Source organism: Paenilisteria portnoyi (assembly GCF_014322795.1).
Classification (GTDB): Bacteria; Bacillota; Bacilli; order Lactobacillales; family Listeriaceae; genus Listeria_A; species Listeria_A portnoyi.
Genome location: NZ_JAASTT010000007.1, coordinates 57672 through 113284 on the forward strand (window position 1 = coordinate 57672; position 55613 = coordinate 113284).

Below are 55613 nucleotides of genomic sequence, written 5' to 3' on the forward strand. Positions count from 1 at the left end.
CTTGCCTTGATTACTTTCAAGGTGAATGTTTCAGGGATAGTCTCGTATGTGAAATCACCTTGAGCATATTCGATTCGTTTATTGTTTTCTTTGTCAATTTGTGAGGTGTCTTCGCATTTGATTCGTGTGAGCAAGCAGTGCTGATTACTAGAAACAGCGCAATACCTGTTATTATCATTTTTTTCATATTTTTTATCCTCCTTGTGTTGGTTCAAAGACAACTATAGCACCCGTAAGTGACGGTAGTTTGACGATATATGATTATTTCCCGGGAAATACATGCTATAATTTGAGGAAAAGGAGTGGTATGGAAATGAAAGTATATCACTATGATGCGTTTAGTAAAATACCGGGGAAAGGGAATCCAGCGGGTGTTGTGTTGGAGGCAGATCACTTAAATGTAGAGGGGATGCAAAAAATCGCCTCACAAGTCGGGTTTAATGAAACGGCTTTTGTGATGAAATCAGAGGTAGCGGACATCAGGTTGCGCTATTTTACGCCAGGACATGAGATGGACCTTTGTGGTCATGGAACGATGGCTGCAATTTGTGCACTAAGCGACCATCAATTTTTGACTGAAAGAGCCGAAATACGGGTAGAGACTAAAGCAGGTATCTTGACGATAAAAAGCAAGTATTCGAAAGATGGACAAATTTGGATGACTATGCAACAAGCACCACCGGTTTTTGAAGCTTTCTTAGGTTCCCGTGCAGATTTAGCACAAGTAATCGGACTAGCAGACCAGGACCTCGCTGATGGCTGGCCGATTATGTATGGCAGTACAGGAATTTGGACATTACTCGTGCCGATAAAAAAACTGGCAAGCTTCCAAAAGATGAAGTCAGATAATTATAAGTTCCCTGCTATCCTTCAAGCGATGCCACACACGTCCATTCACCCTTTTTGTTTGGAGACAATAGATGCTAGCGCAACGATGCACGCTAGGCATTTTTCATCCCCATTTTCTGGAACAATAGAGTACCCAGTGACAGGGACGGCATCTGGTGTTATGGGCGCTTATTATGCAAAGTTCATTGCATCTGATTTTGATGAATCGTTAGATATTGTTGTGGAACAAGGCGTTGAAGTTGGTCGTGATGGAAAAGTCATGGTCCATATTCATAAAAAGGAAATAACTTACGACATCGAAATTACAGGCACAGCAGTATTTGTTGGTGAGATAGGATAATATTCCTAAACTCTGCTATAATGAAAGACGTGTTAGCAATTATGTAAGAATGGGAGATGAAAACAATGTTAAAAAAGCTTAAAGGGCTCAGTATTTCACAGTGGATTGCAATCTTTATTTTCGTCTCGATGGGGATTTCGATGATTTTTATTACGGTTGAAATTTTCCTAGCGCCAGTAGAACAAACGCCGGGGCAGCCGAAAGTAACACTGCGAAGCGACTATATTTTCTTGCTGTTTGAATGTGTATTGGGAGTCATTATTTTATTATTACCAACGATTTTATCCCACCGATTTAAATTTGAAATTCCAGGTTTGGTCTATATTTTATTTTTAGTCTTTTTGTACGCATCGATTTATCTAGGTACCGTTCAAAAATTCTATTCTACAGTTCCTCATTGGGACAAAATTCTGCATACATTTAGTGGTGCCATGTTGGGGGCTATCGGTTTTTCATTCGTCAACTTGCTCAATAATGATAAACATGTCGTGATGAAAATGAAACCTGGTTTTATTTCTATTTTTGCCTTCTGTTTTGCTGTTACATTGGGCGCTTTTTGGGAGATTTATGAGTACACCTTTGATGGTATAATGAACTTAAATATGCAGCGCTACGATATGTCGAATGGTACACCACTTGTTGGTCGCGCGGTATTGGCTGACACGATGGGCGATATTATTGTGGATGTTCTTGGTTCACTTGTCTTTGTCCTCATTGGCTACTGGTCACTGAAAAAAGGCCGGCCATGGATGAAAAACTTCGAATTTAAGAAGAAAAAACCGAAAGAAGGAGTGGTAAAATGAAAATAGAGCACGTAGCAATTTGGGTAGGAGATATTGAGCGAGCGAAGCACTTCTATACGAGCTACTTTGAAGGAGTCGCGAATGACAAATATACGAACGAAACAAAAGGCTTTTCTTCCTATTTTATTAGCTATCCCACGGGTGCTAGGCTTGAAATCATGCAACGTACAAATATTATCGATGCAAAAGAAAAACCATTATTAGGCTGGGCTCACATTGCTTTTTGTGTCGGCAGTAAAGAGCAAGTAGATGCTTTAACGAAACAGCTTCAAAACGATGGATATACATTAGAGAGTGGGCCAAGAACAACTGGCGATGGCTATTACGAAAGTGTTATTTTAGATAGTGAAGGCAATCAAATTGAGATTACCGCCTAACCAAAAAGGACGATGCGTAGATTTTCAGCGCATCGTCCTTCCTTATGGAGTTAGTCACCATCAAAAACTAGTTCTCCATTTTCGGTCCATTCATTGCAAAGAATGCCACATGTTTTGGTGCTTAGATTGGCGTAGTTAGCAAGTAAGGCTTTGGAAAAATAATTTGGGATGAATAAAATGCCATCACGATAGTCTCCAAATAGGTGAGCCACTTCTTTAAGTAACGTCAACAAACGGTGCTCTGCGGCTTCTTGTAATAGAAGTGTTTTGTTGAACAGCATTTCTTCTTTTCTGTGATTATTTGCATATAGAAATAACCAGCCTTCTTGGAAACTTAGCAGCATTGTTAGCATGTCGGCTCTATCAAATTCATAGACAGTTGCAGAATGGATTACTTTCATTGTATAAAAGGAGTCATCATTAGTATAAGGATTGGAGAGACCGATGATGTTTGTCTTTCCTAAAAAACCAATAATATTTTGATCCCTGTTACATGAAATTACACCACTCTCGATGAAGTAAATATTTTTAAAAGGTTGATTTTCGGTAAAGATATGCGTATTTCTTTTTAAAATGCGTTTTTTGTAGGGGATTCGATGTGTGAGTAAGAACTCTAAAAAATGATGGTAGTCGAATTTTCCTTGATTCATATTCTCCAGATGAATTTCTTTTAAACTCTTTATTTTTTCTTCCATTAATTAACCACCTTTCTTGATATCCTTATTATAGCACCATTCTATTAGTCTTTTTTTTGTGGGAAATGGCTATCTAGGTGGATAAGTTTCGTCATAATATGATGCTAGAACTATAAATAAAGATGATATTCTCTCGCATGGGTCTATTTGTGACAAACATATATTATTTATGTATGAGGAATGTAAGGCAGTTTTATTATATCAAGGCTATATATGGTGAAAAAATGTACTTCTATGAGAATAAAGAGGGGATCTACTTATTTTTTCTCAGGCAAGTTTATGTTATAATATGTTCAATGATGAGCAATTCGAGGAGGAGAATAAATTTGGAAAAGGTGAAAAAAACCAAAAAATCTATTTCTACACTCGATATGTACTATGAAGAACATATAGATAGCTTCGTTGATTTGAAAACATATTTGTCTGAGGTAGAGATCCATTGTATCAAAAAAATTATTGAGAGAAATGATGGGAATATGACGCAGACCGCGATACAGCTTGGTATTCACCGCTCGATATTGTATCGAAAGTTGAATGGATTTGAAAAGAAAAAGTAACTACTTACTAATTGTAAGCATGAAGTTGGACTTTTAACAGGGAATATGTTGTAATGTTATTAGTTACAACGAAAGGGTGACCGATATGACAATGGAGATAGGAAAAGTTGTTTTGAAAACGAGGAGTAAGCATGCATTGGTGGCTTTTTATAGCGAAATAATCGGGTTAAAAGTGATAGCGGATGAGGCTGATAAAATAGCATTAGGCGTTGATGATCGAGTCCTTCTAGAATTGATAGAAATAAAGCAAGGGAAGGCTCCAAAACAAGTGAAAACTGGGCTATATCATACGGCTTTTTTATTGCCCAGTAGAGCGGAACTTGGCAGCTTTTTGCATCATTTGTTGGAAAGCAACTATCCAATAGATGGAGCAGGTGATCATATTTATAGTGAGGCGTTATATTTCCGAGATCCTGATGGTAATGGGATTGAAGTCTACGCGGATCGTCCTCGAGATGAATGGCAGCGTGATGAACTTGGAAATCTTCCAATGGCAACAAATGAGGTCGATGGGGATGGTATATTGATGGCAGGAGCTGAGCTTGATTGGTACGCGGCTCCAAATGATACGATCATCGGGCACGTGCATTTGCAAGTCAGTCATTTAGAAGAAACACGCCAATTTTATCAAACGATTTTAGGGTTCCAAGTGACAACAGAGATTCCATCTGCGCTATTTTTTGCATCAGGGGACTACCATCACCATATTGGTACAAATATTTGGGCTGGTCGAGACTTACTTAAAATGGAAGAACTAGAGACCGGCCTTGCTTATTTTTCCATTAAAGTAGGAGAATTAGACGTTCTAGAGAAGCGGCTGCGAGCATATGATATACCCTATGAAAAAGATTCGGATACTCTGATTACGTTAGAAGACCCAAACGGGATTAACATAAAGATTGTGACTAATACAAAAAGCTAAGCATCGTTTCGATGCTTAGCTTTTCTTTATAGGCAAAATTTTGCTATAATTGATTTTAAGAGTGCTTCCAATTCTTGTGACGCGTTGTCGTCTTCTTTAGTAGCCAATGTGCAAGTCCAAGTGCGGCTTGAATGAGTACGAAAGTTAAAATGCCTAGGTTCAGATAGAATAGGGCAGTTTGGGCTTCTGCTGGGAATGCGCGTTGAACGAATAGAAAAGCCAGAAAGAAACCAGCATTGGCGCCAAGAGAGACCCAGTAAGCAGAGATTTTCCCAAGTTTACTAATGACAAAAGATAGCGTAAAGAAAAAGATCGCGAAACAAAAACCAATCAATATCATTTGTATCGATTCCATGACGCTCACCTCGTATTATTACGGAATTGGTATTGTTGATAATAATTGTAACACAAATGAAATGTATTGTAAAGGTTACATAAGACAGGCCTTATTCGGTAGGGGGGGATACGGATGATTGAATATTATAGGACACAAGAAAATGATGAAATACGCCAAATTGAAGGCTATCAGGTAGGATGCTGGGTTCATGTTGTGGCGCCGAGTCCGGATGAGATTGACTATTTATCAAAAAAACTAGATATACCAAAGGATCATATTTTAGACCCGCTGGATAAAGAGGAACGTTCACGGATTGAATTGAAGCATGTAGAGGAGAATTTCAAACATTCTTTGGTTATTGTGGATTGTCCGATAGAGGCAAAGGATGAAATGGGCTTTCTCGAGTTCAAGACGATACCGATTGGAATTATTACCACAAAAGAAGTTGTGGTAACCGTTGTGCTGAAACAACTGCCGGTACTTGAAGATATTATGGATAGGCGCATGGAGCAGTACAATACAGCCAACCATGTCCAGTTTTTGTTACAAATTCTGTATGCTGTCTCCTACTACTTTTTGAAATATTTAAATAGCTTAATTGAGCATATGCATACACTTGAAAAAGATATTCGTCAGTCTATGCAAAATGAAGAGTTGTATGCTTTTATGGCGGCGCAACGAAGCTTAGTATTTTTTGCAACAGCGCTTCAATCCAATAAGGCTGTTCTGGATAAAATGATTCAGGCGGGACATTACACGGATAAGGATGAGGATGAGGAGTTATTGCAGGATGTTATCATCGAAAATAAGCAAGCAATCGCGATGACGGATACATATACGCAAATTGTTGGCGGGATGTCTGACACTTTTTCGTCTGTGATTGCGAATAATTTAAACCGGGTGATGAAATTTTTGACGTCGTTTACGATTATTTTGTCGTTACCAACCATTGTGGCGAGCATTTACGGGATGAATGTGAAGCTACCATTTTCAAATCAGGAATATGCCTTTGGGCTGATTATGGTTGGAACATTGATTATTACGATTATCACGACAGTTATATTTTGGCGCAAAAAGTACTTCTAAAATGGGACTTCGAGAGGAACTGATTCTTTATGGAAAAACAAAACTATGAGAAAAAAGCGTACGAAACAATGAAGGAAAAGATTTTGAATGGGCAATTGCGAACGGGGGATCGGGTGCCTGAAAATATGATTGCAAAAGAGCTCGGCATCAGCCGGACACCAGTTCGCCGTGCTTTAGTTATGCTTGAAACAGAGGGCTTTTTGACGATTGAGAGTAATCGTGGTGCTTTTGTTTGTGAGAGTAAGGTGACGGTAGGCAAGTTCATTGAGATGTTGGAAATGTTGGAAGTTCTAACGATTAAGACGATGGATAAAATCGAGACGAAGGGAATTTCTTTTGAGCCGCAGCATTTGTATAAACGTCTATCTGTCATGGAAGGGCATTTGAAAACCGGGAATAGCAACGGATTTGTGGAAGAGGGATGGCAAACAGTTTTTGATTTTATCGCTTATATGGGGAATTCTTACGCTGACAGTGCAGTTAGAAAGATGGGAATCGATTTTTTGACGAAGGCACCGAAAGAAATTATTTTAATACCATTCCAAAATGGAGCTTATTTAATTGAGCAGTATCTTAGAATGAATGAGCTGCTAAGGACGAAGGATTTTGATAAGGCAGAGACGATTGTTCGCGAATTAGTCAATTATTTTATTATAAAAACGTTCCGATAGGTGAAATTTTTGGAAGGTTATGCTACAATATTCGTAATTAAGATAGGGGTGTCGAGAGCATTGAAAAGTAAACGAGAGTATAAGACGCTAGACAGAATGGTCTATTTTAGCATTATTGAGAAGATAAAAACAGGAGAATTAAAACCGAACGAACATTTAACAGAGGAACGCTTAGCCAAGGAATTAGATGTTAGTAGGTCGCCGATACGTAAGGCAATTACGGCATTGGTTTCAGAGGGAATTCTAGATTATCGTACATATAGCGGTGTTGTTGTTCGAGATTCGATGATTGATCCGGCGAAATACGCGTATCTTTTAGAAGTAATTGAAGTGTTTATGGATGCGGCAATTCAGAAAATGAAGAAAAACAATACGCCGGTCGATATAGCGGCGCTACGGAATTATATTGCGTCAATGGACCGCTCTTCTTATTTGCAAAATATGGAGGATTACATCTTCAATCAACATCAATTTTTCTTCCGTATCCTAAAACATGATCCGAATCCGTATTATTATGAGAATGTGAAGCGCGTCTTTTTCACGATTAACAATTTTTCGATGGAAACGGTCGTGAAGCAAGGTTCGGAGGATAAACGTGATTTGACTGTCAAGAAATTTACAGCGATTGCTGATGCCTTTGAACAAAATGAATATGATGTAGCGAATGAGCGTATTCAAGCTTTGTTTAACGATTTTGCGCTTAGTGCTTTTCGGTGAAGAGTACACGTAAAAGAACATAGGACATGATATCCTACGTTCTTTTTTCGTATATGCAGAAACCATCGATGATTGCCATTTGTGTGAAGCCAGCATTTTGATAAAGTGTATTTAACTTTTGATTATCGGCAATGCAGTCGAGGCGGAGATATTGATAATTGTTCTGTGCAGATTCGATAGCTGCCCAGTCTAGAAGCGCTTGGCTTAAGTTTTGACCGGCGAAGGCTCTTGCAATCATTAAGCGATGTAAGTATCGCGCAGGTGTTTGATAACCGTGGTCACGCCATAAACGTTCATCCCATTCACTTGCTGTTTTTCGTAAAATAAAGGCTGCGGCGATGCCTTTTGATTTTGTTTCACGAACTAAAAAGACCTCACCATCTCGAATGCGATTTTTTAGCCCATGGACATCTTTTCCTTCTAAAATATCGCTCCATTGAGAGGAACCAGAATTCTTTAGCCAAGATGCCGTATCGATCATAAGTTGCTGTAAAGAGGCTTCGTCGGAAACGGAAGCCTCTTGCATCGTGAAAATAGAATTGCCTAACGAAATATTATTTTTGTTCGTCGTCATTCTTTTGTTCCGTTGTTTCTTCGTGATCTGCAGGTTGAGATGGGCGGACAGCTTCACTTATTGTATCGTCAGGTGTTTCTTCTGTTGGGGTTGCTGGCGTACTTACATCGGCTTCTGGTTCTGCATCAGGAGCTGCAACCGGATCAACCATGTGATCAGCACCCCACGTTTTATTCTCGAAATGCGGCGCTTCAGGCTCATCGACTGGTGTTGGATCAACTGGTGGAATCGCGCCAAATGTTGTGTCATCTTCTGGAACTGTCGTTGTGTAGCCCGCCGTATCCGTGTCGCCGCCAAAGGTTCCAGTACTTGCATATAAATCGTCGTAGAACACCGCGCAAGCTACAAGAACTTGTGGATAAATCCAAATGGCTAAGCCGAATAATACAGCAAGCATCAAAAAGTACCCAAGAATAAAGACAATCGCAAATACTGGACTCATATCTGGTACGTTGCTATAGTAGTCATACGAATACGAATTATAGCCATAGTCAAACATTGCTGTTGTAGCCATTGCAATGATTCCAAGTACCATCATAATGATAACAGGGATAAAGAATACCCAAACATAAGATAGCACAAGTCCAAACAAGCGACCTTTGTGCCCATTCATGCGGTGGCGACTTTCTGTAATCGCGTCAAGCGGAGAAATATTAGGATCGTCACGTAAAATCATAAATGTTTGCGAGTATGAAAATGATTTAATAATACCAGGAATAAGGAATAATAAACTCCATAAAAATGTAAAAATAAATACAAGTACCGCTGCAAGCAAATTACGACCAAACGTTTTAAAACCGCTAAATAAATAACCAATTTCCGGCTTCTCTTGTCGGCTAATAGCAAGGAAGAACCAAGTTGCACCAATCATAAAAGGACCAGCAAAAACATAATAAGCAATCGTTCCAAGCACTGGAATGAAATTAATCATCGACACAGCCATTAAAATCACATAAGCAAGCGCCATACCCCCAATTGCCAGTCCCCAATTACCCTTCAAGGACTGCTTCGTCATTTTCCTAACTTCTGAAATACTCATCATAAAAATTCTATCCCCTTTCTTTTGTGAAAATCCATATATACTTAAAAGTACCATAGAATCAGTCACATTGATAGTGATAATCCCAATTTTTATAAAATGATTGACTTTTCAATGAAAGGGGAATAAGGTAAAATAGATCTGAATGAGTCACTTGGAGGTGAAAATACATGGCCTATGAAAAACAAGATTTAGAGGATCGTCTTATTGAATTGCGCCGCCAGCATCAGGAGTTGCTTGGGGAAACGGACCAATTTAATGATGCTAATTTAGTAAATGGTACGATTTCAGCTACCGAATTAAGAATGAATGCACTTGAAAAAGAAATCAAATCAGTGGAGAAAAAACTAAATAAATTATAAAATGATCTTGATTAATACACAGATCAGCCTTTCGAAGTTTGGTGTTTTTAGCCAATGCTTCAGAGGTACTACATATGAGGTGATAGCGATGGATTACATTTTTGCAGTTGGTGATATTCATGGAGAAATAGCGGCTTTCGAGGAGCTTTTAACGCATTGGAATCCTGATAAGGAGCGTTTGTTATCTGTTGGTGATTTAATCGATCGCGGAACAAATCCAGGCGCTGTTATTCGTAAAGCGATGTTTCTTGAGGCGAAGTATGATGCCATTTTCTTGCGTGGGAATCATGAAAATATGCTATTGGATTGGCTTGCAGCACCGAGTGAGAAAATGATGTACTACATTAGTCAAGGCGGAATGGAAACAATCGAAAGCTTACTAGCCTACAAAAACGTCGCAAAAATAACACCCGAAGAACTAGCGCGGCGTGTGGAAGATGAGGCGGCGGCCGAACTTGTCTTTATTAGAAAACGGCCATATTATATGGAATGGGGTCGTTTTGTATTTGTGCATGCGGGTGTTGATTTGGAATTATCCGATTGGAAACAGACGTCAGAACATGACATGGTTTGGATTCGAGAGCCGTTTCAACAAGGTTCAAATCGGACGGGAAAGACGTTTGTAGTAGGTCATACGCCAACAGAGAGTTTGAATGCCGATGGTGAGAGCGCTATTTGGTATTCGCCAGACCGTTCGATTATCGATATTGACGGTGGAGCAGTATTTGGTGGAGCTTTGCACGGTGTTCTATTATCACAAGCTGGTGTGGAGAAAACGTATAGTATTCATAATAACAAAGAAGTTTAGACACAGCGTCTAAACTTCTTTGTTTCCCCAAATTTTATGGAGTAGTTCGTAGTTTTTCAGTTTGAGCGCAGGGTCGTAGATGTTGGAAGCAACAATCAGTTCGTCGGGTTGATGCGTATCCATGAATTGTTGTAGTTCCGCTTTTACTTTTTGCTGGTCGCCGATGAAGGAATACTTTAGTTGATGCTGTAGCGCATGTTTTTCGTATTCGGACCAGTGTTGCTCCATATTAGAAACGGGTTTTGGAAGTGGGGTAGGAGCGCCCCGTGTCAGATTTAAGAACGAGAGATAGCCTGATGTTGCTAGAATATTAGCTTCCTCAATGGTATCACTAATAATCGTGCTGACCGTCACCATAGCATAAGGCTCATCCAAAACGTCCGATGGCTCAAAGCGACTGCGGTAAAGTTCCAACGCATTTTCTAATTCATCGGGTGCAAAATGGCTTGCAAATGCAAAAGGTAAACCCAATTTCGCGGCTAACTTAGCGCTATAAGTACTAGAACCAAGCAAATAAAGTGGCACGTGGAGACCTCGACCGGGAATTGCGACGATACCATTATTGCCGCCATCTGAAAAATAGTTACCTAGTTCAATCACCGAATTAGGAAAAGCTTCTACTGTTTCATGTAAGTCCCGACGAAGTGCCCGTGCTGTTTTGAAATCGGTGCCTGGCGCGCGACCAAGACCGAGATCAATTCGACCTGGATACATTGTTGCAAGCGTCCCAAACTGCTCCGCGATAATGAGAGGAGAATGATTCGGGAGCATGACGCCACCAGAACCGACGCGAATTCTTTCGGTATGCCCAGCAAGAAATCCTATCAAAACAGCCGTCGCTGAACTAGCAACACCAGCAATACCATGATGCTCAGCCACCCAATAGCGGTGAAATCCTGTTTTTTCAGCAAACTGAACGAGCGATTTACTATTTTGAAACGCATCCGCTTCATTGAAACCCTCACGAATGGTTGCTAAATCGAGAATGGATAAGGGAACTTGCCCAAATTTATTGTTTGTCATAAAATCACTGCCCTTCTTTGACTAATAGTATATGCTTCTTCCTCACCGTAGTCAAAAAAAAGAAACCACCCGCTACTCGGAACAAGTGATTTCACATTCTCAGTCATTTAAAAAATCTTGTAAAGCCTTCGCATTTGCTGCCACATCAATATCTAGCACAGAACCATGTGAATTGCGGACATTTTTATACGTACCATCAACAGGTAGCCGGAAATCTTTCATATCTTTGGCGTTGCCTAGCACGAAATCTTTCCCAATTGAGATCATCATGCCTGTCGTCACATTCGTATTCGTATAGCCCTGCATCGTACCAATCAAACTTGGAAGCTTCGTTACGGTACCGATACTTTGCGCCTGATCTTTCAGGGCATTCAAGACTTGCTGTTGACGACGAACCCGGCCGAAATCACTCTCAGCATCATGACGGAAACGCGCATATTGCAGCAATGTTTCGCCATCCATCGTTTGCTTACCAGCTTTAATGTTAGCCTCGATATTTTTTGACATATCTTTTTCAGCATCAATCTCGATCCCATTTGGCGCGAGTGTATCGACAATTTTCGGGAACCCTTCAAAATTAGCAACCACATAATACTCAATATTAACGCCAAAATTCTCTTTGATTGTTTGGCGAACCAGTTCAGGACCACCAAAAGAATAAGCAGCGTTGATTTTGTTCAAACCGTAACCAGGAATATCGACATATGTATCACGCATAATCGAGACTAATTTCGGTGATTTGGATTTCGTATCATAGTGAGCGATAAGCAATGAATCCGAACGACCTTGGTCTTTCCCACGCGAATCACTTCCTATTAAAAGCACATTGAGATCATTCACATCTTCCGCTTTTTGCCCATTAAATTCAAAGTCTTTCATGTTATTATCAGCCTCAGCCGCATTTAGACTCGATTTATACTGATAAAAACCGAATCCAGCAATGGCTAGAATAATGACTAAAATTACTGCAAAAATAGTCCTGCCTTTTCGTAGTTTCTTCTTCGTTGGTTGATTGCGATCTTGGCGAGTGGCCATATCTTTCACCTCGTTCATTAGATTGAAGCTAACAACAAAACAATTCTCCCAGAATAAGTATAGCTAACCAATGTTACACGAATGTTTCAAAATGGGGGCATACACCTAATAAATCGGCGACAAGCGTTAATAGTAAGGTACCCCTAAAAATCAATAATAAGGCGCCATAAACAAGTAAACGAGTACGCCAGTCAGACTTACATATAGCCAAATTGGCATTGTCCAACGAACGATTTTTTTATGTTTTTGGATTTGATTTGTCCAGCCCCATACAAGTGCGAAGAGCGCTAAAGGCACAACGACTGCAGCAAGGAAGCTATGTGTAATCAGGATAAAGAAGTAAATCGGACGAACAATTCCTTCGCCACCAAAAGTTGATGTTTCGGCAGACATGTAATGAAATGTCAAATAACTAACTAGGAAAAATAACGTCGATGTGAAAGCGGCTAAAATGAAGCCACGGTGCATCTTGATATTTTTCTTCGCAATAATCGCCCACAAAGCTATTAACAGAAAAACAAACGTAAAGCTGTTAAAAATGGCATTGAGACGAGGAAAAACAGATAAGTCATAGTCTACTTTCCCTTGATAACCGATTGGCGAGAAGAATAGCAGTAAAATAACGACTACCGCTACGAATGACAAAATCATAATGGGCCAGAAATAGTTTTTTTCAGATGACGCTTTATTTATCGCATCTTTTTTTTGTGTCATAAATTTAAATCCCCCTAAAATAAGTTTCACTACCATTATAACATGTTCAAAGAGGAAATTGTATGAAAAGTGATTCACAAACAAAAACCAGCGTGCTTCCACGCTGGTTTTTTGTTGAGAAATCAATTCCAGAACCTTATCTGTTTTCTGCGTTGTTGTATGCGCCGTGCCAAACTGGACCGATGAATTTATTTAGGGCAAAACCGCCTTTTATCGCAGCTGTTACGAAGTCTTTTGCTTTATGCACGGATTCTTCAACGGTTAGACCTTTAGCAAGTCCAGCCGTGATTGCTGCTGCGAATGTGCAACCTGCGCCGTGATTGAAGTTGGTGTCGATTTTTGGTGTTTCAAGAACGGTGAATGTTGTTCCATCATATAGCAGGTCGATGGCTTTATCGCTTTGCAACGCTTTTCCACCTTTGATGACGACGTATTTTACGCCAAGTGCGACAATTTTTTCAGCAGCGGCTTTCATATCGTCGAGTGTTGTTAATTTGCCAAGTCCTGAAAGTTGGCCTGCTTCGAATAAGTTTGGTGTCGTGATTAACGCGCGAGGTAGCAATAAATCGCGGATAGCTTCGGCATTTTCAGGTTGGATAAGTTCGTCCTCGCCTTTACAAACCATCACGGGATCGATAACGACATTTTGTAACTTGTATTCATCAATGGCATCCCGCGTTGCTTCGATAATCTCAACGGAACCAAGCATCCCGGTTTTCATCGCGTCCACTGGGCCTCCGGATAGGATTGTTTTTAACTGGGCACGCAATAAATCGGCATCAAGCGGTGTTACGCCATGGCTCCAATTATTGTCTGGATCCATCGTCACGATTGTTGTGATCGCTGAAAATCCGAAAGTGCCGTACTCTTCAAATGTTTTTAAATCTGCTTGGAGTCCAGCGCCACCACTAGAATCCGAGCCTGCAACAGTTAATGTTTTTTTGATTGTCATGATAAAATTCCCTCCAGTTACCTTAATTATTTGATTCAAGCATTGTGTGAATCGCAGTTGCTACGCCATGTTCGTCATTCGAATCCGTGACATGTTTGGCTAGTTTTTTGACAGCCGGTTCCGCATTACCCATTGCGACGCTGTAACCCGCCATTTTCAACATGGAAACGTCATTGAAGTTATCGCCAATCGCGAAGGTTTCATCCATCGTCACGCCCATTCTTTCCACATAAAATTGCAGGGAAAGGCCTTTTTGCGCGTCGATGTGTGTAATTTCAATATTGTCGGAGAACGAAGAGCTGACCGCCAGATTTCCTTTTGATTCAAGCTCGTCTTTCGCTTTTTTGAGCACCACTTGATCGGAAGAAAAGGCGATGAATTTCAAAATGGTGATATCCTCGTTTTGGAAAAGGCGTTCTGGATCATCAATCACGTGAACATCTTTGCTCTCAAAGCGTTCCTCGACATAACGGTGAATTTCGTCTGCCGTTAAATCAGGATGAACTTTGCGCTGAATTTCTTTCATGAGCTCGATACCTTTGTCTTTATTCGGCGAAATCGGACCAATATCGGTGAAAAACTCGCAATACATCCCCAAATCCGTTAAAACTTGATACGTATATCGTGCTGAGGTTTTATCGATCGGGATTTGTTTCAAAATCTTGCCGTGTTCATCGCGAATCTCCGCACCATTCATACAAATCGCTGGTGCATAAAGGTTTGCATGGTTGATGAGTTGCACCGCATCATCGTACATTCGCCCAGTGCATAACACGAAATGAATGCCTTTTGCGCGAGCCTGTTCGATGGACTTTACCCCTTCATTATCCACTTGGATTTTTGAGTTAAGCAGTGTGCCATCCATATCTGAAGCAATTACTTTTATCATATAATAGAATCCTCCCATTTTCGTACCTACAACACTAGGATATCATTTTTTCAGCAAAATTGCAGTAAGTAAAATCGGGGAATCAGGGGTTATAAAGTTGAAATTTAATAAAAATTTAATACCTAGTTAACCGGTAGGAAATATTTGATTGGCATAATAAAATTCACTACATAGATAAAGGAGTTTTTGGAGATGAATAAATACGGTATTTTAATTGTTCGAATTTTACTTGGAGGTATTATGTTTTTGCACGGGCTACAAAAATTTACAGATGGAATCGGCGGAACCGTACAATTTTTCGATAGTTTAGGAATTCCTGGTTTCATGGCTTACATTGTTGCTTCGATAGAATTAGTTGGTGGTGTGGCTCTCGCTTTTGGCGTATTAGTTCCATACATATCCGTGCTCATCGCGGGTGTTTTAGTAGGTGCAATCGTGACAGTGAAGCTCTCCAGTGGCTTCCTAGGTGGTTATGAATATGAATTCGTACTGCTTGTGCTTTCCCTTGTCACATTGATGACAGCTCCACTCAAAAAAATCTTTCAGTTCCTACCAAGCAAATAAAGCCTTACCCGCCCAGTTCAGAATTTTTTTGAATTGGGCTTTTTGCTGGAAAAACGGTATAATGGAGGGAGTGTAAAAATAACGAAAGGTGGCCAATAAAATGATGACAGAACGCGAAAAAATGATCAGTGGCGAATTATATCGTGCGGGGGACGCGGAACTTGTAGCAGATCGAGTCCGAGCACGAGAACTATGCGCGAAAATTAATGGCGTTGTGAGCGATACTGCCGAGCGTGAAGTACATATTCGTGAATTATTAGGTTTATCAGGGAAAGACGTCTACATGGAGCCTAATGTACGTTGCGATTACGGTTACAATATAGAAGTCGGCGATTATTTTTATGCAAATTTCGATTGTGTTTTCTTGGATTGCGCACCGATAAAAATTGGCGATAATTGTATGTTCGCGCCTGGCGTGCATGTTTATACAGCCTACCATCCACTGGACGCGACGGAACGAAATAGTGGACAGGAACTGGCAAAAAGCGTTTTGATTGGCAATAACGTGTGGGTCGGCGGTCGCAGTGTGATTAATCCGGGAATCACGATTGGTGATAATGCTGTGATTGGCTCCGGCTCAGTTGTAACCAAAGATGTGCCAGCGAACACGGTTGTTGCAGGAAATCCAGCGCGTGTGATTCGTCAATTAGATAAGCAGGAGGAACATGCGTGATGACAGTATCTGACCAAGCCCTTTTTGCGAAAATGGAACAGGAGTTAAACCTCGCGAAGGCAGCTTCATCCGAACAAGATAAACAATTGCATTTACATGGATTAGCGGTGTTAATCGACGTGATGCGTGGGCAAGAAAGCCCCTCTGTGAAACCAGCAATTTTGAGCTCAAGCATGGAATACCAAGCGATGACGGGGGAATTACCGATAGTAAAACCCGCAACACTTGATGGTGGAAAAATAGAAACAGAAGATGGATCCAATGGCGATTCATTGTTAGATTTTTAGGGGGTTCGATGAAGAAATGAGAAAAATGTTAATACTAGGCGCGGTATTTGCCGGTTTAGCCGTAGGAATAGGTGCTTTCGGTGCACACGCGCTAAAAGAAACGCTAGGAAGTTACCACACGACTTTCGAAACAGGCGTACAATATCAAATGTTTCATGCCACAGCGATTCTAATTGTAGGTTTACTCCTCGGAAAAATAGATAGCGGCTTGTTACGAGCTGCAGGTTATTTGTTTGCAACGGGAATCGTCCTATTTTCAGGAAGTTTATACGTACTCAGCATAACCAAGGTCTCCGTTCTAGGCGCAATTACACCACTCGGCGGCGTAGCATTTATCGCTGGATGGATTTGTTTCATTATCGCCGTAGCAAAAGACAAACCAGCTCTGTAATATAAAAAGCAAGGCGTAAGAAGGGATTTGGCGGTATCGATCGAACGATGGTAATTATTGTTACCTAACCTTAATAAAAAAAATTAGAAAAAAGGATTACATTCCAAATTAGCGGGGTATTATACATGTAAGCAACGACATCTTAATTACTTTTTCTCCCTTTTTAGTAATTGAGAGTCTTTCTTACCTTAAACTCCCTTTTAATCGCTAAACCTGCTGACATTGCTGGTCTAGCGATATTTTTTTGTTTTTTTATAGATAGTACTGTAATTCCTTCAGGTCTTCAATTAATAACGAGGGCTTTTTAATTTTTTCTATATTTGCTATAATCAGTGGTGGAAGATACTAACACGAGAGGAAGTGTCCTATGCCACATTACGAACAAGTTCGGCATGCGATATCTGCTAGAAAACATACTTTAGAGAGCATCATAGATGGAATTAGGAGTAGAAAAAACGGGATTCAAGATGAAAATCATGAAGCAGAGGAGAAAATGATACATAGGCTTAATCAAATCGAAGCGGAAGCCAAAGACATGATTTCTCACTGTGAGCAGACAGAAAATGCCTTGCGGAGGGAGATATGATATGTCGACGCAAATTGATATAGACACAGCTTGGGTTTTGAAACAATTAAAAAAGGGGGAACAAGCCATATCAGATTTTAAAGCCGAAGCAACAAAGATTCAACACACTATGGATAAATTGAACAAGCAAGTTTCCCCGGATTTTATGACACGTTATATTGAAGTAAAAGAAGGATTAGTGACAGAAATAAAAGCGGATCAATTTACGAAATTAAAACAGGCTTTTGTGGATAGCCAACTAGCGGTACATGCATTTATTGAAACAGATGCAAAGTTAGGAGGCGAGGGCTAATGGATTTTAAAATTAATATGGGAGAATTGGAAGATGTATTGACATCGCTCCATAAAATGAAATCGAGCTTAGCAACGTTAGACCGTGTGTTAGTCAACGTACAAAATGCCATCGCTCAACAACGAGGGAAATTAGCCGAAGCGTTGACAATGGAATTTGGCGCCCATCGAGACGATATTTCTAGGCAACAAGGAACGGTGACAAAACTGTTTACGTATTTAGAAAACTATGTGAATGATTTGAAAGACATCGATAGCCCAACCTATCGCAACCAGGATATGCTCATTGATGCGCGTGGCCTTCAAAAGGCGGCTGAAATGCAAGGATACGCTTTAGATGATGCCAAAAGCGAGGTATTCCGCGTGTCACAGCCAAGCATCGAGCGAATACCAGATGATCCAGATGAATTGTGGCTGATGCGTTATAATCAAGGGCTAATGGAAGATTTAGATGACTATTTGAGACGGAAATTAACCCAACTACAGCAAAATGAGGGCGAAGCGATGCATCGAATTAGCCAAGATATGCGACGACTTATGGAAATGGATCGCGCACACGCCTCTAAAATTGAAGAAGATTATCGGCATTATGAGCGAAATAAGGTACGTCAAATTGGCGCTTCTACGAGAGATTCTATTTTTGGGTTTGGGAAAAGTGCGCTTGATAGTTTGAAACATCCAGAAAAACATTTGGAGAGCATGGCCATGTTGATGAAAAATTTAAAAAGTGATCCATCAGGAACGGCAGGCATGTTGTGGAATGGCATTGTAGAAAGCTATTTAGAGCCCTATAAAAAAGGGGATGCTTACGGTCTGGCAAGCAGTACCATTTTGTTTGCTAGTTTATTTGGAATTACAAAAGGTATTAATGATTTAGGAAAAATAAAAAAAGTAAAAGTAAATGACTTGAGCGATGAATTTGGAGCAGTTGCAAAGCCGTTCACACCAAAGAAAATCGTTTTAGAAAACGGGGAAATAGCATACGAATCCAAAGGGGGAGTCCTTGTTCGCTCACCTAAATATCTAGATGAGTCAGGCGGTATAAAATGGCCAGAAGCAGATGGTTTTGTTGTAGATAAGGCTGGAAAAGCCATTACATTTGATGCGAATTTAAAAGTTGGCCAGGTGATTGATAGATATGGCGATGCCAGTGGTAGATTTATCAGTCCAGTTGAGAATGGTAAAATATTGGATTACGATACAAGAGGTTTGCCTTATCCAGAAACTAACATGAAATATCATCAATATAAAATTATGAAAGATATCAACGTCGAGAACCTAAAGGAAGGCTTTAATAAAATGGCTCAATTAGATAAAGACGAACTAACAATACTAATGGATAAGTATGAATTTTCATTTTCGGACATGGCAAAAGCTCAGCAAGGAGAAGTGTCCAAAGTATTTGGTTCTGGCGGAGGTACGCAAATAAAATTTGAAACTTCGGTTGAGTGGTATGAAAAAATGGGACTATTAAAGGAGGTAAAATAAATGAATACAATTAGTGAGAATAAACTGGAATTAGAGCAAACAATAGATGAGTTAGGTTACGGTAGTTTGCGCGTTTCTATTTTTAATAAGCCTACTGAAAATAGAGATGAATGGCAAACAAGAATTGAATATGATAGTGAAACAAATGAATATAAGGTGTATTCACTGGCAGATAGAGCAAGTTTGATGGGAAAGGTAAGAAGTTATTCCGATTATCAGGATGCAGTAGATGATTTTTTGAAGAAATTAAAATTAACAGTTGAGTATAACAAGCTGAGAGTTAGACAAAATAAGAACCCAGAGTACCAATCGCCACTATGGGATGAATAATAGGCTCGATTTGCTCAAAAAACAATACCTTGTTATTTTAAAAGAAATGACGAGGTATGGAAGTAGTTCAAATAGACCGCAAATTAGTCAATTAATGAACATATTAGAATTCATAGACAAGGTAAACAGTGGAGAAGTGACAGATGAAGTGTTTGAGGAACTTAGAAGAATGAACAATTCACTTTATCCCCCGCATGGAGGTCTTGGAGAGTTTTATATCTGGGCAGATGATTTCGATGAAAGAATGAAATTAAATGAATCTCTGGATAAAGCACGAGACTTCACATGGAACACGTTGAATACCTAAAACTAAAAACACCGATCAGCAACCGATCGGTGTTTTCAAATATAATCATCCATGCCCTGGGTTACAACCCTAATCCGCCCCTAATAATATGCTAATAAAGTCATTTGTAGTCAACTTTGATTTTAAGAAGAAAGCTGAAAAGATAGATATACCAACACTTTAACTATAGCCAGTCAAGTGCAGTCATATGGTATCTCTTTCTTACCTTAAACTCCCTTTTAATCGCTAAACCTGCTGACATTGCTGGTCTAGCGATATTTTTTTGTCTAATAAGCAAATTAATTAGTTGTTTTGCCGGTTTTTCCTTACATAAATCTATTTTTACATGGTCTGATTTAAGTTTGGTACTACTAAAGGAAAAATAATCTGTCCATAAGATATAGAAACCTCTGAATTATAACGGTTTTGTATTAATTTATAAAGTAATTTGTTAGTGCTCGCGGTGAATAGTAAAAAATATGACCCAGAGGATAAGTTAACTATTGTATATTTGAAAAAGGGTATAGATTTATTTTAGAAGGCAATTCAATATACTAGAACCTGAATTAGTGAGTAAAGAAGGTATTCTTTAAGCATAATATGTAAGAATAGCTCCTATTTATGGTACTCCATTCCACGTATTAATTTATGCAAATTTATACTATTCCCGTTTTATTAAAACGAACATTATAAAACAAAAGTATAAAAAGATATAAATAATACTTTTTATTTGACGGTTTAAAAAATATATAATAAAGTTAGTCATGTAATATCAATATATAGAAAAAGGTGGGGTATTTATGCGAAAAGTATCGAGAAAGGTATGTATGGGAGTCTTAATATTACTGTTTGTTTCTATTTTTAGTTTACCTTTAATTGTAAAAGCGGCGTCAACTGGTTATTCATTTACAATGGACAAAAGAGTCGTGGATGGATCTGTAACTGGAAAGTATCATAAATTATCTAAAGGGAATGCATATTTGACAGGTTCACAATATATCTATAGTGCAGATAAGGGATATTCAAAAAAGGCTAATGCTATTGGATATGAACTAAGGAATAAGACAACACGTAATAGTTTTGGTTCTTTTTCGAAAGCGCTTTCTAGTAGAAGTTCAACTTATCCAACTAAAATTTCTAAGACAAAATTTTCAAAAACTGTTGGTGGTGGCACTCAATATTATTTAATAATGTGGAAAAATGATGATGATGGTAATAATGTAAAAGGCTCCGGCACAGTTAGTAACTAAAATGTTAACAATGACAGAAGGTGTGATATGATTATTTATTTTGATTACTGGGAAGTTTTAATTTCAATATTTGTTATATACTTATGTACATTTAGTGTACTCAAGTTTTTCTTTAAGAAAGATTGGATTTATATGATGTATTTCACTATTTTCTATATCTATCTTGCAGAAGTGGTTAATCTGACACAATTCCCAATCTATGCAATGGAAGGAATGGTGACAGAGGGGAATTCTATTTGGGCAGGGCTCTCATTGATTCCTTTTTCAAGTATTGATGTGAATAATTATTTTTTGAATATATGTTTGACGATTCCTTTTGGTTTCGGGCTAGCATTTTTAATGCATACATCTTGGAAAAAAATAATGATTGCGAGCTTGATATTTATACTGATTATTGAGTTTAGCCAGTTTATCATTGGTATTTCTGTAGGATACATGTTCCGAGTTTTTGATGTAGATGATATTTTATTTAATTTTGTGGGATGTATGATTGGATATGTTTGTTTTCAATGGTTTCAAAATACGCTTATGCTTCTTTACCGAGGTGATAAGTCGCGATTCCCAATATTGTTTAGACATATAATGAAAACTAAATGAAGAAAACACCGATTTGTGTTTATCGGTGTCTCGAATTATATTTCAGACTCATTTCCGCCAAAACGTCTCGCAATCTGCTTTATCCGATACGTTAAATTCAATCATTTCTTTCAGTAAATCATAGTTCACGGGTTTATCCCACGGGAAGCGTACTAGATTCGCTGTATGTGTGTAGCCGGCTGCTTTTATAGCTTCTGAAAAACGAGCCACGACAACTGCTTCAGGTGAAACGGCAAAGTTGTTCTTGGCGATGCTGAATCCAATAATAAAGGTATCGTGATCGGTGAACATTGGTTGATTCCACGCGATTTTTGACTTTAAATCAGGGAATTCTTCTTTCATCCAATTAAAAACAACTTCCATTTGCGCGCGATGTTCCGGGTTGTCGATTTTTGCTAAATAGTCTGATATAGTTTCCATCCATGTTCCTCCAGTCGATTTAAAAAAGGTATACGTCTATTTTAGCGTAAACGGATGAAAATACAAGTAAATGAGAAAGAAGTATGGCGTGCCAATCAATAAGACCGGTGCGCCATACTTCTTATTTTGTGTTTATTTCTTTTTTCCCATGACGATGTTTGTGTAGGTGTTGACTGTCAGGAAGTAGTAAATAATGAACATCGCTGTGTAGATTCCGGTACTGATGAGAACTGGTAATGTCAGATCCATTTGCAACATGTTGGAAAGCATGCCAAGCGCGACGGAACTGTGGGCGATACCCAGTACAAGTGGTACAAGGAAGACCACAAGCACTTGCTTGGCGATTGTTTTACGAATTTCTTTGCGATCCAAACCGATTTTCTTCAAGATATCATATGTTGCGACATCGTTGTAAGCTTCGGTTAGTTGCTTGAAGTAGATGATACTACCCGTTGCTGCAAGGAAAACGAGACCGATAAACATGCCGATGAAAAGGAGTACACCTGTCATGCTCATTGAATTTTCATAGTTTGTTGGATAGCTTATGAAATTAGCGTTTTCAGGTAATGCTTTCGCGATTTGCTCACTTAAAGGAATCGCGTCTTTTGGATTATCGACCATGATAGATTGGATAGTTTGCGTTTTTTGAGTCGAAATCGTTTTAGCGACATCGTCAGAAATGATGAGTAAGCTGTAAAGGCTAGCGATCGGTGAGTTTTTTAGTGTTTCTGTTAAAGTCACTTTTTGCTTCGTACTATTTTCCAAGGTAAAGCTTTGGTTTTCAAGTAAATTTGCTGTTTTTTCTTCGTAGAGAGAAGCCGGTGCGATTAGAATTGCTTCATCATTGTTCAGGTCGGCTTTCGTTGCTTCTGTATTATTTTGTAGTGCCAGAAGTTTATTATAAGCCGTTTGACTGATGAATGCAAAGCCGTTCTCAGGATCATATTCTATCGGCATTTCGCGGTTACTCGTAGCTTTGATATGGTTCAGAGGTGTTTCTTGATGATTGGTCATCGGTGTTTTTGTGTTAGTTTCAGCTAGTTTTAATGCTTCTTGATTACTTTTTTGATCGACAATCGTATATTCAAAAGTAGAAGGGAAGGAGTTTGTGGATTCTTTGTTCACGTTGTAGTAAAGGCTACCAATAGCACCGATAGCTGTCAGTGTTGTAGCACTCAAAATCGCGATGATAGCAAGGGTTCTCGCATTTGATGCAATCCGAAAAGCAAGCTGGGAATTACTAATAATATTCGTGCCATTGTAGAAAATCCGTTTATTTTTGCGAATCTGGTTAAGTAGAAATGGTAAGAAATTGCTAAGAAGTAGGGCGGTTCCAATGATAACGGAGAATAGGATGGTCAACATGCCAGCTAATGGTCCCATTTTTGCTAGAAGAGAACCTTGACTAAGTGGTTGGAGAGCAAGGAAATAGCCTGCTCCAATTAATAATATCGAGAGAATAGCTAGAATTGGATTATTTTTTGGCGTTTTTTCGCGTTTACTTTCCGAATGAAAAAGTTCAAGAAGTGTGGTGCGATAAATAATTCGGTAACCAGTAAACGATGTAATCAGCGTGATGATGATGAAAATAACGACCGTATTAATCACGGCATCGATAGAAAAGACGAAATTGCCGACACCACCAAAATTCATAATCTTAAGTAAAATCGTGACGAACAGTTTGGACAATAGCGTTCCAAGACCAATCCCGATAACTAGTGCGACAACGCCCATCAAGAAATTCTCATAAAAAAGCATGCGGCCAATTTCTTTTTTACGAAGACCGAGCAGGGAATAGAGACCGATTTCCTTTTTGCGTTTCCGTGTGAAAAAGTGATTGGAGTATAAAATAAAGATGGCAACAAAGATAATCAAGACAATCGATGAGGCATTGAATACGGCAGAAAGCTTGGCACTCTTATCGATTCGTTCAATAACGGCCGGATCTTTCGCCAAGGAAACAAAGGTATAGTAAATCATAATCGAGAAAATCATCGACGCGAAATAAAGGAAGTAATGGACAAAATTATGTTTGATATTCTTTTTTGCTAGATCAAATAACGTCATTCATGTCCCCTCCTAGTTGCGCCAACACATCGAGAATTTTTTGGAAAAACTCCTTACGCGTTTTTGTGCCACGATAAATTTCTGTATAAATTGCACCGTCTTTAATGAATAAAATCCGCTTACAAAAGCTCGCCGCATAAGCATCATGCGTCACCATCATAATCGTCGAATGTTCCTGCTCATTGAGGCCTTTCAAGCTTTCAAGCAAATCAGTGGCTGACTTCGAATCAAGCGCCCCAGTTGGCTCGTCCGCGAAAATCAAACTAGGATTCGCGATAATCGCACGACTCGCGGCGGTCCGCTGTTTCTGCCCACCGGAAATCTCGTTCGGGTACTTGTCTAAAATATCACGAATGCCGAACGTATCAGCAACTTTTTCAAGGCTTGTTTCCATTTCCTTTAGAGGACGTTTCGCAAGCGCAAGCGGTAAGATAATATTTTCCCGAACACTTAGCGTATCCAATAAGTTATAATCTTGAAAAATAAAGCCTAATTGGTCGCGGCGGAATGAGGACATTTGTTGCTCATTCATCGTTTCGAGTTCTTGCCCAGAAATTTGAATCTCACCAGATGTCGGTTTGTCGATGGTTGAGAAAACATTGAGAAGTGTCGATTTACCAGCACCACTTGGACCCATGATACCAACGAAATCCCCTTTTGCAATTTCCAAACTGATATTATCTAAAGCTGTGTATACATTACCTTTAATGCCGTAAACTTTACGAACATTTTTTGCCTGTAGAACTATTTCCATGTAAATTCCTCCTAAATAAATAACTATACCCTTAGTTTAACGGTAAAGAGAGGTCCGTTCCATTGTCTAAGATGACATTATCGGAGAGGAGACTTACAATTTTGTAATGATGAAGGTCTGTTCAGCTCCGAAAAAATTTCGAGGGGCTGGCCGTTGAATGCTAGATCCGGAGCCGCCGAACATGATTAAAAAATTTAGAACTTAGCGTTTTAATATTTGATTCTAGGTAGTTTGGGGTTCTGCGGATAAGAGCCACTGATGGATTACCTGCTCACGGTGTTCGCATGCATATTGAGGCTCTAATTCAGCAGGGGATGCTTCATAAGAGCCTCAACAAAACCCAGCCCCCTACTATCGGGAAACTGGGCTCTAAACTCTATGGAACAATCACTAAATCCTAAAAAAATTCGTCAGCTCGTCTGTTGCAATATAATTCCCAATCAAGAAGGAACCAAACTCCGCAAACCGAGCGCTAGACTCATCAAAACGCATCTCCGTCACAATTCGTTTGAAATCAAGCGCATCATCTGCAAATAGCGTCACGCCCCACTCGAAATCATCTAAACCAATAGAGCCACCAATGATCTGCTTAATCTTTCCGGCATACGTACGGCCAATCGCGCCATGGTCACGAATCATCGCTTGGCGTTCTTCCATCGGTAACATGTACCAGTTATCAGTAAGGTTACGCCGTTTTGTCATCGGATAAAAACAAATATGCTTACGTGCTGGTAATTCTGGATATAAACGCTCACGCACATGTTTATTTTCATATGGATCTTCCCCTTTAGACAAGTGATTTGCCAAGTAGTTACTTAACTCCACAACGGAAATGTACGAATATGCAGGCAATAAATAATCCGCAATCCGCAGTTTATTCAACTGATTCTCAACCTCATTCAAACCTTCAAGTGTAGGTCTAAGCGTGAAAAATAGCAAATCAGCTTTTTGACCGATAATCGAGTAAATTGTGTGTTCCCCTTCCCCCATTTTCTTCGTGATATCCATGTCGCCTAAGAAATTTTGTAATTCATTGAGCATAGCATCGCGATCAATAGGGGAAACTTCTCTGAGAGCTGGCCAGTCAATTGTTCTGAAATCGTGTATCGAAAACCAACCGTCTAATGTTTTAACTGCTTCGTTCATAATAAAGCACTTCCTTCCTTATGTACTGCCTAAATTGTAACACAAAAAAGAGAACGCTGTCCCACTCTGTGTTTGTGAAAAAACCTCCGCCTAAAAAAAGAAGGGGAGGAATCTTCGTCAAATTTATTTCGCTGGTGTCGAAACAATACAGCTAACATTGCCATCAATTGTCCAATTTTTGCACGTGTTTGGTAGGATGAAATGATCGGCTTTTTTGATCGGAGTTGATTCACCATCAATCGTTAGCGTTGCAGATCCGGCAAGCACACTGACCAATGTGTATGGCGCTGTGGCCTCGAAATCAGCTTTTCCATCGATATCCCATTTATAGACCGCGAAAAATTCACTTTCTACAAACGTGGTTTCTGTTAGAGCACCCGTTGTTTTTGTGGTGATATCCAAAACAGCATCATGATGAGGAACAGTTGTCACATCGATGGATTTCTCCAAGTGAAGTTCGCGCTTATTTCCGTCTTTGTCGACACGATCATAATCATACACGCGATAAGTTGTATCAGAACTTTGTTGCGTCTCAAGAACAAGCGTCCCTGTACAAAGCGCATGAATCGTACCACTTGGAACGTAGAAAAAATCACCTGGTTTAATCGCAACTTTACGAAGCAACTCGCTCCACTTACCGTCACGCGTCCAGTCAATCAATTCTTGTTTCGATGTCGCGTTATGGCCATAAACAAGTTCAGCGCCGGGCTCGCAATCAATAATATACCAACATTCCGTCTTGCCAAGCTCGCCGTTTTCATGTTCTTTCGCATACGCATCATTCGGGTGAACTTGCACCGATAAATCCGTGTTCGCATCCAAAATCTTCGTCAATAACGGGAATACCGCCTCTTTCGGATTGCCAAACAAAGCAGGTTGCTCCGCCCATAATTCAATCAAAGTTTTCCCCGCAAACTCGCCATTTTTGACAGTGGAAGGGCCATGTGGATGCGCTGAAATCGACCAATGTTCGCCAGTTGTTTCAGTTGGAATTGTATAGCCGAAGAAGTCACGTAATTTCGTGCCACCCCATATGCGATCTTGAAAAACTGAATCTAAAAATAAAGCCTTTGTCATTGTTATTGCCTCCTAATTTTTATACATCTTTCATTAAAAAACCTTGTTGTTTCAGTGTTTCTGCGATGGAAGGATAGTAATCTTTATCATAAAACGCCGAAACGCGCGCGGACCAGGAAATCCCGCCTTCACGTGCCGAAAAAGGAATAATCGTTTTATCATAAGCCGCCATCAGGTCTATAACGTCTGTTTGGTACATTTCTTCAAAGTAAACGGCTTCTTTCGGAAAACGCGGCTTAATCGGCATTTCTACATCAGGATAGCCGATGCAAAGTCCGACAACTGGGAAAACATGTTTAGGCAGCTTCAAAAAATCAATGACGTCCGCCATATTACGACGAATTCCGCCGATACAAACGACGCCTAAATCAAAGGATTCCGCTGCGATAATCGCATTTTCGCAAGCTAGTCCAACATCCGTTGCCCCAACGAGTAGAGCGTCCACATTTTCCACGGCAGAATGCGAACCTTGGTGCTGCTCACTCGCCAAATGCGTCCGATAAAAATCAGCCACAAAAACAAGAAATACGGAGCACTCCGCTATGTACGGTTGATTGCCACAGAGTTCCGCGATTTTCTGTTTGCGCTCAGGATTTTGGATAGCGATAATCGAATATTGCTGGCCGTTAATCCAGGACGGCGCACTTTGAGCAGAACGAATAATACTATCTAATTGTGCCTTTGGAATCGTTTTATCCGTTTTATATTTACGAAAAGAACGATGATTTTGCAAATGATTTATGATTGGATTCACACAGAAAACCTCCATTTCGAGTACACTAACAAACTAAGTATAGCCTTTTTTAGAAGTAGATGAAAGTATTTTTAAGTTATGGGTTGAAAAAGAGTTCTGACATCCAGTAAAATAGGGTTTGGAAAGTAGGTGGCAATGTGGAAAAAAAGAGAGCAATCGGACTTTTAGAAAAATATTTCTTTACAACGGAGGAAGCAGCTGCCTTCTTAGGAATTTCAAAACAAGCCTTATCGTCACTCGTAAAGCGTGGGAAAATAGAGCGCGTGGAGAAAGGGCAGGTCAGTTTGTTTTTTAAAGATGATCTGGAGGCACGGAAGGATGCACAAGTGATACTCCGCAAAAAATATCGGCCGTATACATAACGAAGTCCACCGAGCGCAATTGTCAGGATTCGAAATAAACGTTAGAATGGGTTATATAGAAGAAATGCAAAAATCGGGTGTGGAGGCGTTTAGAGGAATGAGATTAGATAAATTGCTCGCCAATAGTGGCTTTGGAAGCAGGACAGAAGTCAAGCAACTACTGAAAAATGGTGCGGTTACGGTAAATGATGTGCGGCAAAAAGAGGCGAAATTCCAAGTGGACGCTGTGCAAGATTCGGTGGAAGTTTACGGGGAAGCCGTTTTGTACGAGGAATTTACATACTTGATGATGAATAAACCACCAGGCGTTGTTAGTGCGACGGAGGACAATTGGGATCAGACGGTCATTGACATATTAGACGAACGAGACCGATTGAAAAAACTTTTCCCGGTTGGGCGTTTGGATAAAGATACAGAAGGATTGTTGCTTATTTCGAATAACGGGGTTTTGGCGCATAATTTATTATCTCCTAAAAAGCATGTGGATAAAACGTATTTTGCAAAAATTGAAGGCGTTGTAAAGGAAGCGGATATCGCGATTTTTAGAGATGGCGTTACGATTTCGGATAATTATACGTGTAAATCGGCGGAATTGGTTATTTTGCAGGTCGAGAATGGGTTTTCTGAAGTGGAAGTAACGATCCAAGAAGGGAAGTTCCACCAAGTGAAGCGGATGTTTGAGGCTGTTGATAAGCAGGTCGTTTATTTGAAACGTTTGCGGATGGGGGCTTTGCATTTAGATGAAACGCTTGGACTCGGGGAATATCGACCGTTAACGAAAGATGAGTTAGCCGCATTAACGTCATTTGAAAAATAAACTGTACTAGTTATGAAAAATAATTGACCGCTACAGTTCGATAAAGTATTTTGAATGACTGTTCATGCCTGTATTGATACAAAGCGCGCTTATTTTAAACTGTGCTAGTCGATTTGTATTGCTGTCAAAGTGTTCGGATTCATAGTAGAATAGAGATATCATATTATTATTTAATTGGAGGAAAAGGAAATTATGAGTGATTTATTTACAACGTTAAAAGCGCAAGTGACTGGAAAAGGGTTACGCATTGTATTACCAGAAGGCGAAGATGCTCGTATTGTTGGTGCGGCGGCGGAGCTTTTGAAAGATGGTATCGTAACTCCAATTTTGCTAGGGGATAAAGTGGCGATTGCGGCAACAGCGAAGGAATTGAACGTATCTTTGGATGGCATCGCGATTCATGAGCCAGCGACAGATCCACTTTTTGATGAGTTGGTTGCGGCATTTGTAGAACGTCGTAAAGGCAAGGCAACAGAAGCGGACGCGCGTAAAATCCTCGTTGACCCGAACTATTTCGGTACGATGTTGGTTTACACTGGGAAAGCGGACGGCCTTGTAAGTGGTGCGGCGCATTCTACAGCAGATACAGTTCGCCCAGCGCTACAAATTATCAAAACAAAACCGGGCATTTCAAAAGTAGCGGGCGCGATGATTATGGTTCGCGGCGACGAAAAATACGTTTTCAGTGACGTAGCGATTAATATTGCACCAGTTGCGCAAGACTTGGCAGAAAACGCGATTGTTAGCGCAGAAACGGCTTCGGTATTCGGAATCGATCCACGCGTAGCTATGCTTAGCTTCTCGACAAAAGGTTCAGCTAAATCGGAAGAAACAGAGAAAGTGGCTGAAGCAACCGCGATTGCAAAAGAAAAAGCACCTGATTTAGTGCTTGATGGCGAATTCCAATTTGATGCGGCGTTTGTCCCATCTGTTGCAGCGAGCAAAGCACCTGACTCTGTTCTTAAAGGAGACGCGAACGTATTCATTTTCCCAAGTCTAGAAGCCGGGAACATTGGTTACAAAATTGCGCAACGCCTCGGTAATTTTGAAGCGGTTGGGCCGATTTTACAAGGCTTGAACGCACCAGTGAACGATCTTTCTCGTGGCTGTAATACGAAAGATGTTTACAATTTAACGCTAATCACTGCGGCACAAGCTGTAGCGGAATAATTTCATATAAAAATACCGATTGCGACTTATGTGCGCAATCGGTATTTTTCAGTTTACAGCGACGCAAGGAAAAGTTCCAGCAAGCGTGTATCTCCTGTTAATTCAGGATGAAACGCGGTGACAAGAATTTTTCCTTGTTGTGCGGCGATACATTTGTCATCAATCGTGGCGAGGACATTGACCTGTTCGCCAACAGAAGCAATGTAAGGCGCTCGGATGAAAACGGCGGGAAACGGTTCGCCTTTCATTCCTTGTATCTCAATCGCTGCTTCAAAACTATCTTTTTGTCGACCAAACCCATTTCGCATGACAACGGTATCGATTAGATTCAGTGTTTCATCATCGCTACCGTCTATTTCGCGTGCTGTCAAAACTAAGCCTGCGCATGTCCCAAAAATGCCTTTTCCAGACTCTGCGAAAGTTTGAATCGTTTCGAATAAATCGTATTTCTTCATAAGGCGGCGCATCGTCGTACTTTCGCCACCAGGCAAAATAAGACCGTCGAGATCGGCCAACTGATCGGGATGTTTCACGGCGATAGCAGTGGCGCCAGTCCGTGAAATCGCGTCCAAATGTTCCGATACAGCACCTTGTAGCGCCAAAACACCAATTTTTTTCATCTTACCAGCCTCGATCTTGCATACGATCTTCTGGGTTCAAACGAGAAATCTCGATTCCCTTCATTGGCGCGCCAAGTTCTTTGGAAAGTTTGCCAATCAGCTCGTAGTCTGTATAATAAGTTGTCGCTTGCACGATTGCGTTTGCAAATTTAGCTGGATTATCCGATTTGAAAATACCAGATCCAACGAAAACGCCATCCGCGCCAAGTTCCATCATCAAGGCAGCATCAGCAGGAGTCGCCACGCCACCAGCAGCGAAATTCACGACTGGTAATTTGCCAAGTGTTTTAATTTCTTTTAAAAGTTCATAAGGAGCGCCTAAAAGTTTGGCCTCGGTCATCAGCTCATCGTCACTCATCACGCTGATTTTGCGAATTTGGCTATTCACTTTGCGCATGTGGCGAACGGCTTCCACGATATTTCCAGTTCCGGGCTCACCTTTTGTACGAAGCATCGAAGCACCTTCACCGATACGACGGAGCGCTTCGCCAAGATCACGACAACCACATACGAATGGCACGGTAAAATCGCTTTTTAGAAGGTGAAATTCATCATCAGCAGGAGTCAAAACTTCACTTTCATCGATATAATCAACGCCCATCGCTTCCAACACGCGCGCTTCAGAAATGTGACCAATGCGAGCTTTTGCCATAACAGGAATCGAAACCGCGTTCATCACTTCCTCGATAATACGCGGGTCTGCCATACGAGCGACCCCACCCGCGGCACGAATATCAGAAGGCACACGTTCTAGCGCCATAACGGCAACAGCACCCGCGTCCTCCGCAATTTTCGCCTGTTCCGCGTTAATAACGTCCATGATAACGCCACCTTTTTGCATCTGCGCCATACCTCTTTTTACCAACTCACTACCAGTTTGCTTTTCCATTTGATCCATTCCTCCTTTATATATGTAGAACCTCTGCCTTGGAAACCTGTACCTCTATATGGTAAGCTAAAACCAAAATGAAAGAAACAGCCAATTGGTGGAGGGATTAGTGGTCCAATAATGAAAAGCTGAAGAAGCCCGTTAGACCCGAAAAAATTTGTTAGGGGCCGCAGTGAAAACCCGCACTTGGTTTTTATGGAGGGCACGAAAATTTCGAGGGTCTGGCTTCTGAGGCTAGATCTGAAAACGATGATAAGTCAAAAAACGGAGCGTTCCCGCATATGCGATTGCTACACTTCGAATAACCACCAGATCGTTCTCTATACTAGACCCGAAAAAATTTGTGAGGGAGTCCACGAAAATTTCGAGGGTCTGGCAAAAAGGACGCAAGTTTCATCACATCCACATACTTAGCCTTTAAAAAAGCTGACCAAAGGTGCCGCTCATGACGCAATACAAGATTCTCATCCATCACTGAAAGGAGATATTACAAAATGTGGCATATACCAAAAGACAAACAATACCCAATTTACCAACAAATAATCGCTCTAATAGAGAACTATATCGAGGAAGGGAAACTGCTTCCTGGTGATAAGTTACCACCTGAACGTGAGCTAGCGGCTTTGCTGATGGTCAACCGCTCTACCTTGGCGCGAGCGCTCGACGAACTCAGTGCACGTGGCATCATTACGCGCAAACAAGGCAGTGGCACTCGTATCAGTGAAGATAAATGGGGTGTTTTTACTGGTCAAAAAACAAACTGGCGGCATTACGTGACACAAGGTTCCTTTCTGCAAGTAACACCTTATATGGACAAAATGAAACAGCTTTTGCGCGAAACTCCTGATGATGTGATCGATCTTGCTACCGGAGAGCTTCCCGTTCATCTCATTCCTAAAATCTCGACGCCAGCGCTGTCGTGGCAGAGTTTTCTAGCAGAGGAAGATAGTGAGGATCGGGCGGGGTATCAGCCGTTAAAAGAAACGATTCGTGACATGGTTGCGCGTGACCACGATGTCAAAACAAGCCTTGATCAAATTTTTATCACATCGGGCGCACAACAAGCGTTGTTTTTAATTACGCAATGCTTACTGACGAGCGGGGACGCCATTGCGATTGAGTCGCCGTCTTATTTCTACGCGCTTTCGATATTTCAATCAGCAGGTTTACGAATCTATGCATTACCGATGGATGAAAACGGCGTAAAATTAGACGAGTTAGAGCAACTTTACCGCAAGCATCGCATCAAGATGGTATTTGTCAATCCGACTTTTCAAAATCCGACAAGTTTAACAATGGGAACAAAACGCCGAGAAGCGCTCGTGAAATTATGCGCCAAAATCCAAGTGCCAATCGTGGAGGATGACCCTTACAGCATGCTAGGATTCGCTGATCAGCCGATGCCACCGCTTTTGAAAAAATTAGATCCTGATAATGTGCTATATATCGGTTCTTTATCAAAAGTAATGGGTTCCACGACGCGTATCGGTTGGTTGCTTGGCCCCGCTGCTGTGGTGACAAGACTTGCTGAAGCGCGCCAAGAAATGGACTTTGGACTCAGTATTTTTCCACAAGTCTTGGCAAACCATGTGTTGAATGATCCTGATTTCGACAAGCATATCGTTTGGCTACAAGAAACGCTAAAAACGCAAAGGGACGCGCTTATTGCTCATTTGCCGGAGGGGCTTACGTATCATATTCCAGAAGGTGGGTTTCATCTCTGGTGCCATTTGCCTGAAAATAAAATGTGGACAAATCGTGATTTTGATATTTTCTTAGAGCATAAATTACTAGTGATGCCAGCTTTTTTATTTGGGATTAAAGAGCCATCGATTAGGCTGACTTTCGCGCGATTAAATGAAACGGGATTGCTGGATATTCAGAAGAAATTAGCTGAAATTATCACTAATTAGTATTTTTTCGTTTTCATTGGTCTAAAAAGACGTCATATCAAAAAATGGTGTTACATCAAAGAGGAAACTCCTAGAATGTAACACCATTTTTTATTTTTCTGCGTAATATTGAATCGTGGATGGTAACTTTTTCACTTGTTTATAGTTCGCAACAAATTGATTATTTGTGACATGAATCTTGAATTTCTTGTTTTTCGCTAGTTTGTCAGGTGAGTAAAATGTGATGTTTTCCGAACTTCCGTCTTTTTTATACGCTTTTAAGCTATATTTATAACCGGAAAATTGGTTTTTCTGGATCGCTTCACCATTCGTATTCACATCGACAAAATAGGCTTTGGCAGCAGCGTCTGAGGGCATACCATATTCAAATACGACACATAGTGCAATCAACAATCCTGCTAACGCGAGTAATAAACCTTTTTTGTTTTTCATTTTCCTCAACCTTTCGTCACTAGTTTAATTTTTCAGCTGCTTTTTTTGGAATATCAGCTTGCTTGACTTCTTGATAGGATGTCACGCCTTTATCGTCTTTTACGAATACTTCGAGATACGCGCCTTTTCGTAAGTTCTTTTGGGCGGTAAGTTCGACTTGTTTCTCTTTACCATCTTCGTTATAACCGGTGAAATCGTAATTATAGTCTATATAAGTGGACCCGTCGCTTGCTTGACCGCTCGTTTTTTTACCATCCGTTGCAATTTTAACGTAATATGTGTCAGCACCGATTCTATTAAAATTAATAAAGCGCGTAGCTAGCAATCCGCCGCCAATTATAATAACAATAACGATGAGTGCAATCATTGACTTCTTCATAAGATGTCAGCTCCTTTACTTGATACGTTTATTATATCGTGCCAAAAGATTTGATTCCCGCTTCTTAGCTAACAAAAGGGATGCCGAACCTTACATTTTTGCAATGTTAGCTGTCATGTTGCAATTTTTTCGATAATGTGATTAAATGGTATAGTTGACTAATTAACGTTAGGTTAGGAAGTGAGAAGTTATGAAAGAAATGGACACAAGAATGGAAACGGACTCGGTTTTAAAGGTTTTTTTGAGGTATTTAATTCCTTCGCTCGTTGGAATGTTGCTGATGTCAGTGAATATTGTGACGGACGGGATTTTTGTAGGACATAGACTCGGCGGGGTAGCGCTTGCGGGGATTAATATTGCGGTGCCGGTGTTCTCGATTTTCACGGCGATCTCGCTTTGGATTGGGATTGGTGGCGCGACGCAATATTCGTTTGCGCTAGGTGAAAAGAATGTTCCGGAGGCGCAACGGATTTTTACTCGTTCTATTATAATGGTGTTTTTCATTACGATTACACTAGCGGCGATTGCGTTTGTGTTTCGGGTGCCACTGGCGAATGTTTTAGGTGCGAATCCGGAGACGTTGCCGTATGTGATGGATTATATGACGATTTTACTCATGTTCGGTTTTGCGTTTACGATTGAAAATATTTTGAGTATTTTCGTACGTAATGATGGGGACCCGAATCTCTCGATGGTCGCGTTAATTGTGACGGCGGTCGTGAATGTGATTTTGAATTATTACTTCCTGTTTATTCTGGACTGGGGCGTGAGCGGTTCGGCAGGTGCGACGATTATTGCAGTTACGGTCGGAATAGGCGTACTATCGATTCACTTTTTCAAAAAATCTTCGCGTTTAAAATTCGTGAAATTCCGCTTTTCGAAAAATTCGCTTGCAAAAACGTTCTCAATCGGATTGCCGAGTTTCTTGTCGGAGCTTGGCTTATCTGTATTCACGATGGGTTATAACATCGCGATTGCGGCGGTCGCAGGTACGGCAGGCGTCGCGGCGTTTTCCGTGTTGAACTATACACATAGTGTGATTTTGATGTTGTTCCTCGGGATGAGTTCGGCAATTCAACCGCTGATAAGTTACTATCGTGGTGCCAAACAGCAGGATCGTGAACAGCAAACAATGCGACTTGCGATTATCACGGCGATTGGAACAGGTTTTATTTTCTTCGTTGGTGGATTTTTCGGAGCGGGGCATATCGTAGCGATGTTTGGTACATTTAGTCAAGAGATTGTCGATTTGGCAACAGTGGCGGTGCGGGTTTTCTTTGCGGGTTATCTTTTTATGGGATTCAACTTCGTGATGATGACGTATTTCCAAACAAGTGGCCGTGTCGGTATGGCGATTTGGATTACGGTCGCACGCGAAATGCTGTTCATGGTGGCTTTCTTAATCATCTTACCGCCATTTCTCGGAGCAGAAGGTGTTTGGGCATCGATTCCACTTTCAGAAGCTGTCGTAGCTCTGTCCATCGTTATATACGCAAGACGCAAGCATATTTTTGGCAAAGTGCAATAAAGTTAGAAAATCCGTGTCTCATCGGCATGGATTTTCTAATGTTTGTGAAATAAAAAAGCCATAAAAATCCTGACACTAAATATGGTATGAGAAGGTGCTTTAATCACAACTTGTAGTGGTTGACAAATGGTGGTTTTGTGGTCTCGTTCACAAAGAATATTGCCTAAAAATAAATTTGAAATCTGAAAACCTTTGGAATGAAACGCTTCGTATCGATTTTGAAAAAATGGCTAGACACAATATCTTGCATTCACATTCGAAACGAGGTACTATATATAGTATCGAAAGCCGTTAAAACATGAAACGCTATTTTAACTTTTACAAAGGATCAGACTTTTGCAAAAGTTAATTTTTTTGTTCGGATGAGGCTAGTTTCGATTAATGAACGGATTCAAGGGGGACTACAAATGGCGACTTACATAGTGAAAGACGGAGGGAATCGCAAACTACCTTTCGATAAGGAACGACTAAACAGATATCTGGACACGATTCATGCAGAATTTCCAGCCTTAGAGATGGAAGATTACAAGCGTAAAGTGTTTACGTTTATTGAGAAGAAAGAGGATTATGCGGCGGATGAGCTTGTCGATTACTTGATTCGTGAAGCAGAAGCGCGTACGGATGTTCACCTTCCAGCGTGGGAATTATTTGCAGCAAGACTTTATTTGAATAAGCTATACAAGAAAGCAAGTAAAAACCGTTTTTACAATGACGATGATAAATATGGTTCGTATGTTGGGTTGCAAGAAAGCCTTGGCGAACGTGGTATTTATTCCGGTAGCATTTTGAAAAACTATTCGAAAGATGAGTTAATCGAAGCAGGAAACATGATTGATTCAGAGAAGGATAAACTTTTCACATATAATGGTTTGTATTTACTAGCAACGCGTTACTTGGCGACAGATCAAGCGCGTAATGTGTATGAGTTGCCGCAAGAACGTTGGTTGACGATTGCCCTTTATTTGATGCAAGATGAGCCGAAAGAGAAGCGGATGGACTTAGTTCGCGAAGCTTATTGGGCGCTTAGCAATTTGTACATGACGGTCGCGACACCAACGCTTGCTAATGCTGGTAAAGTCGGCGGGCAATTGTCGAGTTGCTTCATTGATACGGTGGATGATAGTTTGCAAGGCATTTACGATAGCAATACGGATGTGGCGCGTGTAAGTAAACATGGCGGCGGCGTTGGAGCTTATCTTGGCTATGTTCGTTCTTCGGGTTCGGCGATTCGTGGCGTGCGTGGTGCTAGTGGCGGTGTTGTTCCGTGGATTAAGCAGCTGAACAATACGGCGGTTAGTGTCGATCAATTAGGTCAACGTAAAGGTGCGATTGCGGTTTACTTGGACGTTTTCCATAAAGATATCGAAGCGTTCCTAGATCTTCGTCTAAACAACGGAGACCAACGCTTACGGGCACATGACGTATTTACGGCGGTTTGTATGCCTGACTTATTTATGGAAGCTGTCGAGCGTCGTGGAGACTGGTACCTATTTGATCCACATGAAGTCAAGGAGAAAAAAGGTTGGTACCTACAAGACTTCTACGATGAGCAAAAAGGAGACGGTTCGTTCCGCAAGAAATATGAAGAGTTAGTGATGGACGAAACGGTGAGCAGAAAGATCGTGAAGGCGATTGATATTATGAAACGCATCATGGTGAGTCAACTGGAAACGGGTAATCCGTTCATGTTCTACCGCGATGAAGTAAACCGGATGAATCCTAACAAACACGCGGGCATGGTTTACTCTAGTAATCTATGTACCGAAATTATGCAAAATATGAGTCCAACGCGGATGATTCAAGAAATCATTAGTGGCGATCAAATCGTGATTACAAAACAAGCCGGCGATTTCGTGGTTTGTAACTTGTCCTCGGTGAACCTTGGTCGTGCCGTGACTGCGGAAGACCCAAATACGTTGGAGCGCTTGATTGCTATCGAAGTTCGGATGTTGGATAATGTGATCGACTTGAACGAGCTTCCAGTACCACAAGCAACGATTACGAATAAGAAATACCGCTCAATCGGTCTTGGAACTTTTGGCTGGCATCACTTGCTTGCCCTTAAAAATATTGCTTGGGATAGCGCGGAAGCTGAAACTTTTGCCGATGAGTTATATGAGCAAATCAACTTCCTAACCATCAAAGCAAGCGCGGCATTAGGGAAAGAAAAAGGCACGTATTCCGTCTTTAAAGGTAGTGATTGGAATACTGGCGAATACTTCGAACGCCGCGGTTATACATCGGATGCATGGCAAGAACTTGCAGCAGATGTTGCTAAAAATGGTATCCGTAACGCGTATCTGCTAGCTGTTGCACCGAACATGAGTACAGCACAAATCGCAGGTTCAACGGCATCCATCGATCCAATTTTCAGTCCGTTTTATTATGAAGAGAAGAAAGATTATCGCCGTCCAGTGATTGCGCCGGATCTTTCGCTTAAAACATATCCATACTATGGCAAAGGCGCGTACCAAGTGGATCAATTCGCAAGTGTCCGCCAAAACGGTCGCCGTCAACGTCATGTCGATCAATCGCAAAGCTTCAACTTCTATGTGCCGAGTGGAATTAAAGCAAGTAAATTGTTGGAACTTCACATGTTGGCTTGGAGTGAGGGTTTGAAAACGACATATTATGTCCGTTCAAATGACATTGACGTTGAGGAATGCGAATGGTGCTCAAGCTGATAAGATAGATCATATGCGATGTAAATCGGCGGCAAGCGCTCGCCTCGCCCCAATTTGATGGACTTCCGGTTCTCACATACACCAGTATGCTCCGCTTCCGGCTTCCATCAAATTGGGGCGAGGCAAACGCTTTCGCTCGATTTGTTTTATGCAGAATGTAGATGTTACGCAAATAACTTAAGTAATTTTACATAAACAATTTAGAGGAGGTTATTATATGACGGATCAAAAAGAAGAATTGCACCGTATTAAAATTTTGGAACCGTTGAGCCCGAATCGCTCGACTGCTATTATAAATGGGGACACGAGTGGAATTTTGAATTGGAATGATATTCCGTATCCATCGTTTTATCGTGCGTATAAAGAGTTATCGACGAACTATTGGATTCCTGATGAGGTTGATATGAAGAGTGACGCGAAGCAATATCCGCTGCTTTCAGAAGAAGAGAAGTATGCTTTTGATGCGATTATTGGTTTGCTGGCGACATTGGATTCTCCGCAGACAAGGTTTATTTATAATGTCGCGGAATATATTACAGATCCAGCGGTGCACGCGAATACCGCGATTATTGGTCAGCAAGAAGTGATTCATAATGAGAGTTATTCTTACGTGCTTGCTTCAATTACGAATTTGCAGGAGCAGAAACGTATTTTTGAATTGGCACGGACGCATCCGACGATTGTGAAGCGGAATGAGCCGATTATGGAGTCGTATGATGATTTTATGACGAACAAGACGGGCGAGAATTTGGTCAAAGCGTTGATTCAATCTTCTATTTTAGAAGGTATTAATTTTTATAGTGGTTTTGCTTATTTTTATAACTTGGTTCGTCAAAATAAAATGACGGGAACTGGGAAAATTATTAGTTTTATTAATCGTGATGAATTGGCACACTCTAAGTTTATCTCAGAAGTTATTCGCGCGATTCTTGGTGAAAATCCGGAATTGCAAACAGATGAACTTGTGGAATATACACATGAAGCTTTCCGCCACGCCGTGGAACTCGAAACGGTTTGGTCGGAGGAAGTTTTGGATGGAATTGAAGGTATCGACGTATCGGAAATGGTGGATTACGTGAAATATCGCGCCAATAAGATGCTTGGTATGCTTGGGATTCCAGAACTTTATCCGGGTCACAGCGAGAACAAGATGTCGTGGATTAAGGCATATGCAGATAACTTTACGGAAACGAAAACGGACTTTTTCGAAATGCGCAATAGTAGTTACAAAAAAACAAATGTCGACAACGGTTTTGACGATCTATGAGAATCCTCTTGGCGTATGATTCTTTGAGTGGCAATACGAAGATGGTGGCGGAGGAAGTGGAAGCGGAATTCAAGAAGTCAGGGCATGCTGTGACTTCGTTTCGTGTCCACCCTGACGCCCAGTATCCACTGGAGACGGACTACGATTTGTTCATTTTAGGGGCTTGGACAGCTGATTTAGGTAGGACACCGCCAGATATGAAGGATTTTATCGCAGAATTGGGAATGAAACCGCCGCACGTCGCGATTTTTGGGACGGGTGAAACACAATGGAGCATGGCTTATTTTTGTGGGGCAGTCGATCGGATGGCTACGTATTTTGAATCGGATTATCCGAGGTTAAAAATCGAGCAAATGCCGAATAATGAACGGGACCACGAGGCGATCAGGAATTGGGTCGCGGAAGTATTGTCCATGAGAGAAGGGGTAGTGAAATGACAAGTATCGAAATTAAAACAATGGAAGAATTTGATCAACATGTTGCTGCAGGAGAGTTAGTTTACGTGGATTTTTGGAAAGATAACTGCCCGAACTGTAAGATGCTTGATCTTTCATTCCAAGAGTTTAAAAATTCATCGATGGCTGATAAGGTCAAAGTATTGAAAGTGAAATTAGAAGAAGTAGGGGAAGATTTCTTTTTCAATCGCAATATCCGTCAAACACCTACATTGGTGCTTTATAAAGGCGGCGAAGAGGTTTCGCGGTTGAATGGATTTATTCCGCCAGAGCATATTGAGGAAGCGGTTGTAGCACAAGAAGCATAATAGAGGATTAGAATGGGCACTCCATGTTGATAGGGGTGTCTTTTTTGCGTACTTTTGTCCTTCTCCAATCTTGTCCACCTCCTGAGGACAAATTCCAATTTTGATTGTATTGCTATGTTGGTACCGCTGTCATACAATGTATATAAGAGCTAAGCCGATATGTGAAACTAAGATTTGGAAGGGCGCAATTCCATTAGTGGAACGGGCAGAGCAATTGCTTTGAAGCAGAATAAGAAAGGGGACATAAAAAAATGGAGCAACAACAAGAAAAGTCTGGCTTCCGAGTGAAGGTTCAGCATTTTGGTAGTTTTTTAAGTGGTATGATTATGCCCAATATTGGGGCGTTTATTGCATGGGGACTTATTACGGCGTTATTTATTCCGACTGGTCGAATTCCAAATGCGGAATTTGCTAAACTTGTCGATCCAATGATTAAATATTTATTACCACTTCTGATTGCGTATACTGGGGGTAAATTGGTATATGAAACACGTGGTGGGGTCGTTGGTGCGGCTGTGACGATGGGGGCTATTGTGGGGACATCGATGCCAATGTTACTTGGTGCGATGATTTTAGGACCTCTTTCAGCTTGGTTGATTAAGCGATTTGATAAATTAATTGAAGGAAAAATAAAAGCTGGATTTGAAATGTTAGTCAATAATTTCTCGGCTGGTATTTTGGCCGGAACGTTAGCTATTATATCTTTAAAAACGATTGGGCCAGCACTGCAAACGGTGAATCAGGCAATGGCTTCAGGTGTTCAATTCTTAATTGATAATCATTTGCTGCCGCTCGTAAGTATATTTGTAGAGCCTGCGAAGGTATTATTCTTGAATAACGCGATTAATCAGGGTGTATTATCACCTCTAGGTATTGATCAGGCTGTAAGTACGGGGAAATCTATTTTATTCTTAATTGAGACGAACCCAGGACCAGGGCTAGGAATTCTACTTGCTTATACGGTATTTGGTAAGGGGACGGCTAGACAAACGGCGCCAGGCGCGATTATTATTCAATTTTTAGGTGGGATTCATGAGATTTATTTCCCTTATGTTCTAATGAAACCGGCTTTATTACTAGGTGCTATTGCTGGTGGGATGACAGGGATTATCACGTTCAACTTGTTTGATGTTGGTTTGGTTGCAACGGCTTCACCAGGGAGTATTTTTGCGATACTTGCGTTAACACCTCAAGGAGACTATATCGGTATTATTGCGGGGATTCTATTTGCAACAATCGTCTCATTTGCTGTTTCTGCGGTTATCTTGAAAACCTCGAAAGCAACCGATGATACAGAACTCAAGACAGCGGAGCAAAAAATGGCTACAATGAAAGGTAAGAAGGCGATGGTAGCTAGTGCAGTTGTTGGGACGACGGATGCGGAACTTGCAGCGGATGGGATTCCAGTTGGGACGAGAAAAATTATTTTTGCGTGTGATGCGGGAATGGGATCGAGTGCGATGGGCGCGTCGGTGTTGCGGAATAAGGTGAAGAAGGCGGGACTGGATATTGAGGTTGTGAATTTTGCAATTGCGCAGTTGCCACCGGACGCTGATATTGTCGTGACGCATCAGGATTTGACGGCTCGTGCGACGGAAAAACTACCAAAGGCCTATCATATTTCGGTCGACAATTTCTTGAATAGCCATAAATATGATGAGCTAGTGGAGAATTTGGCTGACCAGAAATAACTGGGGGAATTTTAGATGTATATTTCGGCAAGGACGAGACTTATTTTGGAGCAGCTTTTAATGAGCCATGAACCTGTAGCAACGGCGGATTTGGCGGAATATATGGATGTGAGTGAGCGAACAATTAGGCGTGATTTGAAGGAAGTGGAGGCTGTTCTTGGGTCGTATCAATTAGCCTTGGAACGCAAGGATGCGAGGCTTTCGGTGTTTGGATCAGAGTCTAGTCGCCAAGCTTTTAAGTGGCAATTGCTCGACCTTTCTTACAATGAGTTCACACCAATGGAGCGGCAACAGTTTATTTTAAAAACGTTATTGAAGGAAAATGAACCGGTGAAATTAATCGCGCTGGCAAATGACCTCAATGTGACGATATCGACGATTAGCAGTGATTTGACGAAGCTAGAGGAGGAGTTAACTGGGCGCGCGGAGATTGAGCGTAAGCGTGGTTATGGTGTGAAATTACTGGCGGATGAAGTCGTGAAGCGAGCGCTACTTAGTGATTTAATCGCGACGACGGGTTCGAAAAATTCGCTGTTCCAGTTGTTTCAGCAACAAAAGCAGGATGAAATCGAGACGCTGGCAGATGATCGTTTGTTGCATGTGATTGATAATACGCTGATTCAAAAAGTGGAGGAGAATGTGCGGACGTGGCGCAAGGATTTGGCATATGAGATGACGGATGAGGCGTATTTGACACTCGTCGTGCATATTTCGATTTCGGTGGAGCGGATGATTAGTGGGAACTATTTGAAGGAGATGAAGCCTGAACAGGATTATTTTCGGAATTTTCCAGAATTTACTGTGGCAAAAGAATTATTGGCTGCTTGCCTGGATATGGAGCCGTTTGTTGTGCCAGATGGCGAAGCGCTTTATGTGACGATGCATATTCGCGGGGCCAAGGCGCAGGATGAGTCGGGGATTTTCTCGGGTAATGAGAACGTGCAGGCAGTGACGATTGCGAAACGATTGATTTCAAAAGTGGAGGCAGAGCTGGGTAGCGCGTTCCAAGAAGCTGCATTACTTAGCGGCTTGACGGCGCATTTACGACCGGCGTTACGTCGATTGGATCAAAATATGCGCATTCATAATCCATTGATTAAAACGATAAAACAGGATTATCCGTCGCTTTTTCAAATTGTGCGGGTGGCGTTTCGTGAAATTTACCAGCAAGCAGATGTTCCGGATGAGGAAATTGGTTATTTGGTTTTGCATTTTGGGGCGGCGTTATTGCAGAAAAATGAGAATCGGGTGTTTTCGGGATTGGTCGTTTGTTCGAGTGGAATTGGGACGTCAAAAATGCTGGCAACGCGCTTGAAACAGGCGTTACCGCAGCTCAAGGATTTGCAAAATGTGTCGTTGTTTGAGGTGCTGAATCATCGGAATACGCGACATTTTGACGTGATTGTGTCAACGATTGATTTAGGAAAAGTGGATTTCGAGTATTTCTTGGTGAGTCCGATGTTGACGGATCGGGAAATTTCGCAAGTGGAAGTTTTTCTGAAGCAGAAGGAAATGTTTGTGCCGCAAAAGGCGCCACGGGAGCAAGAAGAGGAGATGTCGTTGCTTGAGGCGGTGCATCATTTGGAAAGTCAGCAGGAGTATGTGAACACGGTTTTAGCGATTTTGAAAGGGTTTCAGGTCGTGAAGATGGAGGAGACGCAGCATAATTTGGAAGATACGTTGCGCGCGGTTTGTATGGCGATGTTTGAGCAGGAGCGGGATATTCAAGTGGAGATATTACTCCGATCGCTGCTGGAACGGGAGAAGTGGAGTGGTTTCGGGATTCCAGAGACAAGGCTTGCGTTGTTTCACGTCCGAAACGAGTTTGTGCATCAGCCGGTTTTTCAGATTTTCTCGTTGCAGGACGCGGTCGATGTGCCAGCGATGGGCGGGGGAAATGTGGCGGCGACCACCTTACTCGTTTTGCTAGCACCGGAAAAATTGGCACCGCAGGGACTCGAAGTGATGAGTTTTATAAGTGCGATGGCTATTGAAAATGAGGAAACAACGCGATTGTTGGAATCGGGAAATGGTGCGGAAATCACGGCTTTTGTGATTAGTAGGTTAAACCAATTTTTAGATGATATGAGGAGGAAATAGGGATGGTAGCATTGAATAGTCAGGATATTGCGTTGAAACAGGCGTTTAGCACGAAGGAAGAGGCGATTACGGCCGCGGGACAATTGTTGGTGGATCAGGGATACGTGGATGTGCCTTATATTGAGAAGATGAAAGAGCGTGACGCGATGACGACGACGTTTATCGGGAACATGGTGGCGATTCCGCACGGTACGGATGATTCGCGCGATATGATAAAAAACTCGGGAATCGTTATTTTACAGGTGCCGGATGGTGTTTCGTTTGATGGCAATGAAGTGAAGGTTTTGATTGGTATTGCTGGTGCGGACGGGGAACATATGGATCTACTTAGTAGCATCGCGATTGTGTGTTCGGAGGAAGAAAATGTGGCGCAAATCGTTGCTGCGGAGTCGAAACAAGAGATTATCGATTTCTTTGAAGGGAGCGAAAGCGCATGATCGCCGTACATTTTGGTGCTGGTAATATTGGACGCGGCTTTATCGGGCAGTTGCTACATGAGGCAAAATATCATGTGACGTTTGTGGATGTGAATAAGACGGTTGTGGACGCGTTGAATGAAAAACAGGAGTACAATGTGATTCTCGCGGATGACTCGCAACATGTGGATTTGATTACAGATGTGAGCGCCATTAATAGTCAGGAAAATCCGGAGCAGGTCATCGCGGCAATTTTGGAGACGGAGCTGGTAACGACTGCTGTTGGGCCAACGATTCTACCATTTATCGCGAAAACGTTGGTAGTCGCGATTAAGGCGAGAACGGCGATTCAAAAACCACTGATTATTATGGCGTGCGAGAATATGATTGGTGCTTCTGCGTCCCTCCAAGCCAGTGTTTATGCTGAATTGACGGATGCTGAGAAAAATTACGCGGATGAATTCGTGTCATTTCCGAACGCTGCGGTAGATCGTATTGTACCGAATCAAACGCATGATGATCCGCTAACCGTTCTGGTAGAGCCGTTCTACGAGTGGGTTGTTGAGGAAAGTGCGATTAAAGGTGCGGCGCCGGATGTGCCAGGAATCACGTATGTTGCCGATTTGACGCCTTACATTGAGCGTAAACTGTTCACGGTAAACACAGGTCATGCGGTAACGGCTTATATCGGTCATATGAAAAATATTGATTCGATCGAAGCGGCAATCCATAATGACAAAGTTTTATTTGCTGTTCGTAGCGCGCTTGAGGAAACTGGTGCTCTGCTAGAAAAGAAATTCGACTTTGCTCATAAAGAACATCAAGCTTATATTGACAAAATTATTGAAAGATTCAAAAATCCCCATATTTCAGATTATGTATCGCGTGTAGGTCGTTCGCCAATGCGTAAGTTAGGGCCAAATGATCGTTTTGTTCAGCCAGCACGTCAATTTGTCGAGGCTTTTAATGAAACACCAAAAGCGCTTGCTGATGCGATTGCTGCGGCTTTACGTTTCAATGATCCCGACGATACAGAAGCTGTAGAATTACAAGCACTTGTTGCCGCGGTTGGCCTTGAAAAAGCGATTGCGGATGTGACCGGAATTGAGAGTTATTCGAAACTGTTTGAGAAAGTGAAAGATTCTTATTTAAAATTAGCTTGATGCTGTATGATATGATACACTCTTTTTAAAAGAGGGGGTAGCAATAATGGAGCAATTAAAGCAAACGGTACGTCAATTTGTCGAGGGACGTGGCTGGGAAGGTCAATATGACTTGCAGAAAGATTTGGCTCTATCTCTCACGCTTGAAGCGAGCGAATTGCTTGAATGTTTCCAATGGAAGACGAGTGAGGAAGCTGTGACTACCAATCGCTCAGAAATTCTAGATGAGTTGGCGGATGTCTTTATTTACGCGATTCAAATGGCCGATGCGATGGATGTCAATATTGTAACAATTGTGCAGGAAAAATTGGCTAAAAACGCAAGAAAATATCCGACAAAGAGTATCTGACACAAAAAGGTACTCTTTGTTGTTTTTTTTAACTTTTTTTTAGAAATGTTCACTACTTCGTCATGGATTATATTTTTTAGACCTGATATACTAGAAGAGGATAGCTATAAACGATAAGGCGAATCTGAAAATCAACGTTTAGGAAAGTGGGAAAAGAAATATGGGGAAAGTTACAATTGGTATTGATATTGGCACGGCTAATATTAGTATCTACTCAGACATGGAGAAAATGATTTTTCATGAGCCTACAGTTTTAGCATATGATACGAAGAAAGATAAAGTTTTAGAAATTGGCCATGAAGCAAAAGAGTTGGCAGAGAAGACACCGGGCTCGATTGTTGTGCTTAGTCCTTTACAGGGTGGAATTATTGCCGATTTTGATATGACATTACGATTGATGAAGAAAGTGGAAAGCCGTGTTAGCGCGGTTACTGGAAAGCGTTTTAAGCAGATGGATTTGATTGTTTCGCTACTTCCTGGAGCAACTAATATTGAACGTCAAGCGATCGGAGACATCTTGTTTTCACTGGGAGTTAAGTCGCTTTATTTTATAGAAGGATCACTTGCTGCAACAATGGGCGCTGGTTTGCCTTTCGCTAAACCGATTGCAAACGTGATTGTAGATATCGGTGCTGGCAAAATTTCAACATCGCTCGTTTCCTATGGTGGTATTGTTACGAGTGCAACATTGCGTAAATCAGGTGACGAACTCGATCGCGATATTGCCCAGCTTGTACGCAATAAGTATAATGTTTTGATTGGCTTAGAAACGGCGGAACAGGTGAAATGGCAACTGCATTGTGATACCTCTTTGGAAGAGAAGTTGATTGAGATTGAAGGGCGTGATTTGGTCACCGGTTTTCCGATTACGATTAAAGTCCCAGCCTCTGAATTCCAAGAACAGATTGATGAATTTTTGAAGCGGATTTTGAGTGTTGTGCAATCGACTTTGGAAACGAGTCCGCCTGAATTAAGTGGTAATATCCGTGCAAGTGGCGTAACGCTTACGGGTGGCGGGTCATTACTTGAAGGCTTATCAGATTGGCTGCATAATCAAATCATGGTGCCAGTGCATATGGCTCCAGCACCATTCGAGTCTGTGGCACTTGGAACGAGCATGGCGGGAGAACATTTAGATCGACTGATAAATATTGAAAAAGTGACTGCACGATAAAAAAGTAGCGATCCCCGAATAGGGATCGCTACTTTTTTAGTTATCTATATGAATAAGAACGATTATTTTTTCTCTTGGAACGAATCATAAATAGGATACCTAGCACGAAGAGAACAATGGATGCAAGACACACGATAAAGCCAATGATTCCAACGATGCTAAATGATATACCAACTCCGACGATGCCTAAAATAAGTAGGATCAAACCGATAAGTTTCATTCAAAAACTCCTTTCTTTAAGAGGGTACATCATCTATTATACCGAAAAAAAGGATAAATATTAAGTGACTTTTGGCATAAAATGAAAAATTTAATCAACTAAACAAGATATTAAACCTAAGCGATTTTTTCTGAGTAAATAATAATTTTCACGTTATTTTATGCGATTTACCTCCGTTTTTGTTTAGTATGCAAAACTTTCTTTGCTTTCATGCTATATTCTCGGTAAGATGGAAAAGATTAAACGAGAAAAGGGGATAAGGCATGAAGGATTATATTGTAGACCGCTCTTATAAGGCGTCTATGGGGATAGCGAATGCGGTTTTAGTGACACTTGGTATGGGCTTATTATTACAGACGATTGGGCAGATGGTCGGATTTACGTGGCTAACGGAAATTGGGGCTGTTGGAAAGTTATTATTGATTCCTGGACTTGGCGTGGGAATTGCGATATGTCTTGGTGCGAATACGTTAGTTGTGATTAGTGCGGCTGCGGCATCGGTCATTGGTGGGGGCGCGATACTAGCGCTTGAAAATGGTGGATTTTCGATTGTTGGCGGTGAACCAATTGGTGCGATTTTGGCCGTTATTGTTGCGGTTTGGGTTGGGAAACGGGTGACTGGGAAAACGAATTTTGATATGATTTTAATTCCTGCTGCGGCATTACTATCGGGGGGGATTAGCGGATTGCTGTTTTCGAAGATTATGGCGCCTGTTTTGACGTCGGTGAGTGGTGGGATAACCTCGCTTGTGGACGGTTCACCAATTCTTTCGTCGATGGTTATCGCGCTCGTGTTCGCGATTTTGATTCTGAGTCCGGCTTCATCGGCGGCACTGGCGATTGCTTTACAGCTGGACCCAACGGCGAGTGCTGCGGCATTGATAGGCTGTTCGGTACAATTTGTTTCTTTTGCGGTGCTAGGATTCCGGGATAATAATTGGGGCGCGTTTTTTGCACAATTGATTTGTACGCCAAAATTGCAGACGCCAAACATTATTAAGCGGCCGGCGGTAATGATTGTACCACTTATTTCGGCGGTTATTGCAAGCCCAATCGGCGTCCTCGTCTTTCATTTGCAAGCATCGGCAGAGGTTGCCGGACTTGGTTTATGCGCCTTTGTTGCACCGCTTTTCTTGATTGCGAATTACGGTTGGTTGTCCTTTGGCGCGTTTTTAATTGTCGCAGTTGTGATACCAGCAGCGATTGCTCTTGTAGCTAGGCCATTCTTGCTACGCTCGTCTTGGTTGCGGAGTGGGGATTTACAAGTCGAATTAGAATAACAAAAAAGAGGATGAAGTAGGAAGCGACCTGTTAAAAGGGTCAAAACCTATTCATCCTCTTTCCTCGTGATGTGCCGGAATTTGCCTGAGTAATTGGTTTAAATAAATCGGAATACGATAGAATATCTAAAAATAGTTGGTAGATACAATTGGAAAATCCAGATATTTACTAGACAACTTTGGACTAGTAGATATGACTACCTTATAACTAAGTTTAGAACTCAATGGTTGAATACGAAACTTTTTCGCGAGCTATATTAAAAAGTGAGGTAAAACAATATTTAATATAGTTGGAGCGACGTATCGAGATTCCGCATTCCTTGCCTTAACGAGTGGTTAAAACTCTTGACGCGACCTTTTCATTTACCGTGGCCTTCCTCAAGCTCCCGCAAGACTGACCAATTACTTAAAAACTTTCCTTCACCAGACGATATCCGACTATAGCAAAGTTATGGTAACTCCATCCATATGTCTATATGCACTAAAAGTGAGACAAAACATATAGACTCTCTCGCACGATATTCAATAAAAACAAATATCGCTTTCGTTAACGAGAATAGGGAGATAGGAGAGACGAATAACTTGTGCAAACAATAATCGTTGGATAATCGAATTTCTTACTACATTTCAAACATCCATCTTAAATACGGGCTGCTCCGACAATGTCATTGGTTAACTTACTAAACTGATCTTTGGCTCGTGTGGCTAATTTGTCATCTTCACCTATAAGCTTGTTCTTCAGTCTGTGCGATTCTGTCATCCAATCACCCTCTATCGCTTTGATACTATACATTAGCCGTTTTTCTTAAAGTTGAAACATAAATAGTAAAAAATAATACATTTGATATGTGCCAAAATAAGGATGGGTGGAAAAACGGGCTAAATTTAATGGTCAAAAGTAATCGAAATTAGAGGAAAACCGCCATAAAAATGTCATCTGCATACTCGCCATCGATAATAAATTCGTTGTGAAGTTGGCCTTCTTTTTGAAAACCATGTTTCGTATAAAATTGGATGGCTTTTTCATTTGTCGATAGAACGCGTAAGGAGATTTTTTTCTTGTTTTCAGCCTTGGCGATGCGGTACAGCTCTTCCATGAGGGCAGAGCCGACACCGTGTTTTTGGAAATTAGGATGTACTGCAATATCGAGCGTCCAAACGTGTTCGTTACTTTTTAGTGGGATCGGTGAGTGGTAGCCTAGAATACCTGCGATTTGTCCATCGATTTCGGCAACTACTTTGGAGCCGGGTGGATTTTTTAGTAGATATTCGGCGTCTGTGCTGTAATGAATTTCGCTGGGTGTTGTTCCAGCGGTCCAGACAAGATGCTCGAGTTCAATCATTCCCGTAGCATCTTCTTGGACTGATTTTCGGATTAACATGATAAAACCTCTTTTCTAGTCGCGTTTTGCATATTTTAAGGATGTTTTCCAAGTTTTGAATAGGCCGTCGTTGGTATAAAGAAGTACGTTGCCGCGGTAAAGTCGGATTGCTAGCCAGAATGCTAGGGCGTTAGTTAGGACGAGAATACCGAGCGAGATGAAGATACCGGTGGCGTCCACGGCGAGCAAATCCATTCGGGCAAGCATCATCATTGGAGAGAATGTCGGCACGTAAGAACCAATCACGACGAGCATATTATTCGGTGCATTAGCCGCTGCAATCGAGCCCCAGTAGCCAACAATGGCAAACATCGTCATCGGATACATGAATTGTGATACGGTTTCGACATTCGGTGCCATCGAGCCGATAATGGCTGAAAGTAGGATGTAGAGTAGCAAGCCGAGCACAACGAACAGGATGTTTAGAATGAGATAGTATGTTGGGAATTGGGCTAGTTGGTCCAGTATCCCTTGAATCATCTCGGTGTTTTTACCGCCAATCATGACAACCGCAATACAGAGCCCATAAAAGGCAATCTGGGTGAGCAACATGAGTAAAATCGCAGTCAATTTCGCCATTAAATGGGTAGTTGACGAGACGCTGGATAAAATTATTTCCATAATCCGTGTGCCTTTTTCATTCGCAATTTCTGCTGCTACAATGCTGGCGTAGCTCATTACGAATATGAAAATAACGAGTGTCAGCATCAAAATCGCTGCGCTCATCGCTTCTTTTTGGCTGTTGGTTAATTGATCGTTGGATAGCAACTCATTTTTGACTGGAACTGGTGTGGTGAGGCTCGCGAGTTGTTTTTCCGTAATGTTGTATTCCTTGATCTTCTCTTGCAGTGTCACGGTTGTTATGTCACTTTGTAAGGCCGTGATGAGGGAGTTTCCTGCCGTTTCTTGAGATGTGTAGACGGCGCTTACTTCGTTGCCAAGTTGCGTGACGGTTACGAAACCTTCGATATCACCGTCTGTTAGTGCTTTTTTGGCTTTCTTTTCGGTATCGATTTTTTTGTCGACTTTGAAATTAGCTTTATCTGCGGCGATGGCCATTGAAAAAGCTGGATTTTCAGCGATTACGGCGATTTTTGTTGGTTCGTCGCCACCACCGAAGTAGTCAACTATTTTTGGCAGGGCAAAGATTGCCGCACCGATAAGTAGTGGGAGTAAAAGTGAGATTAAGAATGATTTCGTTTTGACGCGACGTTTGTAGACTTGTGATGTGATGACCCAGAATTTACTCATTCGTCTCACCTGCTTTCCATTTGAAAATTTCTTCGAGTGTTGGCGGCTCCAAGCTAAACATTGGAATGAAACCATCTTTTGTGACGAAATCAAATACGGTGTTGGCGTCGGATTCTTCTGCTAGGTGGACGATCCGAATGCCTTTGTGATTCTCGATTTGCGTGACACCAGGTAAGGCGGCTAGCGCGTCTGTTGGATGTGGCGCGTCGAGCATGATTCGTTTGCGGCCAAAACTGTTTTTGACGTCTTCGGATTTGCCGCGTAATACGGTTTTTCCTTGTTTTAGCATCACGAGTGAGTCGCATAATTCATCGACGTTTTCCATGCGGTGACTTGAAAAAATAATCGTGGCGCCATCTGCTTTAAGATCAAACACGAATTTCTTCAGGATTTCGGCGTTGACGGGGTCGAGGCCGCTGAATGGTTCGTCTAGTATGACCAGTTTTGGACGGTGAATAATCGTGCTGATTAGTTGGATTTTTTGCTGATTCCCTTTGGATAGCGTCTTGACAAGGTCGGTCTTTTTGCCGACGATTTCCGCGCGTTCCATCCAAAGATCGATTTCAGGCTTAATTTTCGTGCGAGAATAGCCTTTTAACTCCGCGAAAAAGGTGATTTGATCTTCAATGGTGACGTTTGGATAAAGGCCGCGTTCTTCCGGCAAATACCCGATGATGTCTGTGTTTATTTTGGTGATGTCTTGGTTATCCCAGAGAATTTCGCCGCTATTTGGACGTAAAAAATTAAGAATTAGACGGAATGTTGTTGTTTTTCCGGCTCCGTTTTGACCGATTAGGCCGAGTATTTCGCTTTCGTTAATCTGGAAATGTAAATCATCGACGGCTGTTTTTGCGCCGAATTGTTTGGATACATTATTGACTTGTAACATGTAGATATCAGCTCCTTTTTGAGTTTACAGTAGTTCTTCTTTTTGCTGTGTTTTTTCGTTGAGATAGGCATCAAGCATTTGCCAGTCACGCAAGGTCGGGTTGGTATTCCAGACGAGCTGCGGGACAGTATTATGAGGTAACGGCAAATCGGTAATGATGAAATCGGCTTGTGGGTGCCCACTACCAACAATAATGAGTTGTTGTGCGGAATAGCGTGAGCGAATGGTTTTCTTCACAAGATCCTCCCATAAAAAGCCGTTTTGTGAGAAAATTTTTGCGGTTAGGACAGCTGGACGCGCCGTTCGTTCCATCGCGGTTTGGATGCTTATTCCGATGCGATACATCAGGACGTCGTGATTTTCGCGTAAGTAAGCATAAACTGGTTCTTGGGCAAATGTTTGGAAAATAGTCGCAATCTGTTGTTCTAAATCAGGGGACAAAACGTGTTCTTCCTTGATTAAAAAACGCTCTTGTGCCAGAAAAAGCGGACTTTCAACGGCATGGAACATAGAAAAGGTGTCGATGAGACTGACCATTAAATCGTCCGCATCCCAGCCAATCTTCGGCAAAATATTGAAAATAGCTTCGACAAGACGATAGGTCACTGGGTTTGCTTCTTTACAAGTTTCGATTCGCGCCGTTCTAGATTGTTCGGAATTATAGGATTTAGAACAAAAGAAAATACAAGATAAGATGAAAATCGATTCGGATCCAGAAATCTCGATATGAGTCGCGTCTGAAAGTATTCGAAAAGCTTCAGCAAGATCGTTACGTTCATTATATACTTTCCATGTGCGCGTAGTTCTTGTGCCACGACTATCGATGGGATAACCGCGTTTGATGCGAGTGAGAGAAAGCCCAACCCAAGCGGCATATTGAATTTTTGCTGCTGGTGAAAAATATATATCTAATTTTCGCATAATATCTTCAATAAAGCTATCGATAATCTCCCAGTTGATGTCGATGAAAAACAGGTCTTGAGCGGGATAGGCATTGAAAAATAAGTCATAGTATAGGAAGCGGATTTGTGATTCTTTGCCAATGAGGTGAAGCGGTTTATTCTCGAGTTGCAGGTGAATCGATTTTAAATAGCGGTGAACGGGCGTTAACTTGCGATAAATCGTTGCCGGACTGACGAAATTTTCTTGGCACCAGACGGCGAGCGAGATCTCTTTTTCATCGTAAATATCATAGCAAAGGCGGAATAAATACGTTTCTGAAAAGAAAGCGGAGAACAGGTGAATGAAATTTTCATCGAATGGTTTTTCCAGAAGAATGCCTTCATTTGTATTGATAAGTTGCCATTTGTCGGGTAGGGAATTTTCTAGACTTTTCATTTCGCGGGCGAGCGTTTTTTTGGAACAGCGCACGAGTTTGCAAATTTCTTGACGGTCCCAAGTTTTGTGATCAGATAAAAGGACTTTAATGATGAGCAATTGGCGTTCTTTATCTTTTTCTAAAATACCGTTCATGGTGATATCATCCTTTCTCGGTTTATCAAACTTCTTATTTTTGCCGTCCTTCAAAGACAACTTTGAGAGAGTCACCTCTTTTTTAGTTGGTGTATATGGTTTACAATGAATGGAGATAATAATAAGCGGAAAAGTAGGTAATAACTATGATCCTAAACAATGATTGCGTAGCGGATGAGATTTATGCGTCTATAAAAACGGCGGTTCTTTGCCAAACATATGAAATTGGAGACACGATTGAGGTGCAGAATTTGGCAGCTGAATTTGGTGTGTCGAGCCATATTGCAGAGCAAGCGCTCCAGTTGTTATGTCAAAGAGGACTTTTGAATCAGCTTACGGCAACTATGTATGATGTGAAAGAAACGCATAGCAAAGAGTTTTATTACTCGGGTCGGTTTCAAATTATGTTTTTGAATATGGAGTATATTATCCAGCGATTAAAAGAAACGCATATTCCGATTGTGAAGAGCCCATTGAGTGTATACGTAGAAGCGATGAAGGTTGGGGTTCAGAATCGTGAGTATACAGCTTATATTAACGCATGTGAGGGTTTCTATTTGGAACTTTGCGAACAGGCGAATATGCACATTTTAGGTAAGAGTTTAAGAACGATCAATGAGCAACTAACGGCGTTTGACGATATATTTGGTAAGAAATTTCTGTTGACATCATCTATGTGTACGGTTGAGGCCGTGGAACTTATTTTAGTTGCATTGGAAGATCGCGATTACGAGCAAGCGATTAGTGTTGTGCAACAGTTGTATCATTATTACATTTCATTGTTGGTAGATTAGCTAACTTCTCTTAATAGTAGCGCTTTCCGCGAGATAATGCCATTAAAAAATTCGATTTGTGGAGAATATTTTTGTTTAGGGATAAAGCGGCTTTTTGATGTGGGAGGACTGCATCGAAAAGTTGTTTTTTTAGGTTAGAAAATAAGATAAAATACAGGTAAAACCACTTTTAAGCGATATTTATTAGTGGTTTTTATTTGTTTGATAGATGTATTGGGAAATGGCTTCCTGACTATGTTTCTATCGATAATATCTGGGAAATCGTTATTCTTCAAGGGTTTGCATTCGTTTTTTGCCGTTTTTTATGCTAGAATTTAATGGTAGAAGATGCAAAAGATGATGGGGGCGTATAGTATGAAGGTCAGTATTTTTTCAACGTGTCTGGTGGATATGATGTTTCCGAATGTTGGGATTGCGATGGTGGAATCTTTGGAACGGCTTGGTTGTGAGACGGATTTTCCGGAGGCGCAAGTGTGTTGTGGGCAACCTACTTATAACAGCGGTTACATGGAGAAGACGCGGGCGACGTTAATCAATCAATTGGAGGCTTTTAAGGATTCGGAGTATGTGGTTGGACCGTCGGGATCGTGTGTCGGGATGATGCGGGAGTATGGGGAGATTTTTAAAGATGATCCCGAATATGCGGATGCGGCGCGGGAACTTGGCGCGAAAACCTATGAATATTCACAGTTTTTATATCATGTGTTGGGCGTAACGGATGTTGGCGCGACGCTCGAAGGCAAGGCTACATATCATCGTTCGTGCCATATGACGCGGATTTTAGGCGAAAAAGAGGCGCCGTATGCATTGCTTGCGGAGGTGCGTGGATTGGAACTCGTGCCATTGCCACACGTGGAAAATTGCTGCGGGTTTGGTGGCACTTTTTCAGTGAAGAT

62 protein-coding genes (1 of these 62 only partly in view) are annotated in these 55613 nt (G+C 41.3%); 38 read left to right on the forward strand and 24 right to left on the reverse strand.

What is annotated here, in order from left to right:
* Positions 1–307: 307 nt before the first annotated feature.
* The 3 genes from HCJ66_RS06520 (at position 308) to HCJ66_RS06530 (ending at position 2369) form a co-directional block, all read left to right on the forward strand.
* Positions 308–1189 carry a PhzF family phenazine biosynthesis protein gene (locus HCJ66_RS06520; protein WP_425489624.1) on the forward strand — a complete coding sequence of 294 codons (882 nt, stop codon included), beginning with the start codon at positions 308–310 and terminating at the stop codon, positions 1187–1189.
* A 65-nt stretch (positions 1190–1254) separates the two neighbouring features.
* On the forward strand, positions 1255–1992 hold the full coding sequence (locus HCJ66_RS06525; RefSeq protein ID WP_246438590.1) for a DUF2238 domain-containing protein: 738 nt from the start codon (positions 1255–1257) through the stop codon (positions 1990–1992).
* Positions 1989–2369, forward strand: a complete 381-nt coding sequence (locus HCJ66_RS06530) for a VOC family protein (protein ID WP_187132393.1) — start codon at positions 1989–1991, stop codon at positions 2367–2369. The genes HCJ66_RS06525 and HCJ66_RS06530 overlap by 4 nt, the downstream gene beginning before the upstream one ends.
* A 50-nt stretch (positions 2370–2419) precedes the next feature.
* Here HCJ66_RS06530 and HCJ66_RS06535 read toward each other — a convergent pair whose 3' ends face one another.
* Positions 2420–3064, reverse strand: coding sequence for a Crp/Fnr family transcriptional regulator (locus tag HCJ66_RS06535; protein WP_187132394.1), 645 nt, complete (start codon positions 3062–3064; stop codon positions 2420–2422).
* Between the two features lie 335 nt (positions 3065–3399).
* Between HCJ66_RS06535 and HCJ66_RS06540 the strand changes: the two genes are divergently transcribed.
* Complete coding sequence (locus HCJ66_RS06540; protein WP_343068969.1) at positions 3400–3621, forward strand: helix-turn-helix domain-containing protein; 222 nt, start codon at positions 3400–3402, stop codon at positions 3619–3621.
* Between the two features lie 85 nt (positions 3622–3706).
* Positions 3707–4543, forward strand: coding sequence for a VOC family protein (locus HCJ66_RS06545; protein ID WP_222717421.1), 837 nt, complete (start codon positions 3707–3709; stop codon positions 4541–4543).
* A 55-nt stretch (positions 4544–4598) separates the two neighbouring features.
* On the opposite strand, the gene HCJ66_RS06550 is transcribed toward HCJ66_RS06545, so the two are convergent.
* A complete protein-coding gene (locus HCJ66_RS06550) occupies positions 4599–4898 on the reverse strand; it encodes a hypothetical protein (RefSeq protein WP_187132397.1) in 300 nt (99 codons plus the stop codon).
* A gap of 114 nt (positions 4899–5012) precedes the next feature.
* On the opposite strand from HCJ66_RS06550, the gene HCJ66_RS06555 reads away from it, so the two are divergent.
* Genes HCJ66_RS06555 through HCJ66_RS06565 form a run of 3 tightly spaced genes read left to right on the forward strand, consistent with a single transcriptional unit; the run spans position 5013 to position 7354 of the window.
* Positions 5013–5966 (forward strand): magnesium transporter CorA family protein, encoded by a 954-nt coding sequence (locus tag HCJ66_RS06555; RefSeq protein ID WP_187132398.1) that lies wholly within the window; start codon positions 5013–5015, stop codon positions 5964–5966.
* A gap of 29 nt (positions 5967–5995) precedes the next feature.
* Entirely contained in the window at positions 5996–6637 is a 642-nt protein-coding gene (locus tag HCJ66_RS06560) for a GntR family transcriptional regulator (RefSeq protein WP_187132399.1), read from the forward strand.
* A gap of 60 nt (positions 6638–6697) precedes the next feature.
* The gene (locus HCJ66_RS06565) at positions 6698–7354 is read left to right on the forward strand and encodes a GntR family transcriptional regulator (protein ID WP_187132400.1); all 657 of its coding nucleotides are present in this window, start codon (positions 6698–6700) and stop codon (positions 7352–7354) included.
* A 34-nt stretch (positions 7355–7388) separates the two neighbouring features.
* Here the strand turns inward: HCJ66_RS06565 and HCJ66_RS06570 are convergent, their stop codons facing one another.
* Both HCJ66_RS06570 and HCJ66_RS06575 read right to left on the reverse strand, forming a co-directional pair.
* The gene (locus HCJ66_RS06570) at positions 7389–7928 is read right to left on the reverse strand and encodes a GNAT family N-acetyltransferase (protein WP_187132401.1); all 540 of its coding nucleotides are present in this window, start codon (positions 7926–7928) and stop codon (positions 7389–7391) included.
* On the reverse strand, positions 7909–8970 hold the full coding sequence (locus tag HCJ66_RS06575) for a DUF975 family protein (RefSeq protein WP_187132402.1): 1062 nt from the start codon (positions 8968–8970) through the stop codon (positions 7909–7911). Before HCJ66_RS06575 ends, HCJ66_RS06570 begins: the two co-directional genes overlap by 20 nt.
* Positions 8971–9137: 167 nt before the next feature.
* On the opposite strand from HCJ66_RS06575, the gene HCJ66_RS06580 reads away from it, so the two are divergent.
* Positions 9138–9329, forward strand: a complete 192-nt coding sequence (locus HCJ66_RS06580; protein ID WP_181676217.1) for an Lmo0654 family protein — start codon at positions 9138–9140, stop codon at positions 9327–9329.
* A gap of 88 nt (positions 9330–9417) precedes the next feature.
* The gene (locus tag HCJ66_RS06585) at positions 9418–10137 is read left to right on the forward strand and encodes a metallophosphoesterase (RefSeq protein ID WP_187132403.1); all 720 of its coding nucleotides are present in this window, start codon (positions 9418–9420) and stop codon (positions 10135–10137) included.
* A gap of 9 nt (positions 10138–10146) precedes the next feature.
* On the opposite strand, the gene HCJ66_RS06590 is transcribed toward HCJ66_RS06585, so the two are convergent.
* The 5 genes from HCJ66_RS06590 to HCJ66_RS06610 form a co-directional block, all read right to left on the reverse strand.
* Positions 10147–11160 carry an LLM class flavin-dependent oxidoreductase gene (locus HCJ66_RS06590; protein WP_187132404.1) on the reverse strand — a complete coding sequence of 338 codons (1014 nt, stop codon included), beginning with the start codon at positions 11158–11160 and terminating at the stop codon, positions 10147–10149.
* Between the two features lie 99 nt (positions 11161–11259).
* Entirely contained in the window at positions 11260–12195 is a 936-nt protein-coding gene (locus tag HCJ66_RS06595; RefSeq protein WP_181676214.1) for an LCP family protein, read from the reverse strand.
* A 150-nt stretch (positions 12196–12345) separates the two neighbouring features.
* Entirely contained in the window at positions 12346–12909 is a 564-nt protein-coding gene (locus tag HCJ66_RS06600; protein WP_181676213.1) for a DUF420 domain-containing protein, read from the reverse strand.
* 136 nt (positions 12910–13045) lie between these two features.
* A complete protein-coding gene (gene pdxK, locus HCJ66_RS06605) occupies positions 13046–13861 on the reverse strand; it encodes a pyridoxine/pyridoxal/pyridoxamine kinase (RefSeq protein ID WP_036091096.1) in 816 nt (271 codons plus the stop codon).
* 22 nt (positions 13862–13883) lie between these two features.
* The gene (locus tag HCJ66_RS06610) at positions 13884–14750 is read right to left on the reverse strand and encodes a Cof-type HAD-IIB family hydrolase (RefSeq protein ID WP_187132405.1); all 867 of its coding nucleotides are present in this window, start codon (positions 14748–14750) and stop codon (positions 13884–13886) included.
* A gap of 192 nt (positions 14751–14942) precedes the next feature.
* Here HCJ66_RS06610 and HCJ66_RS06615 point away from each other — a divergent pair, with 192 nt between their 5' ends.
* The 10 genes from HCJ66_RS06615 (at position 14943) to HCJ66_RS06665 (ending at position 21493) form a co-directional block, all read left to right on the forward strand.
* A complete protein-coding gene (locus tag HCJ66_RS06615) occupies positions 14943–15314 on the forward strand; it encodes a DoxX family protein (RefSeq protein ID WP_187132406.1) in 372 nt (123 codons plus the stop codon).
* Positions 15315–15417: 103 nt separating this feature from the next.
* Positions 15418–15987 (forward strand): sugar O-acetyltransferase, encoded by a 570-nt coding sequence (locus HCJ66_RS06620; RefSeq protein WP_281384398.1) that lies wholly within the window; start codon positions 15418–15420, stop codon positions 15985–15987.
* Positions 15987–16274, forward strand: coding sequence for a YwdI family protein (locus HCJ66_RS06625; protein ID WP_187132408.1), 288 nt, complete (start codon positions 15987–15989; stop codon positions 16272–16274). Before HCJ66_RS06620 ends, HCJ66_RS06625 begins: the two co-directional genes overlap by 1 nt.
* 16 nt (positions 16275–16290) lie before the next feature.
* A complete protein-coding gene (locus tag HCJ66_RS06630) occupies positions 16291–16665 on the forward strand; it encodes a DUF423 domain-containing protein (protein WP_187132409.1) in 375 nt (124 codons plus the stop codon).
* 367 nt (positions 16666–17032) lie between these two features.
* Complete coding sequence (locus HCJ66_RS06635) at positions 17033–17251, forward strand: hypothetical protein (protein ID WP_187132410.1); 219 nt, start codon at positions 17033–17035, stop codon at positions 17249–17251.
* A gap of 1 nt (position 17252) precedes the next feature.
* Positions 17253–17543 (forward strand): hypothetical protein, encoded by a 291-nt coding sequence (locus HCJ66_RS06640; protein ID WP_187132411.1) that lies wholly within the window; start codon positions 17253–17255, stop codon positions 17541–17543.
* On the forward strand, positions 17543–19030 hold the full coding sequence (locus tag HCJ66_RS15970) for a TNT domain-containing protein (protein WP_222717422.1): 1488 nt from the start codon (positions 17543–17545) through the stop codon (positions 19028–19030). Before HCJ66_RS06640 ends, HCJ66_RS15970 begins: the two co-directional genes overlap by 1 nt.
* Complete coding sequence (locus HCJ66_RS06650; RefSeq protein ID WP_187132412.1) at positions 19031–19360, forward strand: Imm59 family immunity protein; 330 nt, start codon at positions 19031–19033, stop codon at positions 19358–19360.
* A 1086-nt stretch (positions 19361–20446) separates the two neighbouring features.
* The gene (locus HCJ66_RS06660) at positions 20447–20896 is read left to right on the forward strand and encodes a hypothetical protein (protein ID WP_187132414.1); all 450 of its coding nucleotides are present in this window, start codon (positions 20447–20449) and stop codon (positions 20894–20896) included.
* 27 nt (positions 20897–20923) lie between these two features.
* Complete coding sequence (locus HCJ66_RS06665) at positions 20924–21493, forward strand: VanZ family protein (RefSeq protein ID WP_187132415.1); 570 nt, start codon at positions 20924–20926, stop codon at positions 21491–21493.
* Positions 21494–21541: 48 nt separating this feature from the next.
* Here the strand turns inward: HCJ66_RS06665 and HCJ66_RS06670 are convergent, their stop codons facing one another.
* From HCJ66_RS06670 to HCJ66_RS06695, 6 genes are all read right to left on the reverse strand, one after another.
* Positions 21542–21913, reverse strand: a complete 372-nt coding sequence (locus tag HCJ66_RS06670) for an iron chaperone (RefSeq protein ID WP_187132416.1) — start codon at positions 21911–21913, stop codon at positions 21542–21544.
* Between the two features lie 132 nt (positions 21914–22045).
* Complete coding sequence (locus tag HCJ66_RS06675; RefSeq protein ID WP_187132417.1) at positions 22046–23980, reverse strand: ABC transporter permease; 1935 nt, start codon at positions 23978–23980, stop codon at positions 22046–22048.
* Complete coding sequence (locus HCJ66_RS06680) at positions 23967–24734, reverse strand: ABC transporter ATP-binding protein (RefSeq protein WP_187132418.1); 768 nt, start codon at positions 24732–24734, stop codon at positions 23967–23969. The genes HCJ66_RS06675 and HCJ66_RS06680 overlap by 14 nt, the downstream gene beginning before the upstream one ends.
* 390 nt (positions 24735–25124) lie before the next feature.
* Positions 25125–25880, reverse strand: coding sequence for a hydrogen peroxide-dependent heme synthase (gene hemQ / locus HCJ66_RS06685; RefSeq protein ID WP_187132419.1), 756 nt, complete (start codon positions 25878–25880; stop codon positions 25125–25127).
* A gap of 123 nt (positions 25881–26003) precedes the next feature.
* The gene (gene manA, locus HCJ66_RS06690; RefSeq protein ID WP_187132420.1) at positions 26004–26957 is read right to left on the reverse strand and encodes a mannose-6-phosphate isomerase, class I; all 954 of its coding nucleotides are present in this window, start codon (positions 26955–26957) and stop codon (positions 26004–26006) included.
* Positions 26958–26976: 19 nt separating this feature from the next.
* Complete coding sequence (locus tag HCJ66_RS06695) at positions 26977–27711, reverse strand: nitroreductase family protein (protein ID WP_187132421.1); 735 nt, start codon at positions 27709–27711, stop codon at positions 26977–26979.
* Positions 27712–27848: 137 nt separating this feature from the next.
* Here HCJ66_RS06695 and HCJ66_RS06700 point away from each other — a divergent pair, with 137 nt between their 5' ends.
* From HCJ66_RS06700 to pta, 3 genes are all read left to right on the forward strand, one after another.
* The gene (locus tag HCJ66_RS06700; protein ID WP_187132422.1) at positions 27849–28073 is read left to right on the forward strand and encodes a type IV toxin-antitoxin system AbiEi family antitoxin domain-containing protein; all 225 of its coding nucleotides are present in this window, start codon (positions 27849–27851) and stop codon (positions 28071–28073) included.
* A 97-nt stretch (positions 28074–28170) separates the two neighbouring features.
* Positions 28171–28890, forward strand: coding sequence for a pseudouridine synthase (locus HCJ66_RS06705; protein WP_187132423.1), 720 nt, complete (start codon positions 28171–28173; stop codon positions 28888–28890).
* 192 nt (positions 28891–29082) lie between these two features.
* Positions 29083–30060: a phosphate acetyltransferase gene (pta, locus tag HCJ66_RS06710; protein WP_187132424.1), complete on the forward strand. Its 978-nt coding sequence runs from the start codon at positions 29083–29085 to the stop codon at positions 30058–30060.
* 53 nt (positions 30061–30113) lie between these two features.
* On the opposite strand, the gene pdxT is transcribed toward pta, so the two are convergent.
* Complete coding sequence (gene pdxT, locus HCJ66_RS06715) at positions 30114–30680, reverse strand: pyridoxal 5'-phosphate synthase glutaminase subunit PdxT (protein WP_187132425.1); 567 nt, start codon at positions 30678–30680, stop codon at positions 30114–30116.
* 1 nt (position 30681) lies between these two features.
* Positions 30682–31569: a pyridoxal 5'-phosphate synthase lyase subunit PdxS gene (gene pdxS, locus HCJ66_RS06720; RefSeq protein ID WP_187132426.1), complete on the reverse strand. Its 888-nt coding sequence runs from the start codon at positions 31567–31569 to the stop codon at positions 30682–30684.
* A 494-nt stretch (positions 31570–32063) separates the two neighbouring features.
* On the opposite strand from pdxS, the gene HCJ66_RS06725 reads away from it, so the two are divergent.
* On the forward strand, positions 32064–33482 hold the full coding sequence (locus HCJ66_RS06725; protein ID WP_187132427.1) for an aminotransferase-like domain-containing protein: 1419 nt from the start codon (positions 32064–32066) through the stop codon (positions 33480–33482).
* A 90-nt stretch (positions 33483–33572) separates the two neighbouring features.
* Here the strand turns inward: HCJ66_RS06725 and HCJ66_RS06730 are convergent, their stop codons facing one another.
* Both HCJ66_RS06730 and HCJ66_RS06735 read right to left on the reverse strand, forming a co-directional pair.
* On the reverse strand, positions 33573–33914 hold the full coding sequence (locus HCJ66_RS06730; RefSeq protein ID WP_187132428.1) for a YxeA family protein: 342 nt from the start codon (positions 33912–33914) through the stop codon (positions 33573–33575).
* A 19-nt stretch (positions 33915–33933) separates the two neighbouring features.
* On the reverse strand, positions 33934–34293 hold the full coding sequence (locus tag HCJ66_RS06735; RefSeq protein ID WP_187132429.1) for a YxeA family protein: 360 nt from the start codon (positions 34291–34293) through the stop codon (positions 33934–33936).
* Between the two features lie 190 nt (positions 34294–34483).
* On the opposite strand from HCJ66_RS06735, the gene HCJ66_RS06740 reads away from it, so the two are divergent.
* The 11 genes from HCJ66_RS06740 (at position 34484) to mreB (ending at position 47428) form a co-directional block, all read left to right on the forward strand.
* Positions 34484–35821: an MATE family efflux transporter gene (locus tag HCJ66_RS06740; protein WP_187132430.1), complete on the forward strand. Its 1338-nt coding sequence runs from the start codon at positions 34484–34486 to the stop codon at positions 35819–35821.
* 389 nt (positions 35822–36210) lie between these two features.
* Entirely contained in the window at positions 36211–38505 is a 2295-nt protein-coding gene (locus HCJ66_RS06745; RefSeq protein ID WP_187132470.1) for a ribonucleoside-diphosphate reductase subunit alpha, read from the forward strand.
* 217 nt (positions 38506–38722) lie between these two features.
* Complete coding sequence (locus HCJ66_RS06750; RefSeq protein ID WP_187132431.1) at positions 38723–39772, forward strand: ribonucleotide-diphosphate reductase subunit beta; 1050 nt, start codon at positions 38723–38725, stop codon at positions 39770–39772.
* Complete coding sequence (locus tag HCJ66_RS06755) at positions 39769–40209, forward strand: flavodoxin (protein ID WP_187132432.1); 441 nt, start codon at positions 39769–39771, stop codon at positions 40207–40209. The genes HCJ66_RS06750 and HCJ66_RS06755 overlap by 4 nt, the downstream gene beginning before the upstream one ends.
* On the forward strand, positions 40206–40535 hold the full coding sequence (locus tag HCJ66_RS06760; protein WP_181676185.1) for a thioredoxin family protein: 330 nt from the start codon (positions 40206–40208) through the stop codon (positions 40533–40535). The genes HCJ66_RS06755 and HCJ66_RS06760 overlap by 4 nt, the downstream gene beginning before the upstream one ends.
* A 251-nt stretch (positions 40536–40786) precedes the next feature.
* Positions 40787–42226, forward strand: coding sequence for a PTS mannitol transporter subunit IIBC (locus tag HCJ66_RS06765; protein ID WP_187132433.1), 1440 nt, complete (start codon positions 40787–40789; stop codon positions 42224–42226).
* A gap of 15 nt (positions 42227–42241) precedes the next feature.
* Complete coding sequence (locus HCJ66_RS06770) at positions 42242–44326, forward strand: BglG family transcription antiterminator (RefSeq protein ID WP_187132434.1); 2085 nt, start codon at positions 42242–42244, stop codon at positions 44324–44326.
* 2 nt (positions 44327–44328) lie between these two features.
* A complete protein-coding gene (locus HCJ66_RS06775) occupies positions 44329–44763 on the forward strand; it encodes a PTS mannitol transporter subunit IIA (RefSeq protein ID WP_187132435.1) in 435 nt (144 codons plus the stop codon).
* Positions 44760–45905, forward strand: coding sequence for a mannitol-1-phosphate 5-dehydrogenase (locus HCJ66_RS06780; RefSeq protein ID WP_187132436.1), 1146 nt, complete (start codon positions 44760–44762; stop codon positions 45903–45905). The genes HCJ66_RS06775 and HCJ66_RS06780 overlap by 4 nt, the downstream gene beginning before the upstream one ends.
* Before the next feature lie 46 nt (positions 45906–45951).
* Positions 45952–46254: a nucleotide pyrophosphohydrolase gene (locus HCJ66_RS06785; RefSeq protein ID WP_187132437.1), complete on the forward strand. Its 303-nt coding sequence runs from the start codon at positions 45952–45954 to the stop codon at positions 46252–46254.
* Positions 46255–46414: 160 nt separating this feature from the next.
* Complete coding sequence (gene mreB, locus HCJ66_RS06790) at positions 46415–47428, forward strand: rod shape-determining protein (RefSeq protein ID WP_187132438.1); 1014 nt, start codon at positions 46415–46417, stop codon at positions 47426–47428.
* Positions 47429–47468: 40 nt separating this feature from the next.
* On the opposite strand, the gene HCJ66_RS06795 is transcribed toward mreB, so the two are convergent.
* Positions 47469–47648 carry a hypothetical protein gene (locus HCJ66_RS06795; protein ID WP_187132439.1) on the reverse strand — a complete coding sequence of 60 codons (180 nt, stop codon included), beginning with the start codon at positions 47646–47648 and terminating at the stop codon, positions 47469–47471.
* A gap of 263 nt (positions 47649–47911) precedes the next feature.
* On the opposite strand from HCJ66_RS06795, the gene HCJ66_RS06800 reads away from it, so the two are divergent.
* Positions 47912–48928 carry a PTS sugar transporter subunit IIC gene (locus HCJ66_RS06800; RefSeq protein ID WP_187132440.1) on the forward strand — a complete coding sequence of 339 codons (1017 nt, stop codon included), beginning with the start codon at positions 47912–47914 and terminating at the stop codon, positions 48926–48928.
* Between the two features lie 908 nt (positions 48929–49836).
* On the opposite strand, the gene HCJ66_RS06805 is transcribed toward HCJ66_RS06800, so the two are convergent.
* Genes HCJ66_RS06805 through HCJ66_RS06820 form a run of 4 tightly spaced genes read right to left on the reverse strand, consistent with a single transcriptional unit; the run spans position 49837 to position 53983 of the window.
* A complete protein-coding gene (locus HCJ66_RS06805) occupies positions 49837–50310 on the reverse strand; it encodes a GNAT family N-acetyltransferase (RefSeq protein WP_187132441.1) in 474 nt (157 codons plus the stop codon).
* A 15-nt stretch (positions 50311–50325) separates the two neighbouring features.
* Positions 50326–51561 (reverse strand): ABC transporter permease, encoded by a 1236-nt coding sequence (locus HCJ66_RS06810; RefSeq protein WP_187132442.1) that lies wholly within the window; start codon positions 51559–51561, stop codon positions 50326–50328.
* Positions 51554–52450 carry an ABC transporter ATP-binding protein gene (locus HCJ66_RS06815; RefSeq protein ID WP_187132443.1) on the reverse strand — a complete coding sequence of 299 codons (897 nt, stop codon included), beginning with the start codon at positions 52448–52450 and terminating at the stop codon, positions 51554–51556. The genes HCJ66_RS06810 and HCJ66_RS06815 overlap by 8 nt, the downstream gene beginning before the upstream one ends.
* A 24-nt stretch (positions 52451–52474) precedes the next feature.
* Entirely contained in the window at positions 52475–53983 is a 1509-nt protein-coding gene (locus HCJ66_RS06820) for an AcpB/EbpR/MafR family transcriptional regulator (protein ID WP_187132444.1), read from the reverse strand.
* An 86-nt stretch (positions 53984–54069) separates the two neighbouring features.
* Here HCJ66_RS06820 and HCJ66_RS06825 point away from each other — a divergent pair, with 86 nt between their 5' ends.
* Together HCJ66_RS06825 and HCJ66_RS06830 are read left to right on the forward strand one after the other, a co-directional pair.
* Positions 54070–54717, forward strand: a complete 648-nt coding sequence (locus tag HCJ66_RS06825; protein WP_187132445.1) for a GntR family transcriptional regulator — start codon at positions 54070–54072, stop codon at positions 54715–54717.
* A 354-nt stretch (positions 54718–55071) separates the two neighbouring features.
* A protein-coding gene (locus HCJ66_RS06830; RefSeq protein WP_187132446.1) for a (Fe-S)-binding protein crosses the window boundary here: on the forward strand, positions 55072–55613 show its 5' portion. It continues 202 nt past the right edge of the window; the window shows 542 of its 744 coding nt (coding positions 1–542); it begins with the start codon at positions 55072–55074; its stop codon lies beyond the right edge, outside the window.

Excerpts from the sequence above, each read along its gene's own strand:
- HCJ66_RS06615 (WP_187132406.1), top strand. The coding sequence starts at position 14,943 with ATGAATAAATACGGTATTTTAATTGTTCGAATTTTACTTGGAGGTATT.
- HCJ66_RS06535 (WP_187132394.1), bottom strand. The coding sequence starts at position 3,064 with ATGGAAGAAAAAATAAAGAGTTTAAAAGAAATTCATCTGGAGAATATG.
- HCJ66_RS06785 (WP_187132437.1), top strand. The coding sequence starts at position 45,952 with ATGGAGCAATTAAAGCAAACGGTACGTCAATTTGTCGAGGGACGTGGC.
- HCJ66_RS06630 (WP_187132409.1), top strand. The coding sequence starts at position 16,291 with ATGAGAAAAATGTTAATACTAGGCGCGGTATTTGCCGGTTTAGCCGTA.
- HCJ66_RS06600 (WP_181676213.1), bottom strand. The coding sequence starts at position 12,909 with ATGACACAAAAAAAAGATGCGATAAATAAAGCGTCATCTGAAAAAAAC.
- HCJ66_RS06675 (WP_187132417.1), bottom strand. The coding sequence starts at position 23,980 with ATGACGTTATTTGATCTAGCAAAAAAGAATATCAAACATAATTTTGTC.
- HCJ66_RS06770 (WP_187132434.1), top strand. The coding sequence starts at position 42,242 with ATGTATATTTCGGCAAGGACGAGACTTATTTTGGAGCAGCTTTTAATG.
- HCJ66_RS06610 (WP_187132405.1), bottom strand. The coding sequence starts at position 14,750 with ATGATAAAAGTAATTGCTTCAGATATGGATGGCACACTGCTTAACTCA.
- HCJ66_RS06595 (WP_181676214.1), bottom strand. The coding sequence starts at position 12,195 with ATGGCCACTCGCCAAGATCGCAATCAACCAACGAAGAAGAAACTACGA.
- HCJ66_RS06570 (WP_187132401.1), bottom strand. The coding sequence starts at position 7,928 with ATGACGACGAACAAAAATAATATTTCGTTAGGCAATTCTATTTTCACG.
- HCJ66_RS06545 (WP_222717421.1), top strand. The coding sequence starts at position 3,707 with ATGACAATGGAGATAGGAAAAGTTGTTTTGAAAACGAGGAGTAAGCAT.
- HCJ66_RS06795 (WP_187132439.1), bottom strand. The coding sequence starts at position 47,648 with ATGAAACTTATCGGTTTGATCCTACTTATTTTAGGCATCGTCGGAGTT.
- HCJ66_RS06670 (WP_187132416.1), bottom strand. The coding sequence starts at position 21,913 with ATGGAAACTATATCAGACTATTTAGCAAAAATCGACAACCCGGAACAT.
- HCJ66_RS06730 (WP_187132428.1), bottom strand. The coding sequence starts at position 33,914 with ATGAAAAACAAAAAAGGTTTATTACTCGCGTTAGCAGGATTGTTGATT.
- HCJ66_RS06650 (WP_187132412.1), top strand. The coding sequence starts at position 19,031 with ATGAATACAATTAGTGAGAATAAACTGGAATTAGAGCAAACAATAGAT.
- HCJ66_RS06660 (WP_187132414.1), top strand. The coding sequence starts at position 20,447 with ATGCGAAAAGTATCGAGAAAGGTATGTATGGGAGTCTTAATATTACTG.
- pta (WP_187132424.1), top strand. The coding sequence starts at position 29,083 with ATGAGTGATTTATTTACAACGTTAAAAGCGCAAGTGACTGGAAAAGGG.
- HCJ66_RS06555 (WP_187132398.1), top strand. The coding sequence starts at position 5,013 with ATGATTGAATATTATAGGACACAAGAAAATGATGAAATACGCCAAATT.
- manA (WP_187132420.1), bottom strand. The coding sequence starts at position 26,957 with ATGACAAAGGCTTTATTTTTAGATTCAGTTTTTCAAGATCGCATATGG.
- HCJ66_RS06740 (WP_187132430.1), top strand. The coding sequence starts at position 34,484 with ATGAAAGAAATGGACACAAGAATGGAAACGGACTCGGTTTTAAAGGTT.
- pdxK (WP_036091096.1), bottom strand. The coding sequence starts at position 13,861 with ATGACAATCAAAAAAACATTAACTGTTGCAGGCTCGGATTCTAGTGGT.
- HCJ66_RS06620 (WP_281384398.1), top strand. The coding sequence starts at position 15,418 with ATGACAGAACGCGAAAAAATGATCAGTGGCGAATTATATCGTGCGGGG.
- HCJ66_RS06625 (WP_187132408.1), top strand. The coding sequence starts at position 15,987 with ATGACAGTATCTGACCAAGCCCTTTTTGCGAAAATGGAACAGGAGTTA.
- HCJ66_RS06815 (WP_187132443.1), bottom strand. The coding sequence starts at position 52,450 with ATGTTACAAGTCAATAATGTATCCAAACAATTCGGCGCAAAAACAGCC.
- HCJ66_RS06520 (WP_425489624.1), top strand. The coding sequence starts at position 308 with ATGGAAATGAAAGTATATCACTATGATGCGTTTAGTAAAATACCGGGG.
- HCJ66_RS06585 (WP_187132403.1), top strand. The coding sequence starts at position 9,418 with ATGGATTACATTTTTGCAGTTGGTGATATTCATGGAGAAATAGCGGCT.
- hemQ (WP_187132419.1), bottom strand. The coding sequence starts at position 25,880 with ATGAACGAAGCAGTTAAAACATTAGACGGTTGGTTTTCGATACACGAT.
- HCJ66_RS15970 (WP_222717422.1), top strand. The coding sequence starts at position 17,543 with ATGGATTTTAAAATTAATATGGGAGAATTGGAAGATGTATTGACATCG.
- HCJ66_RS06825 (WP_187132445.1), top strand. The coding sequence starts at position 54,070 with ATGATCCTAAACAATGATTGCGTAGCGGATGAGATTTATGCGTCTATA.
- HCJ66_RS06780 (WP_187132436.1), top strand. The coding sequence starts at position 44,760 with ATGATCGCCGTACATTTTGGTGCTGGTAATATTGGACGCGGCTTTATC.
- HCJ66_RS06765 (WP_187132433.1), top strand. The coding sequence starts at position 40,787 with ATGGAGCAACAACAAGAAAAGTCTGGCTTCCGAGTGAAGGTTCAGCAT.
- HCJ66_RS06665 (WP_187132415.1), top strand. The coding sequence starts at position 20,924 with ATGATTATTTATTTTGATTACTGGGAAGTTTTAATTTCAATATTTGTT.
- HCJ66_RS06810 (WP_187132442.1), bottom strand. The coding sequence starts at position 51,561 with ATGAGTAAATTCTGGGTCATCACATCACAAGTCTACAAACGTCGCGTC.
- HCJ66_RS06580 (WP_181676217.1), top strand. The coding sequence starts at position 9,138 with ATGGCCTATGAAAAACAAGATTTAGAGGATCGTCTTATTGAATTGCGC.
- HCJ66_RS06705 (WP_187132423.1), top strand. The coding sequence starts at position 28,171 with ATGAGATTAGATAAATTGCTCGCCAATAGTGGCTTTGGAAGCAGGACA.
- HCJ66_RS06525 (WP_246438590.1), top strand. The coding sequence starts at position 1,255 with ATGTTAAAAAAGCTTAAAGGGCTCAGTATTTCACAGTGGATTGCAATC.
- HCJ66_RS06805 (WP_187132441.1), bottom strand. The coding sequence starts at position 50,310 with ATGTTAATCCGAAAATCAGTCCAAGAAGATGCTACGGGAATGATTGAA.
- HCJ66_RS06530 (WP_187132393.1), top strand. The coding sequence starts at position 1,989 with ATGAAAATAGAGCACGTAGCAATTTGGGTAGGAGATATTGAGCGAGCG.
- HCJ66_RS06760 (WP_181676185.1), top strand. The coding sequence starts at position 40,206 with ATGACAAGTATCGAAATTAAAACAATGGAAGAATTTGATCAACATGTT.
- mreB (WP_187132438.1), top strand. The coding sequence starts at position 46,415 with ATGGGGAAAGTTACAATTGGTATTGATATTGGCACGGCTAATATTAGT.
- HCJ66_RS06575 (WP_187132402.1), bottom strand. The coding sequence starts at position 8,970 with ATGATGAGTATTTCAGAAGTTAGGAAAATGACGAAGCAGTCCTTGAAG.
- HCJ66_RS06635 (WP_187132410.1), top strand. The coding sequence starts at position 17,033 with ATGCCACATTACGAACAAGTTCGGCATGCGATATCTGCTAGAAAACAT.
- HCJ66_RS06590 (WP_187132404.1), bottom strand. The coding sequence starts at position 11,160 with ATGACAAACAATAAATTTGGGCAAGTTCCCTTATCCATTCTCGATTTA.
- HCJ66_RS06725 (WP_187132427.1), top strand. The coding sequence starts at position 32,064 with ATGTGGCATATACCAAAAGACAAACAATACCCAATTTACCAACAAATA.
- HCJ66_RS06735 (WP_187132429.1), bottom strand. The coding sequence starts at position 34,293 with ATGAAGAAGTCAATGATTGCACTCATCGTTATTGTTATTATAATTGGC.
- HCJ66_RS06680 (WP_187132418.1), bottom strand. The coding sequence starts at position 24,734 with ATGGAAATAGTTCTACAGGCAAAAAATGTTCGTAAAGTTTACGGCATT.
- HCJ66_RS06750 (WP_187132431.1), top strand. The coding sequence starts at position 38,723 with ATGACGGATCAAAAAGAAGAATTGCACCGTATTAAAATTTTGGAACCG.
- HCJ66_RS06640 (WP_187132411.1), top strand. The coding sequence starts at position 17,253 with ATGTCGACGCAAATTGATATAGACACAGCTTGGGTTTTGAAACAATTA.
- pdxT (WP_187132425.1), bottom strand. The coding sequence starts at position 30,680 with ATGAAAAAAATTGGTGTTTTGGCGCTACAAGGTGCTGTATCGGAACAT.
- pdxS (WP_187132426.1), bottom strand. The coding sequence starts at position 31,569 with ATGGAAAAGCAAACTGGTAGTGAGTTGGTAAAAAGAGGTATGGCGCAG.
- HCJ66_RS06775 (WP_187132435.1), top strand. The coding sequence starts at position 44,329 with ATGGTAGCATTGAATAGTCAGGATATTGCGTTGAAACAGGCGTTTAGC.
- HCJ66_RS06800 (WP_187132440.1), top strand. The coding sequence starts at position 47,912 with ATGAAGGATTATATTGTAGACCGCTCTTATAAGGCGTCTATGGGGATA.
- HCJ66_RS06550 (WP_187132397.1), bottom strand. The coding sequence starts at position 4,898 with ATGGAATCGATACAAATGATATTGATTGGTTTTTGTTTCGCGATCTTT.
- HCJ66_RS06560 (WP_187132399.1), top strand. The coding sequence starts at position 5,996 with ATGGAAAAACAAAACTATGAGAAAAAAGCGTACGAAACAATGAAGGAA.
- HCJ66_RS06755 (WP_187132432.1), top strand. The coding sequence starts at position 39,769 with ATGAGAATCCTCTTGGCGTATGATTCTTTGAGTGGCAATACGAAGATG.